53 protein-coding genes (1 of these 53 running past the window's edge) are annotated in these 55,565 nt (G+C 62.4%); 24 read left to right on the plus strand and 29 right to left on the minus strand.

Annotation, left to right across the window (positions count from 1 at the left end):
• Together AC070A_RS29570 and AC070A_RS29575 are read right to left on the minus strand one after the other, a co-directional pair.
• Window positions 1-283 carry the start of a pyridoxamine 5'-phosphate oxidase family protein gene (locus AC070A_RS29570; protein ID WP_058328295.1) on the minus strand. 326 nt of this gene lie to the left of the window's left edge, so only the first 283 of its 609 coding nucleotides appear in the window; the start codon lies at window positions 281-283; the stop codon falls past the left edge of the window.
• Window positions 284-410: 127 nt separating this feature from the next.
• A complete protein-coding gene (locus tag AC070A_RS29575; protein ID WP_057248855.1) occupies window positions 411-1,319 on the minus strand; it encodes an alpha/beta fold hydrolase in 909 nt (302 codons plus the stop codon).
• A 17-nt stretch (window positions 1,320-1,336) separates the two neighbouring features.
• Here AC070A_RS29575 and AC070A_RS29580 point away from each other — a divergent pair, with 17 nt between their 5' ends.
• Window positions 1,337-1,849: a MarR family winged helix-turn-helix transcriptional regulator gene (locus tag AC070A_RS29580; RefSeq protein ID WP_093232993.1), complete on the plus strand. Its 513-nt coding sequence runs from the start codon at window positions 1,337-1,339 to the stop codon at window positions 1,847-1,849.
• Window positions 1,850-1,867: 18 nt separating this feature from the next.
• On the opposite strand, the gene AC070A_RS29585 is transcribed toward AC070A_RS29580, so the two are convergent.
• Complete coding sequence (locus AC070A_RS29585) at window positions 1,868-2,242, minus strand: gamma-butyrobetaine hydroxylase family protein (RefSeq protein ID WP_057248853.1); 375 nt, start codon at window positions 2,240-2,242, stop codon at window positions 1,868-1,870.
• Window positions 2,243-2,495: 253 nt separating this feature from the next.
• Here AC070A_RS29585 and moaA point away from each other — a divergent pair, with 253 nt between their 5' ends.
• Entirely contained in the window at window positions 2,496-3,545 is a 1,050-nt protein-coding gene (gene moaA / locus AC070A_RS29590) for a GTP 3',8-cyclase MoaA (RefSeq protein WP_082615752.1), read from the plus strand.
• Between the two features lie 283 nt (window positions 3,546-3,828).
• Here moaA and AC070A_RS29595 read toward each other — a convergent pair whose 3' ends face one another.
• Window positions 3,829-6,372 (minus strand): methyl-accepting chemotaxis protein, encoded by a 2,544-nt coding sequence (locus tag AC070A_RS29595; RefSeq protein ID WP_113737264.1) that lies wholly within the window; start codon window positions 6,370-6,372, stop codon window positions 3,829-3,831.
• A gap of 452 nt (window positions 6,373-6,824) precedes the next feature.
• Here AC070A_RS29595 and AC070A_RS29600 point away from each other — a divergent pair, with 452 nt between their 5' ends.
• From AC070A_RS29600 to mobB, 3 genes are read left to right on the plus strand one after another with little or no spacing between them, the layout of a single operon-like run.
• Entirely contained in the window at window positions 6,825-7,733 is a 909-nt protein-coding gene (locus AC070A_RS29600) for a DMT family transporter (RefSeq protein ID WP_113737265.1), read from the plus strand.
• A 10-nt stretch (window positions 7,734-7,743) separates the two neighbouring features.
• A complete protein-coding gene (gene mobA / locus AC070A_RS29605) occupies window positions 7,744-8,406 on the plus strand; it encodes a molybdenum cofactor guanylyltransferase MobA (RefSeq protein ID WP_113737266.1) in 663 nt (220 codons plus the stop codon).
• Window positions 8,403-8,924, plus strand: a complete 522-nt coding sequence (mobB, locus tag AC070A_RS29610) for a molybdopterin-guanine dinucleotide biosynthesis protein B (RefSeq protein WP_058328846.1) — start codon at window positions 8,403-8,405, stop codon at window positions 8,922-8,924. Before mobA ends, mobB begins: the two co-directional genes overlap by 4 nt.
• 22 nt (window positions 8,925-8,946) lie before the next feature.
• Here the strand turns inward: mobB and AC070A_RS29615 are convergent, their stop codons facing one another.
• From AC070A_RS29615 to AC070A_RS29625, 3 genes are all read right to left on the minus strand, one after another.
• Entirely contained in the window at window positions 8,947-10,572 is a 1,626-nt protein-coding gene (locus AC070A_RS29615; protein WP_113737267.1) for a tetratricopeptide repeat protein, read from the minus strand.
• A gap of 245 nt (window positions 10,573-10,817) precedes the next feature.
• Window positions 10,818-11,561: a polysaccharide deacetylase family protein gene (locus tag AC070A_RS29620; RefSeq protein ID WP_113737268.1), complete on the minus strand. Its 744-nt coding sequence runs from the start codon at window positions 11,559-11,561 to the stop codon at window positions 10,818-10,820.
• 145 nt (window positions 11,562-11,706) lie between these two features.
• Window positions 11,707-14,028 carry an OmpA family protein gene (locus tag AC070A_RS29625; protein WP_218374229.1) on the minus strand — a complete coding sequence of 774 codons (2,322 nt, stop codon included), beginning with the start codon at window positions 14,026-14,028 and terminating at the stop codon, window positions 11,707-11,709.
• A gap of 417 nt (window positions 14,029-14,445) precedes the next feature.
• Between AC070A_RS29625 and AC070A_RS29630 the strand changes: the two genes are divergently transcribed.
• The 4 genes from AC070A_RS29630 (at window position 14,446) to AC070A_RS29645 (ending at window position 17,459) form a co-directional block, all read left to right on the plus strand.
• Window positions 14,446-15,228, plus strand: coding sequence for an ABC transporter substrate-binding protein (locus AC070A_RS29630; protein ID WP_057248843.1), 783 nt, complete (start codon window positions 14,446-14,448; stop codon window positions 15,226-15,228).
• Between the two features lie 168 nt (window positions 15,229-15,396).
• Window positions 15,397-16,200 (plus strand): ABC transporter permease, encoded by an 804-nt coding sequence (locus tag AC070A_RS29635; RefSeq protein WP_057248842.1) that lies wholly within the window; start codon window positions 15,397-15,399, stop codon window positions 16,198-16,200.
• Window positions 16,197-17,027, plus strand: a complete 831-nt coding sequence (locus AC070A_RS29640) for an ABC transporter permease (protein WP_057248841.1) — start codon at window positions 16,197-16,199, stop codon at window positions 17,025-17,027. Before AC070A_RS29635 ends, AC070A_RS29640 begins: the two co-directional genes overlap by 4 nt.
• Window positions 17,028-17,192: 165 nt before the next feature.
• Entirely contained in the window at window positions 17,193-17,459 is a 267-nt protein-coding gene (locus tag AC070A_RS29645; protein WP_057248840.1) for an usg protein, read from the plus strand.
• 118 nt (window positions 17,460-17,577) lie between these two features.
• Here the strand turns inward: AC070A_RS29645 and AC070A_RS29650 are convergent, their stop codons facing one another.
• Window positions 17,578-18,303, minus strand: coding sequence for a DUF2270 domain-containing protein (locus AC070A_RS29650; protein WP_057248839.1), 726 nt, complete (start codon window positions 18,301-18,303; stop codon window positions 17,578-17,580).
• Between the two features lie 203 nt (window positions 18,304-18,506).
• On the opposite strand from AC070A_RS29650, the gene AC070A_RS29655 reads away from it, so the two are divergent.
• Window positions 18,507-19,334 (plus strand): class I SAM-dependent methyltransferase, encoded by an 828-nt coding sequence (locus AC070A_RS29655; protein ID WP_057248838.1) that lies wholly within the window; start codon window positions 18,507-18,509, stop codon window positions 19,332-19,334.
• Window positions 19,335-19,538: 204 nt separating this feature from the next.
• On the opposite strand, the gene AC070A_RS29660 is transcribed toward AC070A_RS29655, so the two are convergent.
• Window positions 19,539-20,507 carry a DMT family transporter gene (locus AC070A_RS29660; RefSeq protein ID WP_057248837.1) on the minus strand — a complete coding sequence of 323 codons (969 nt, stop codon included), beginning with the start codon at window positions 20,505-20,507 and terminating at the stop codon, window positions 19,539-19,541.
• 401 nt (window positions 20,508-20,908) lie between these two features.
• Here AC070A_RS29660 and AC070A_RS29665 point away from each other — a divergent pair, with 401 nt between their 5' ends.
• On the plus strand, window positions 20,909-21,778 hold the full coding sequence (locus tag AC070A_RS29665) for an NAD(P)-dependent oxidoreductase (protein ID WP_057248836.1): 870 nt from the start codon (window positions 20,909-20,911) through the stop codon (window positions 21,776-21,778).
• Window positions 21,775-22,476, plus strand: coding sequence for a DNA alkylation repair protein (locus AC070A_RS29670; RefSeq protein ID WP_113737270.1), 702 nt, complete (start codon window positions 21,775-21,777; stop codon window positions 22,474-22,476). Before AC070A_RS29665 ends, AC070A_RS29670 begins: the two co-directional genes overlap by 4 nt.
• 19 nt (window positions 22,477-22,495) lie before the next feature.
• On the opposite strand, the gene AC070A_RS29675 is transcribed toward AC070A_RS29670, so the two are convergent.
• The 3 genes from AC070A_RS29675 to AC070A_RS29685 form a co-directional block, all read right to left on the minus strand.
• Complete coding sequence (locus tag AC070A_RS29675; protein WP_113737271.1) at window positions 22,496-22,984, minus strand: Lrp/AsnC family transcriptional regulator; 489 nt, start codon at window positions 22,982-22,984, stop codon at window positions 22,496-22,498.
• Window positions 22,985-23,049: 65 nt separating this feature from the next.
• On the minus strand, window positions 23,050-23,688 hold the full coding sequence (locus AC070A_RS29680; protein WP_057248833.1) for a uracil-DNA glycosylase family protein: 639 nt from the start codon (window positions 23,686-23,688) through the stop codon (window positions 23,050-23,052).
• Window positions 23,681-24,355, minus strand: a complete 675-nt coding sequence (locus tag AC070A_RS29685; RefSeq protein WP_244495557.1) for a thermonuclease family protein — start codon at window positions 24,353-24,355, stop codon at window positions 23,681-23,683. Before AC070A_RS29685 ends, AC070A_RS29680 begins: the two co-directional genes overlap by 8 nt.
• A gap of 226 nt (window positions 24,356-24,581) precedes the next feature.
• Between AC070A_RS29685 and AC070A_RS29690 the strand changes: the two genes are divergently transcribed.
• Entirely contained in the window at window positions 24,582-26,117 is a 1,536-nt protein-coding gene (locus tag AC070A_RS29690; protein WP_058328857.1) for a sensor histidine kinase, read from the plus strand.
• Between the two features lie 3 nt (window positions 26,118-26,120).
• Window positions 26,121-26,666 (plus strand): GNAT family N-acetyltransferase, encoded by a 546-nt coding sequence (locus tag AC070A_RS29695; RefSeq protein WP_057248830.1) that lies wholly within the window; start codon window positions 26,121-26,123, stop codon window positions 26,664-26,666.
• Window positions 26,667-26,670: 4 nt separating this feature from the next.
• On the opposite strand, the gene AC070A_RS29700 is transcribed toward AC070A_RS29695, so the two are convergent.
• Window positions 26,671-27,084, minus strand: coding sequence for a diacylglycerol kinase (locus AC070A_RS29700; RefSeq protein WP_057248829.1), 414 nt, complete (start codon window positions 27,082-27,084; stop codon window positions 26,671-26,673).
• Between the two features lie 228 nt (window positions 27,085-27,312).
• Window positions 27,313-28,329: a nicotinate-nucleotide--dimethylbenzimidazole phosphoribosyltransferase gene (gene cobT, locus AC070A_RS29705; protein WP_113737272.1), complete on the minus strand. Its 1,017-nt coding sequence runs from the start codon at window positions 28,327-28,329 to the stop codon at window positions 27,313-27,315.
• Between the two features lie 213 nt (window positions 28,330-28,542).
• Here cobT and AC070A_RS29710 point away from each other — a divergent pair, with 213 nt between their 5' ends.
• The 3 genes from AC070A_RS29710 to AC070A_RS29720 are packed head-to-tail and all read left to right on the plus strand — an operon-like array spanning window position 28,543 to window position 30,287.
• A complete protein-coding gene (locus AC070A_RS29710; RefSeq protein WP_113737273.1) occupies window positions 28,543-29,331 on the plus strand; it encodes an adenosylcobinamide-GDP ribazoletransferase in 789 nt (262 codons plus the stop codon).
• Between the two features lie 36 nt (window positions 29,332-29,367).
• On the plus strand, window positions 29,368-29,589 hold the full coding sequence (locus AC070A_RS29715) for a DUF1289 domain-containing protein (protein WP_057248826.1): 222 nt from the start codon (window positions 29,368-29,370) through the stop codon (window positions 29,587-29,589).
• Window positions 29,586-30,287 (plus strand): retropepsin-like aspartic protease family protein, encoded by a 702-nt coding sequence (locus AC070A_RS29720; RefSeq protein ID WP_057248825.1) that lies wholly within the window; start codon window positions 29,586-29,588, stop codon window positions 30,285-30,287. The genes AC070A_RS29715 and AC070A_RS29720 overlap by 4 nt, the downstream gene beginning before the upstream one ends.
• Before the next feature lie 38 nt (window positions 30,288-30,325).
• Here the strand turns inward: AC070A_RS29720 and AC070A_RS29725 are convergent, their stop codons facing one another.
• From AC070A_RS29725 to AC070A_RS29760, 8 genes are all read right to left on the minus strand, one after another.
• A complete protein-coding gene (locus AC070A_RS29725; RefSeq protein ID WP_057248824.1) occupies window positions 30,326-31,087 on the minus strand; it encodes an ABC transporter permease in 762 nt (253 codons plus the stop codon).
• Window positions 31,084-32,010, minus strand: coding sequence for an ABC transporter ATP-binding protein (locus tag AC070A_RS29730; protein WP_057248823.1), 927 nt, complete (start codon window positions 32,008-32,010; stop codon window positions 31,084-31,086). Before AC070A_RS29730 ends, AC070A_RS29725 begins: the two co-directional genes overlap by 4 nt.
• Window positions 32,011-32,115: 105 nt before the next feature.
• Window positions 32,116-32,598 (minus strand): YeeE/YedE family protein, encoded by a 483-nt coding sequence (locus AC070A_RS29735; RefSeq protein ID WP_057248822.1) that lies wholly within the window; start codon window positions 32,596-32,598, stop codon window positions 32,116-32,118.
• Window positions 32,595-33,002, minus strand: coding sequence for a YeeE/YedE family protein (locus AC070A_RS29740; RefSeq protein WP_057248821.1), 408 nt, complete (start codon window positions 33,000-33,002; stop codon window positions 32,595-32,597). The genes AC070A_RS29735 and AC070A_RS29740 overlap by 4 nt, the downstream gene beginning before the upstream one ends.
• Window positions 32,999-33,331, minus strand: coding sequence for an ArsR/SmtB family transcription factor (locus AC070A_RS29745; RefSeq protein WP_057248820.1), 333 nt, complete (start codon window positions 33,329-33,331; stop codon window positions 32,999-33,001). The genes AC070A_RS29740 and AC070A_RS29745 overlap by 4 nt, the downstream gene beginning before the upstream one ends.
• A 635-nt stretch (window positions 33,332-33,966) precedes the next feature.
• Complete coding sequence (locus AC070A_RS29750; RefSeq protein WP_057248819.1) at window positions 33,967-35,223, minus strand: extensin-like domain-containing protein; 1,257 nt, start codon at window positions 35,221-35,223, stop codon at window positions 33,967-33,969.
• Between the two features lie 320 nt (window positions 35,224-35,543).
• The gene (locus tag AC070A_RS29755) at window positions 35,544-36,095 is read right to left on the minus strand and encodes a Kazal-type serine protease inhibitor family protein (protein ID WP_057248818.1); all 552 of its coding nucleotides are present in this window, start codon (window positions 36,093-36,095) and stop codon (window positions 35,544-35,546) included.
• 268 nt (window positions 36,096-36,363) lie between these two features.
• On the minus strand, window positions 36,364-38,178 hold the full coding sequence (locus AC070A_RS29760; protein ID WP_057248817.1) for a methyl-accepting chemotaxis protein: 1,815 nt from the start codon (window positions 38,176-38,178) through the stop codon (window positions 36,364-36,366).
• Window positions 38,179-38,453: 275 nt separating this feature from the next.
• On the opposite strand from AC070A_RS29760, the gene AC070A_RS29765 reads away from it, so the two are divergent.
• The 3 genes from AC070A_RS29765 to AC070A_RS29775 all read left to right on the plus strand — a co-directional run bounded on the left by AC070A_RS29765 (window position 38,454) and on the right by AC070A_RS29775 (window position 40,220).
• Entirely contained in the window at window positions 38,454-38,846 is a 393-nt protein-coding gene (locus AC070A_RS29765) for an acyl-CoA thioesterase (RefSeq protein ID WP_057248816.1), read from the plus strand.
• A 68-nt stretch (window positions 38,847-38,914) separates the two neighbouring features.
• The gene (locus AC070A_RS29770; RefSeq protein ID WP_210334465.1) at window positions 38,915-39,448 is read left to right on the plus strand and encodes a hypothetical protein; all 534 of its coding nucleotides are present in this window, start codon (window positions 38,915-38,917) and stop codon (window positions 39,446-39,448) included.
• A gap of 136 nt (window positions 39,449-39,584) precedes the next feature.
• Window positions 39,585-40,220, plus strand: coding sequence for a TerC family protein (locus AC070A_RS29775; protein WP_057248814.1), 636 nt, complete (start codon window positions 39,585-39,587; stop codon window positions 40,218-40,220).
• Window positions 40,221-40,324: 104 nt separating this feature from the next.
• On the opposite strand, the gene AC070A_RS29780 is transcribed toward AC070A_RS29775, so the two are convergent.
• Complete coding sequence (locus AC070A_RS29780) at window positions 40,325-40,678, minus strand: DMT family protein (RefSeq protein ID WP_057248813.1); 354 nt, start codon at window positions 40,676-40,678, stop codon at window positions 40,325-40,327.
• Window positions 40,679-41,163: 485 nt separating this feature from the next.
• On the opposite strand from AC070A_RS29780, the gene AC070A_RS29785 reads away from it, so the two are divergent.
• On the plus strand, window positions 41,164-41,607 hold the full coding sequence (locus AC070A_RS29785; protein ID WP_057248812.1) for a TIGR02594 family protein: 444 nt from the start codon (window positions 41,164-41,166) through the stop codon (window positions 41,605-41,607).
• 218 nt (window positions 41,608-41,825) lie between these two features.
• On the opposite strand, the gene AC070A_RS29790 is transcribed toward AC070A_RS29785, so the two are convergent.
• Together AC070A_RS29790 and AC070A_RS29795 are read right to left on the minus strand one after the other, a co-directional pair.
• Window positions 41,826-42,341, minus strand: a complete 516-nt coding sequence (locus AC070A_RS29790; protein WP_057248811.1) for a GNAT family N-acetyltransferase — start codon at window positions 42,339-42,341, stop codon at window positions 41,826-41,828.
• Between the two features lie 100 nt (window positions 42,342-42,441).
• The gene (locus AC070A_RS29795) at window positions 42,442-43,086 is read right to left on the minus strand and encodes an aspartate/glutamate racemase family protein (protein WP_057248965.1); all 645 of its coding nucleotides are present in this window, start codon (window positions 43,084-43,086) and stop codon (window positions 42,442-42,444) included.
• Between the two features lie 241 nt (window positions 43,087-43,327).
• On the opposite strand from AC070A_RS29795, the gene AC070A_RS29800 reads away from it, so the two are divergent.
• Window positions 43,328-45,082 carry an adenylate/guanylate cyclase domain-containing protein gene (locus tag AC070A_RS29800; protein WP_057248810.1) on the plus strand — a complete coding sequence of 585 codons (1,755 nt, stop codon included), beginning with the start codon at window positions 43,328-43,330 and terminating at the stop codon, window positions 45,080-45,082.
• A gap of 6 nt (window positions 45,083-45,088) precedes the next feature.
• Entirely contained in the window at window positions 45,089-47,260 is a 2,172-nt protein-coding gene (locus AC070A_RS29805) for a CHASE2 domain-containing protein (RefSeq protein WP_057248809.1), read from the plus strand.
• A 202-nt stretch (window positions 47,261-47,462) separates the two neighbouring features.
• Here the strand turns inward: AC070A_RS29805 and AC070A_RS29810 are convergent, their stop codons facing one another.
• Together AC070A_RS29810 and AC070A_RS29815 are read right to left on the minus strand one after the other, a co-directional pair.
• On the minus strand, window positions 47,463-48,479 hold the full coding sequence (locus AC070A_RS29810) for a FecR family protein (protein WP_058324038.1): 1,017 nt from the start codon (window positions 48,477-48,479) through the stop codon (window positions 47,463-47,465).
• A 183-nt stretch (window positions 48,480-48,662) separates the two neighbouring features.
• Window positions 48,663-49,637, minus strand: coding sequence for a FecR family protein (locus AC070A_RS29815; protein WP_058324037.1), 975 nt, complete (start codon window positions 49,635-49,637; stop codon window positions 48,663-48,665).
• 320 nt (window positions 49,638-49,957) lie between these two features.
• Between AC070A_RS29815 and uvrB the strand changes: the two genes are divergently transcribed.
• Complete coding sequence (uvrB, locus tag AC070A_RS29820) at window positions 49,958-52,900, plus strand: excinuclease ABC subunit UvrB (protein ID WP_113737670.1); 2,943 nt, start codon at window positions 49,958-49,960, stop codon at window positions 52,898-52,900.
• 177 nt (window positions 52,901-53,077) lie between these two features.
• Here uvrB and AC070A_RS29825 read toward each other — a convergent pair whose 3' ends face one another.
• Both AC070A_RS29825 and AC070A_RS29830 read right to left on the minus strand, forming a co-directional pair.
• The gene (locus AC070A_RS29825; RefSeq protein WP_162771011.1) at window positions 53,078-54,649 is read right to left on the minus strand and encodes an ATP-binding protein; all 1,572 of its coding nucleotides are present in this window, start codon (window positions 54,647-54,649) and stop codon (window positions 53,078-53,080) included.
• Complete coding sequence (locus AC070A_RS29830) at window positions 54,570-55,280, minus strand: SIR2 family protein (RefSeq protein WP_162771010.1); 711 nt, start codon at window positions 55,278-55,280, stop codon at window positions 54,570-54,572. The genes AC070A_RS29825 and AC070A_RS29830 overlap by 80 nt, the downstream gene beginning before the upstream one ends.
• Between the last annotated feature and the right edge of the window lie 285 nt (window positions 55,281-55,565).

The raw sequence follows: 55,565 nt of genomic DNA on the forward strand, positions 1-55,565 counted from the left end.
GCGGGTCACGCACGATATTGGCGAGCGAATCGACCCGGTTGTTGCCGCGCCAGTCGGGAAGCAGCACCGTCTTGTCGTCGGCGATCCGAACGACGCAATCGTCGTCACCGCGCGGCGAACAATCGAGCCCCTCCGGCCCGACGGTTGCGAGCGCGCAGAAGGGCGAAGCCTCGATCATCAGCCGATACTCCGCCGTCAGCGTTTTGGTGACCTTGGCCACCGATGCTTCGCTAACACCGCCATAGAGCGCGTTGAGTTCCTCGACCGTGGTGATGACCGACATGCCGTCCTCCAATACCGAAAGATCTCCGGATCGATGGCAGGGCGCGGATTGCGAAGCGATTCCGGAGGCTAAAGCGACCCTTTGACCGATAGCATGACAGTCTGATGACGGCAGCAACGAAAAATAGTCAGGCGGCGGCTTTTTGATCTTCCGCGTGTATGAAGGCATTGATCCGCGCGATCACGGGTGCGGCCGAGACGATGCGGCGATGGCCGAAGCCGTTTGCCCAAAACATCTCCACGTTCGGCCCAGCGGCTGCATAGCGGCGGGCATGATCGGCCGCGACCTCCTTGTCGTCCTCCGCATGGATGACCAGCGTCGGCACGGCGAGGACGCCGATGATCCGCGCGGCGTCGAAATCCTCGAGGCGTCTGCCGGCGAGACGCTCGACAACATCTTCGAAGGCCGCCTGCGTCTTCGGCGCCAGGCGAAGAATTTTGCCGAAACCTTTGAAAAGCCAAGTCATCTCGCTCGGCGCGCCGATCAGCACCAGCTTCTTCGCCACATGGCTGCGCACGTCGCAGACGATGCCGCCCGCCGCACAAGCAAGGCTTCCCCCGCCAAAGGAATGACCGACGCAGACATCGAAATTGCCGAAATGCCGCCAGGCGGCGTCGATCGCCCTGACCGCTGCAGGCATCGTGAGTGTGCGTCCCGGCGAACCGCCATGCCCCGGCCAGTCGAGCGTCACCACTTCAGCGCCGCCTTTGACCAGGCCATCGATCATCGCAGCCAAGTAGTCGCTGCGCGATCCCCAGCCATGCACGAGCAGGATGCGCTTGGCGTTGGCGGCATTGCGCGGAGCGGCGAACTGGCGTGCCAGCACCCAGCCGCCGGCATAGGAAAGCGTCACCGGCTGCCCCGTGGCGATCACGGGCGCCGCGGCCGCGAGCGCCGCCCTCTCCTTGGCGTTCTTAGGCTTCCGGCCGGGCGTCACGCTGAAAAGCTTGAAGGCAAGCCTGCCGGCGGCCTCGGGCGAGAACGCTGCCACGCCTTTCAGCGTGTGGCGGATGACCTTGATCGCAAAGGGTGCCATAGTGGGAATCTCTTGTTATGTTCAATGCTGAACATAATTGTACAACGTTGAACAAAAATCAAGTGACGACAGAACACCATTTCCCTTGGGATCACCCCCGTTTCCGCAGCTGGATCGCGGTTGCGCGCGCCTGCCAGCTCATGCAGCAGACGGTGACGCGCGAGATCGCCCATCTCGACATCAAGCCGCCACACCTCGATATCCTGATCAACCTCTACCGCTTCGACGGCATTTCGCAGCAGGAACTGGCACGCAAACTGCTGGTGGGCCGCTCCAACATGAGCATGCTGTTGCCGCAGCTGGAAAAGCGCGGCCTGATCCTGCGCCGCGGTGACGAGAAGGACAAACGGGTGCTGCGGTTGTCGCTGACACAGGAGGGCCGCAACCTTACGGAGGCAGCCATGGAGATCCACACGGCGCTGATCGAGAAATTGCTGGACGACGAGCCGTTGGAGGACTGCATGGTGGTCACCCGATCCATGGAGCGGCTGATCGGGATACTGCTGAAAGAAGAGGACGAACTGGCCTGACGACAGGCATAGTCGAGATCAGCGCGGCTTTTCCGTCTTGTCGCGCGACATGCCCTTCTCAGCGAGTTCCTGTTCATAAGCACCGAAGAGCTCTCCACCCTTCTCGCCGAGTTCGCGCAGATAGCTCCAGGTGAAGATGCCGGTATCGTGAAAATCGTCGAAACCGATGCGCACCGCGTAGTTGCCGGTTGGCTGCACTGAAATGATCTGCACGTTGCGCTTGCCGGGCACCGTCACCCGTTGGCCCGGCCCATGGCCCTGCACTTCGGCAGACGGCGATAGTACCCGCAGCATCTCCGCCGAGAGATCGAAGGATGCGCCATCGTTGAAGGCGACGACGAGCCGGTGGCGATCCTTGGAGACACGCAGTTCCGTCGGCCAGATTTCACTCATATTGCCTGCTCCTGTTCGCGAACGGCAAACGCGATGCCGTCCATTCGCCGTGATCCGCCTGAAAGCTTCATCGCACCTTGCTTGCTGAAACCTCCTATCCCTGATGCGGCTTTGACTTAGGGATGAGTATGCACTAGCGCAGAAATCGGCTGGCGAGAATTACCCTGCTCTTCCGATCAACACTTTGCGACAGTATGCGCCTTGACGCGAGCAGGTTCGACAACGACATTGAAAGGGCTGGGAGAAAGACGTTTTGAACACAGCCACGATAGACAGGTTCGGCGCCAGGCCGCTAGAGCAGAAGACCGTTCCAATGATCGACCCCTTCGGTCGGGCGATTACCTATCTGCGCGTGTCGGTCACCGATCGCTGCGATTTCCGCTGCACCTATTGCATGGCGGAACACATGACCTTCCTGCCGAAGAAGGATCTGCTGACGCTCGAAGAATTGCACCGGCTCTGTTCCGCCTTCATCGCCAAGGGCGTGCGCAAGCTGCGGCTCACCGGCGGCGAGCCGCTGGTGCGCAAGAACATCATGTTCCTGGTGCGTGAACTCGGCAAGGAGATCGAGGCCGGCCGGCTCGACGAGTTGACGCTGACGACCAATGGCTCGCAGCTCGCGAAATATGCCTCCGAGCTTGTCGAGTGCGGCGTCAAGCGCATCAACGTCTCGCTCGACACGCTCGACGCGGCGAAGTTCCACCAGATCACCCGCTGGGGCGACCTCTCCAAGGTCATGGAAGGCATCGACGCGGCCCAGGCTGCCGGCCTCAAGATCAAGATCAACGCCGTGGCGCTGAAAGGTTTCAACGACGCGGAGATCCCCGATCTCATGCGCTGGGCCCATGGCCGCGGCATGGACCTGACGCTGATCGAAACCATGCCGATGGGCGAGATCGAAGAAGACCGCACCGACCACTACATGCCGCTCTCCGAAATGCGCCGGCAATTGGAACAGAGCTTCACGTTCTCGGACATTCCCTATCGCACCGGCGGCCCTGCCCGTTATCTCGAGGTTGCGGAAACCGGCGGACGGCTCGGCCTTATCACGCCGATGACGCATAACTTCTGCGAAAGCTGCAACCGCGTCCGCCTCACCTGCACCGGCACGCTCTACATGTGCCTCGGCCAGAACGACGCGGCCGACCTGCGCACTGCGCTCCGGGCCTCCGAAGACGATGCCTATTTGAGCCAGGTGATAGACGAGGCGATCGGCCGCAAGCCGAAAGGCCACGACTTCATCATCGACCGGGAGCACAACCGTCCCGCCGTCGCCCGCCACATGAGCGTCACCGGCGGCTGACCGTCCCGCACGATACCAACTTTGGATGAACAACCGGCAGGCGGCCCCTCAACCGCCTGCCGGCACCTTCTCCCTCGCCAAGCGGGGAGAAGGGAATGTGGGGCACACGCTCGTGTCCCCACGTACTCCGCACAGATGCGTCGACGGCCTGCGCTTTCCGGCGACCTACATTGGGACGTCTTGCCGCAGTGCACATCCCCCGCCCCGCCTGCGGGGTGAGGGTTACGGTGAGGGGCTGACAAGCCGGGCGGCAAGCCTTGAAAGCCGCCGTCGGAGGAACAGATCAGGCCGCGTAGCTCCCGCGCCCCTGCGCCTGCGCACCCATCCCCTCCGTACCGGTGCGGAAGCGCTCGATCTTCTCGTTAAGCGCTTCCACCTGCCGGCGAAGCCCGTGGATCTCGGCGGTGTTCTCCTCGACCATCGCGGCGTTCTGCTGGGTGATCAGCTCGACCTCATGCACTGCAGAATTGACCTCGTTGAGGCCGGTGTACTGGTCGGCTGCCGAAGCCTCGATATTGCTGACGAGGTCGTGGATCGTGGTGATGTGGCTGTTGATGACGGTGAGCGCATCGCCCGTTTCCTGCACCAGAGCAACGCCGCTCCGCACCTGCGCCGAGCTTTCGGAAATCAGCCCCTTGATCTCGCGAGCAGCTCCTGCGCAACGCTGGGCAAGCTCGCGCACTTCCTGCGCCACGACGGCAAAGCCACGGCCCGCCTCGCCTGCCCGCGCCGCCTCGACGCCGGCATTGAGCGCCAGGAGGTTGGTCTGGAAAGCGATCTCGTCGATGACGCCGATGATCGTGCTGATCTTCTCCGACGAGCGATTGATCTCCGCCATGGCGTCGATCGCCTTGGCCACCACCTGGCCGGAATGCTTGGCATAAGAATTGGTTTCGCCCACCGACACCGTCGTCTTGCGCGCACTTTCCGCCGTCGTGCGAACGATCTCCGTCAACTGCCGAAGGGCACGCGAGCTTTCCTCGAGTGCGGCCGCCTGCTGCTCGGTGCGGCGTGCCAGGTCGTCAGCCGACGACGCGAGATTGCCGGTGCCACCGGTGATCTCGCCTGTAACGACACGCACGTCGGCCAGCGTCGCGCGCAGTGCCTCGACCGCATTGTTGTAGGTGCGGGCCATGATGACGTAGTCGGCCGGCAGGTCCTCGGCCATGCCTTCCTCGAGATTGCCGTCGGCGAGAGCTGCGAGAACATCCGAAAGCGCATTCAGCGCCTGCATCTGCTCGGCCTCAACCCGGGCACGCTCCGCGGCGCGGCGCGCTTCTTCTTCTGCCGAAAGCGCACGCGCCGCCTCCGCCTCGCGCCCCAGCCGCACGTTCTCGAGGGCATTGTCGCGGAACACGGCAACGGAGCGCACCATGTCGCCGATCTCGTCGCCGCGGTTGCGACCCTCGATGGCAACGTCGAGATCGCCGCCGGCAAGCCGCGTCATCGTTTCGGTCACGCGCTTCAGCGGGCCACGCAGCGTTTCGACCAGCATCAGGCCACCGATGATGGCGAGCAGCGTGCCGGCAATCATGGCGACGATCGAGACATCGGCCGAGCGCTGGCTGTCGACCTTGCCGGCTTCCTGCGCGCTGCTGACGAAACTCTCAAGCGTGGTGCTGGCAGTGGCCACGAGTGCCGAAGCTTCCGCCTTGGCCGCCAGCCAGCGGCCGCCGACGTCGATCAGTGCCGCGGTGTCCTTGTCGATGTTGCCGAGCGAGGGCCCAAGCTTCGCCGGAAGATCGCGAAGCGCCGCGTTCTTGCCGCCGAGTTCGCCGAGCTTGCCCGCCGTTTCGCGAACCGTCTGGATGTCAGCCATGACCGGCTCGCGGCCCGCGGCATCGAGCTTGCGGTGCAACTCGCTGATATGCAGCCGCGTGCTGTCGAGCCCCTTGAAGGTATCGCCCATCAGCGCGATGAGGGTCTTCAGTTGTGAAATCTCGGCATCCATGCCGACGAAGCGCTTGGCCGCCGTATCCGAGTTCTTGGCTGCCTCCTTGGCGAAGTCCGCTTCATATTTGGAGAACTTGCTGAGGATCGGCACCAGCGCGTTTTTCTTCGCCTCGCTGTCTTCGGCACCGGCAAGGATCGCCTGAACCTTGAGCGCCTGTTCCTTCACGTCGGCAATCGGCGCTTGCACCTTTTCCGAGGCAATCTTTTCGGCCTCATCGATCTGCTTCACGAGATGCGGCAGCAGCTTGCCCGCCTGATCGATCTTGGCATCCGGATTGACGGCCATCGTGACCGGCAGTCGGAATTTCTTGATGCGCTCGGCCAGGCCCTGATAGGCGGCGGCATCGAAGAGCAGCGCCTTGGCGAAGGCTTCCTTCTCGCCGGATTCCTTGCGGATGATGTCGATCTGCTTGTAGGCACTGTTGCCCTGCTCGGTCATGTCGGCGAGCGCCGTTTCCAGCGATGCCGTCACCTGGTCCCGCTCGAGCTTGGTCACCCAGAGCTTTTCCGTCTGGCTGCGCATCGCCTCGCCCAGCGCCAGCACCGAGGCGATCTCCGCCTTGTCCTCACCGCGCGTCAGCAGGCTGTCCAGCGTCTTCACGCCGCTTTCCTGCTCGTCGATCTGGCTCGCCAAAGCAGCCCGCGTTGCCTCGCTCGGCGCATCGGCAAAAGCCTGCAGCGCGCTGCGCAGCGCCTGGAAATCCGAGAGATTGTTGATGGTTTCCCGCGTCACGGTCATATGGCCGTTGAGCGTGCGGGCGGTAAAGAAGCCAATGAGACCAATACCGGCAATCAGCGCCACAAGCGGAACCACGAAAAGCAGAACCTTGGTGACGATCCGCAAGCGCTGCAGCAGGCGATCGATGAAAGACATTGCGCACCCCTGAATTATTCTTATGGGAAGCAGGCCCGCGCGGCGGCTTTTCTTGGTGGAAACACCGATGGGACGAGTGCCGAAGGCTCTCCTAAGCCTGGGCAGACGTCCCTGGAATGGCCACCCTGCAAGGTTACTGCGGTGCCACCCCGCCGATCGCGTCATGCGAATGGATGCGGAATTGCAGCGACGATAGGCAGCGAAACTTAAGATTCCGCGAATAAGCTCATGTTCGCCGGCGGAGTTTTAGCGGCCTGCCACAGTCTTCCGGGCAATTGAACTCAGCCGGCGCGGACCGTTCTACTTGCGCTGAAAGAAAAACGGCCGCCGCGTGCGAACCCGTTTGCACAAGCCGGCAGCCAATGCTTAAACATTAGGCGATCCATCCCGTGGATTCGCCTCCCCATTCGTCGACAGCGTAGCCCGCTCGCCGGCGCCGCAGGACAGCCAGCATGCAAGCCTCCACCAATTTCCGCGGCATTCTTTTCATGTGCCTGGCGATGGTCACGTTCTCCTGCAACGACGCGCTCGTCAAATCTGTCACCGGCGCGATGAATGTCGGCCAGATCATCTTCGTGCGCGGGCTGCTGACGACGCTGATGGTGGTGCTGGCCGCCTGGCAGTTTCGCGCCTTTCGGCCGCTCCGCACCCTGATGAAGCCGGTGATCCTGCTGCGCATCGCCATGGAGGCGCTCGCCTCGGTCACCTATATCTCCGCCCTCGGCCAGATCCCGCTCGCCAATGCCTCGGCGATCATGCAGGCGCTGCCCTTGGCCGTCACGCTCGGCGCCGCCCTGTTCCTCGGCGAGCCAGTCGGCTGGCGGCGCTGGACGGCGATCATCGCCGGCTTCATCGGCGTGCTGATCGTGCTTCGGCCCGGTCCCGAGGGCTTCACGCCGGCGGCACTGACCGTCGTCGCCTGCGTGTTCGTCACGGCAACCCGCGATCTCTGCACCCGCCGCATCGGCCATGACGTGCCCTCGCTTTACATCACCGTGTCGACCTCCCTTGTCACAACCATCGTCGGTGCCGTCCTCATCCAGCCGATGGGCGGCTGGCAGCCAATGTCGGCGACGACCTTCAGCCACATCGCCGCCGCGAGCATCCTGCTGATGCTCGGTTACCAGACGATCGTGCTGGCAATGCGCGCGGGCGATATCTCGGTCATTGCGCCCTTCCGCTACACCAGCCTGATCTGGTCGATCGCGATCGGCATCTTCTTCTTTACGGAAGTGCCCGATAGCTGGATGCTGGTCGGCGTTGCGGTCATTATCGGTTCGGGCCTCTACACCTTCTACCGCGAGACCCTGCGCGGCCGAAAAGCGGTCGCCCAGCGCTCGCTGACCGGCCCTTTGGAATAGGAGCCGCGCGATGCCGGACACCTCACGCCGTCTGATCAGCGAACCGCTAACCGCCGTCATCCTCGCAGGCGGACTGTCGCGCCGCATGGGAAGCCCCAAGCCCGACCTTCACCTGGGTGGCCGCACGATGCTTTCGCACATCATCGAGCGGCTTCGTCCCCAGGTCACCAGCATAGCCGTCAACCTCAACGCCGAACCGGCAGACGCCGTCGACGGAAATACGCCCGTCATTGCCGATACGGTTCCGGGTTTTCTCGGACCGCTCGCCGGCGTGCTGACGGCCATGCGCCATGTGGCAGGGGCTACGCCGGAAGCATCCCATGTCTTGGTCGTTCCCACCGACACGCCCTTCTTTCCCGATGACCTCGTCGCGCGACTGATCGCCGCCTTGACCCAACGTCAACAGATTGCCGTAGCGGCATCCGTCGGCCAGATGCATCCACTGTTTGCGCTCTGGCCAGTTGCGCTCGCCGACGATCTGGAGAACTGGCTGATGAGCGACCCGAAGCGCCGCGTCCGTGCCTTCATCGAACGCCATGCCTCGGTAACGGTCGACTTTCCTGTCACCATGACGCCGAAGGGCGCATTCGATCCCTTCTTCAACGTCAACACGCCTGCGGATCTCACCGAGGCGAAGGGATGGTTGAGCTTTTTCGAGGACAGCAGAGCATGAACGCCATGAAGATCTTCGGCATCGCCGGCTGGAAGAATTCCGGCAAGACCGGACTGATGGTGCGACTCGTCACCGAATTGACGCAGCGCGGCTACGTGGTTTCCACCGTCAAGCACGCGCACCACGACTTCGACATCGACAAGGTCGGCGCCGACAGCTACCGCCATCGCGAGGCTGGCGCCCACGAGGTGACGATCGTCTCCGGCACGCGGTTTGCGATCATGCACGAATTGCGCGGCGCACCGGAACCGTCCTTCGAGAACATCCTTGCGCGGCTTGCCCCTTGCGATCTTGTGCTCGTCGAAGGCTACAAGCGCGAACCGATCCCGAAAATCGAGGCCCGGCGCCTGGAATCGGCGAACCGAGAGCCGCTGGCCCCCACCGATCCGCACATCTGCGCGATCGCTGCCGATCACCCGGTTGCCAATGCCGATCTTCCGCTTTTCGACCTCGACGACACCATCGCGATCGCCGATTTCGTGGAGAAGGTCACAGGGTTGCAGCGCAAAGGCGTCTGAAAGGCGCGAAGGCGCTGCAGGCTCAACGCTGCGAGGCGCGGCGATGCTCTTCCGGCAGCTTCGCCAGCAACTCCTGCGCCTTCCGCATCCCCTGCGCGGTGGCCTTGGCATACCATTCGGCCGCGGCTGAAAGGTCCTGCTCCACCCCATCGCCTCTCGCATAGGCGATACCGAGAAAGAATTGCGCGTCGGCATTTCCTTGCTCCGCCGCCTTGCGGAACCACCGGACGGCAGCCGGAGCGTCAATCTCCACGCCGATGCCGTTCAGATAGGCCATGGCGAGATTGAACTGCGCCAGGGCATAACCCTGGTCAGCCGAAAGCTTGTAGAGCCGCGCCGCTTCCTTCACGTTCTTCTCTATACCTTGGCCGTTCGCATACATGACCGCCAGGTTGAATTGCCCCTTCGGATCTCCGCGATCAGCAAGCATCAGGAACCAGCGGTGCGCCTCCGCGTAGTTTTCATTAACGCCGGCACCCGTCAGGTACATGGCGCCGACATTCATCTGGGCTTGCGGGTTCCCCTGCTTTGCCGCCTTCAGGAACAGCTCGAATGCCTGAGCCTCGTCCTTCTCGACGCCGCGACCCAGCATGTAGAAGATTGCCAGATCCACCTGCGCCGAGGCCATGCCCCGGTCGGCCGCCAAGCGGCACCACTTTACCGCTTCCCGATCGTCGCGCCCGACGCCGAATGCGCGCACGTAGATGGTGCAGAGGAGATTTTGTGCCTGCCCATTTCCGCCACGCGCAGCAAGCCGCAGCCAGCGATCCCCCTCCTTGGTATCGACCCGCCCGGCCTCGCTGTTGAAATAGAGCCTGCCGGCATTCGTTTGTCCTTCGATGTTCCCCTGCTCGGCTGCTCGCACATACCAGTTGAGCGCCTCGGGAACGCTACGTTCGACACCGGTGCCTCTCTCGTACATGACTCCGAGATTGAACTGAGAGCGGGGTTCCCCGCCGATCGCGGCGCGCGACTCCCATCGGTAGGCCGCTGCGTCATTTCTCAGCGTGCCGTTGCCCTGCAAGTAGGCGACGGCGAGATTGTGCATGGCCGCAACCAGCCCCTGCTCTGCCGCCTTGCGATACCATTCGAAGGCCTCAGCAAGGTCGCGCTTCGTTCCACGCCCCTCCTGGAGCAGGTAGCCCAGGTTGTATTGGGCGGTGGCGTAACCTTGTTCCGCAGCCAACCGATAGTAGACGATAGCCTGCGCCTCGTCCTTCGCGACACCCAAGCCGCGTTCGTAGTGAACCCCGAGACTGAATTGGGCGGCCGGCATCTTCTGCTCGGCTGAAGGCCGATACCAGCGTAGCGCCTCGGCATAGTTCTGCCTCACGCCCTCGGCACCGTTGAAATAGATAGTGCCAAGCAGGAATTGCGCTTTCGCGTTACCCTTCTCGGCCGGCCCCCGATACCAGCCGATGGCTTTCAAAACGTCGCGCGCAACACCCTCACCTGTCTGGTAGCGTATGCCGATATCGATCTCAGCCTCGACATCGCCTTTCTCGGCGCGCTCCAGCACTTGCTCGAACGGCTGCAATGGCGCACTCGCACCATCTGCGCGCGCAGGCGACGCGAATGCCTGCGATAGCAGCGCGACAACGAACCCGATAACGATACGCTTCATCCACTCCTCCAGAGCCAGACGCATAGCTCGACAAGCCTAAGGGGGAGCTGCCGGCAACGGAAAATGGAATTCGACAAGCCGCTACTTTGCGTCGAGCAGCGGCCTTGCAACTGTCATGAGAGAAACGGCTTGGTCGAGCACGCACAATCCACCACGAGATATGGGATATGGAACGTCGCCGCGCTCGGGGAGATATCACTCGACGCAGACATTTTCCGGCGCTGACCATTTCCTGACGGACATTTTCCGCAGCCAGCCGCCAAAATCCGTCAATTCGTCGCGCCGACTGTCATTTCATCCGGGATGTCGTTCAGCCGGACGAAGCTGTAGCCCTTCGCCTTGAGATCGAGAATGCCGCGCGCGACGCCGGCGCCGGCGGAATGGGTCGGCTGGTTGATATGGGCGATGATGACGTCGCCGTCCTTCGCTGCGCGAATGCGCTTTTCGGCGACGGCTGCGCCGAGCAGCGAGCCGCCGTCGCCGTTCACCGAGTAGCCGGCGATGCGATAACCCATGGCGCGGATCTGGCTCATCGACGAATGGGTATATTTGGCGGTTGCCCCACGGAACCAGTGCGGCGCCGGCAGGCCATGCGCCTTGATCGCCGTCGCACCGCCATCGACTTCGGCCGCAACCGCAGCCTCCGACCCGGCCGCCGCCAGACCATAGACCGAGACCTTCACGTCGATCGACGGCACATGCATCGCGCCGTGATCCTCGATCTCGAACAGATCCGGATGCGCCTTCATCACCTCGACGACGAGGCCGTTGCGCTTCAGCCAGCGCGCGGTCACGAAGATCGTCGCCGGAATGTGGTTCTCGATTAGGGTGCCGAGGATGCGCATGTCGGTCGCGCCGCTGCAGGCATCGAGCGTCAGGGCGACGCGCGGCGCCCCGCTCTTTCCATCTGGATTGGCCGGCAGCCGCAGATCCGGCTCCACGAGCCCCGGTGCTGCGACAGCCGATTGGGTGAGGATGGCGAAGGCGAGGAACGGCAGGGCAACGGCTTTCATGGCAATCCGGAAATTAAAGAGGCTGGAGATCTGTGAAACGACGGAAACCCGCCTTTTGCGAGGCGGGTTTCCTAGAGCTATTCGGACATTCCTGCCCGAAGCTTGATCAGCGCTGTGCGACTTTGATCAGCGCTGGGCGACTTTGTTAGCGCTGCGCGACCGGACGGACCAGCGGCGTGACGCGGCGAATGGTGACGCGGCGGTTCTGCTGTTCGGCCTCCTCAGTCCGCACCTTGAGGAAGCGCTCGCCGTAGCCCTGGGTCACAAGGTTTTCCGGCGGAATACCGTAGACCTCGGTCAGCAGCGATGCGACCGATTCGGCGCGCTTATCCGAAAGCACGAGGTTCGAGCGGTCCGAGCCGACGGCATCAGTGTGGCCTTCGATGAAGAAGGTTTCACCCGGATCCTTCGCCAGAACCTTCTCCATTGCGGCCGCGACCTTGCGCATGGTTTTCGCCTGCGACATCGACACTTCGGCGCTGCCCGTCGGGAAGGTGATCGTATCGAGATCGATACGGCGAACCTTGTCGCGCAGGCGGGCCGAATGACGCACCTCGTCCATCGTGTAGACGCGCTCGACACGCTCGACCGGCGGCTCGGCCAGGAACTCGTAGTAGTCACGGTCCGGGTCGTCGGAAACGTCGGCAATATAATCACTCACCGGGATGCGCAGGCGCATCGGCGGCAGTTCGTAGCCGACGTCGATGATCGCCGGACGCGGACCTTCGTCACGCTCGGGCGCGTAGATCATCAGGTATTCGTTGCCGTCGCGGTCAACGCGCGAGCGCTGCAGGATGTCGCCGTAGCGGTTGTAGACGGTGACGATCCGGTAGCCGCCCGGACGCAGGATGGTTTCGCGGGTGCGGCCGCGCGGAAGTTCGTCGTAATAGGTCTCTTCCGCATCGTGACGCAGACGCGGACGGTCGTCGCCGCGCACGAAGATCTGATCGCCGACGCCGAGGATCACGCGGTTGTCGACCTGCTCGACGACCTTCACCTCGGTGATGTTGTTGGTGACGTTGTTGACGGTCGTGTTGTTGTTGATCACCGTGTTGTTGATGACGGTGTTGTTGACGATGTTGGTCGTCTCCGGAACCACGAAGACCGGCGCCTCATCGACGCGCGTGCCCTTTTCGTTGAGGTTCGCCTCGATCTTCTGCGTCAGGTCGGCCGGGGTCTCGGCGGTGATGGCAGCCTGGGATGCGGCATCGTCTGCCGGCGCCGGCGCGTCTTCTTCCTTGGCGCGCAGCTCCTCGCGCAGCTTCTGGCGCTCTTCGCGCGCCTGGTTGCCGCCGGCATTGTCGGCGTCCTTGTCGCTGTCGAGCACGGCCGCACCGTTTTCAACCGGCAGAACGACGGTCTCGTCGGTCGCCGCCGGGTCTTCGGCGATCTTCACCTTTTCTTCTTCGGTGCGGGTGTCGACCACTTCCGGAACCGGCTGCTGCACCTGCGGCTGCTGCTCGGCGGTCGCCGGCTGCTCGGTCCCCGGGACGGGTTGACCTTCGCCGGTCTGCGGCTGCTCGGTGCGAGGCACAGGCTGGCCCTCGCCGGTCTGCGGTTGCTCCGTGCCGGGCACAGGCTGGCCCTCGCCGGTCTGCGGTTGCTCCGTGCCCGGTACAAGCTGGCCTTCGCCAGTCTGGGGTTGCGGCTCCGTGCCCGGCGCCGTTTCGGTCGGCGCGGGCTGTTCGCCTGCCTTCTGCTCTTCGGTCACGGGCGGCTGCTCGCCGGCCTTCTGCTCTTCGGTGGTCGCAGGCTGTTCGGCTGCCTTGCCGCCTTCCGGCGGGCATGCGGTCGATGCATCCTGACCTTCCGGTACGACGCAGGTACCGGGCTGAGCCTGCTCCGCAGCTTTCTGCTGTTCTTCAGCTGCCTTCTGCTGTTCGGCAGCCTGGCGGGCAGCTTCGTCTTCTGCAGCCTTCTGCTGTTCAGCGGCTTTCTGTTGCTCTTCGGCGGCCTTCTGCTCTTCCGCAGCCTTCTGCTCGTCAGCGGCCTTCTGCTGCTCAGCCGCCTGGCGCGCAGCTTCTTCTTCAGCAGCTTTCTGTTGTTCGGCAGCCTGGCGGGCAGCCTCTTCCTCAGCAGCCTTCTGCTGTTCAGCGGCTGCACGGGCAGCCTCTTCCTCGGCAGCCTTCTGCTGTTCAGCGGCCTGGCGAGCGGCTTCTTCTTCAGCGGCCTTCTGTTGTTCTGCAGCCTGGCGGGCGGCCTCTTCTTCCGCAGCCTTCTGCTGTTCCGCCGCCTGGCGAGCAGCCTCTTCTTCGGCCGCCTTCTGCTGTTCGGCCGCCTGGCGTGCTGCCTCTTCTTCAGCCTGGCGCTGCTTCTGCAGCAGCAGCTCTTCCTCAGACTGACCGCCACCCTCCTGTGCAACCTCGAATGGCTTCATCAGGTTGTCGGCGACAGCGGGCGGAACCGCGACGGACACCGACAGCACCGGCAGCGCGACGGTTGCAAACAGTTTGGATCGAATCGACATTTGTCTTCCTTCCTCTTCTTGGGAGGTCCTGGTCCCGCATCCTCTTCCCAGCGTATGACACGGCTAAGAATGGGTGCGAACGCGAATACTCACGGGGCCTTGACCCAAGGTTCCGGCTTTTTTGTGTTGCCAACGACACGCGCCGTCAAGTGCAATGCCCGAGCCACGCGCCGGTTCCTTGATAAGGGCTAGCGGAGGCAAGATTAACCGGCGCTGAACGCACCGTTCATGTTCATTGCGCGACCCGCCACCACAATCTGCGGTCGAAATCCTTTTCCCGGTGAGCACCTTCGCTTTCCTGTTGATTTTTACAGGAAAAGAGTACGAATATCGCCGCAACCGGAGGCAAACGCTCCGGCAGAAATTGGCATCCGTGAAAAACAAAAAACCGGATGTCGGCCAACAGAGAGGACTATCATGCGTATTTCCAAGCGGCTGGCAGCCGCCGCATCGGCTGCCGTTTTCGTGCTCATGGCAGGCTCGGCCATGGCCGACGGCGAAAAGGTCGTTATCGGCACGGAAGGCGCCTACCCGCCCTTCAACAACCTTGCAGCGGATGGCACGCTGACGGGCTTCGACATCGACATCGCCAAGGCACTGTGCACGGAAATGAAGGCCGAATGCACCTTCGTCACGCAGGACTGGGACGGCATCATTCCGGCGCTGATCGCCAAGAAGTTCGACGCCATCATCGCATCCATGTCGATCACTGCCGAGCGCAAGGAAAAGGTCGACTTTACCAACAAGTACTACAACACGCCGCCGGCAATCGTCGTGCCGAAGGATTCGCCGATCACCGAGGCGACCGAGGCAGCGCTTGCGGGCAAGACGCTCGGCGCGCAGGGCTCCACCACCCATTCCAACTATGCCGAAGCGCATATGAAGGGTGCGGACATCAAGCTCTATCCGACGGCTGACGAATACAAGCTCGACATCGCCAACGGCCGTATCGACGCCGTCATCGACGACGTGGTCGTTCTCTCCGAATGGCTGAAGTCGACAGACGGTGCCTGCTGCAAGCTGCTCGGCACGCTGCCGATCGACCCCGTCATCAACGGCGAAGGCGCCGGCATTGCCGTGCGCAAGGGCGACGACGCGCTGCGCGAAAAGTTCAACAAGGCGATCGAAGCGATCCGCGCCAACGGCAAGTACAAGGAAATCAACGAAAAGTACTTCCCGTTCGACGTTTATGGCAGCTGATTGACGGGATCCGGCGCGATTTCCTAGTGAATCATGCCGGAGAAACGTCAGTTCATGCGAAAAATGCAACGGCGGACGGCTTGCCCTTCCGCCGTTTTTGTTTGACAAGAGCCTAAAACAAAGCGCGATCGATACACACAAAAACGGCGCAAAGGGGAAACTTCTGACATGAGCGGGTTGTTTGCCGGCTTCTATTCCATCCTTTCCTGGATCGGATCGATCGTCGATCCATTCTGCGGCCCCGTCGGGGTCTTTCGTTGGCTGGCGCCCGGCACCTTGCTGGCCTGCGGCGACACAGGCTGGGGCGACGATATCGCCTACGGCTTCGTGGTTACCGCGAGCCTTGCCATCGCGACGCTGCCCGTCGGCCTGCTGATCGGCTTTTTCATCGCTCTCGGAAAGCAGTCCGAAGAGCGCACCATACGGTTGGCCGCCAACATCTACACGACGATCTTCCGCGGCCTGCCCGAACTGCTGACGCTCTTCATCGTCTATTACGGCCTGCAGATCCTCGTTCAGCAGCTGCTGGCGACGCTCGGCTACGAGGGGCCGGTGGAGATCAACGCCTTCTTCGCCGGCATGATCGCGCTCGGCGTCGTGTTCTCCGCCTATTGTTCCGAAGTGCTGCTCTCAGCCTTCAAGGCCATTCCACATGGACAATACGAGGCCGGCGATGCCCTTGGTTTGCATCGCGGCAGGACCATGCGCCTCATCATCCTGCCGCAGCTCGTGCGCATCGCGCTGCCCGGTCTCGGCAATCTCTGGATGGCGCTGCTCAAGGACACCGCCCTCGTCTCGGTGGTGGGCCTGACCGACATCCTGCGCCAGACCGGCGTCGCCGCCCGCGTTACCAAGCAAGCCTTTGAATTCTATGGTGTCGCCTGCGTGCTCTTCCTGATCCTCGCGATGATTTCCTCGATCGTCTTTGCGAACCTGGAACGCTGGACCAAACGTGCGGAGATGGGCCGATGAGCACTGTTGCAACGATGATCCCGCCGCAGGCCCCGCCTCCGGTTCCGCCAAGGCCCTATACGCTGACCCGCTTCGTCGGCAGCGTCGCGCTCGGCGTCTGGCTGGCGCTTGGCGTCGGCATCTTCCTGACCGTCGTCAATGGCTGGGACCCGGAGAAATTCGCGAAATACGGTCCGCGCTTCCTCTCCGGCCTCGGCGTCACGCTGATGCTGGTCTCGATCTCGATCGTCCTCGGCGCCCTTCTGTCGCTGCCGATCGCGTTTGCCCGCATGTCGAAGAACAAGCTCTGGTCGTGGCTCGCCTACGGCTATGTTTATTTTTTCCGCGGCACGCCGCTGCTCGCGCAGCTCTTCCTGATCTATTACGGCCTCGGCAGTTTCCGCCCGCAGCTGGAAACGGTCGGCCTGTGGTGGTTTTTCCGCGATGCGTGGAACTGCGCGCTCTTCGCCTTCACGCTCAACACCGCAGCCTACCAGGCGGAAATCCTGCGTGGCGCAATCGGGAGCGTGCCGCGCGGACAGCGTGAAGGTGCCGCCGCCCTTGGCCTGCCCGAGCGCGTCGCTTTCTGGAAGATCATCCTGCCGCAGGCGATGATCGTGGCGCTGCGCCCCTACGGCAATGAAATCATCCTGATGATCAAGGGCTCGGCGATCGTCGCGATCGTCACCGTCTTCGACCTGATGGGCGAAACCCGTTACGCCTTTTCCCGCACCTTCGACTTCCAGATGTATATCTGGGCGGCCATTCTCTACCTGATCATGGTCGAGATCCTGCGCAACATCTGGAGCATGCTGGAAGCGCGGCTAACCCGTCACCTCAAGCGCTGATTCCGGAAATCACCGACGAGCAAAGCTTGGCAGCACTCTCCGTGAGATGCTGCCAAGCTTTTGTTATTTCTTACGAAAGTTTCATTTCAGGGCAAATATTAGCCCTTGATTAAGAAATCGGGCGTTTCATCATAGAGACCAACCTTTGCGAGAAGTGAGGTCCTAATGACGAACGAAATGGAACTGCAACTGAAGGGCTACGGCCTGACGACCGCTCAGATCCTCTACCACATGCCGGATCATCCAACCTTCCTCCAGACCTATGTGTGGCAGCACTACGACCTGGCACCGGACTTTCCGGAAATGCGCAGCTTCCTGAAATTCTGGGAAGAGAAGCTGGATGGACCGCTGCATTCGGTGCGCTATGTGCATCGCAAGCTGATCTCGGCGACGGAATGGCGCGCGCTCAAAGGCGAGTTCATTCTGCACTGAACCGCCGATCGAAACCGAGGAGCCTAAGGTGGCCTTCGGTCAGGCTACCGGCGTTGCGATCGGCAAGCCCTGATAACCGCGATCGCTCAGCGTTGCGGACGCTGCAGCCGATGCGCTCTCAGACATGCACCTCGCCATGCGCCAGTTCGCCTTCACGCGGCTCCCTGTGCAGCGAGCCGTAAAGGACAAGCGCATAGAACAGCAGAACGCCCAGGACCACCGGCCAGCCAGGCAAAGGGCCGAGTGCGGCATTCTCGGCGACATCGGTCCAGGACCGCACATGCCCGAAGGGTTCGCCATTGGCCGACATCTTCGGCGAGGAGATCTTCAGCGCCCAGGCCAGCAGCAGGATCAGATACATCCAGCAATAGTTGCGCTGCAGCCGCCGACAGAGCGCCTCGCGATAGGTCATCAGAAATGCCGGCTTGCGCAGGCTCTTGGCGATCGCCGCCGCCCAATTGAAGTTCGGCGCGCCGTCCGGCGCCAGGATTTGCGCGAAGTATCCGCGTTCCAACTGCCGCACGCGGGCGCGATAGACATCGAAGAAGCGGTAACGCCGCGCCTCGATCAAGAGCAGCAGCGTAATCAGCAGCATCGCGAAGAGCAGCACGCCGTGATGTGACGTCGGCGTCGACAGCGATACCGAAAGCAGCGCCGCAACCACGGTGATCGCCCAGTTCGAGGTTCGGTCGATGCGGTCGCGCCAGCCGGCCATACGGCCCATTTCACCGCGATAATAGTGCACGACCGCGTTGATCTGCTCCTGGGATGTTTGCGGCAGCGGCGGGCCCTTCGGCTCCTTGACCTCCGCACTGATGATCAGCGGACCGAGCTCGGCGGACATCGGCGTTCCTCCCGTCTTTTCTTATGCTTGCGATGATGACTCCTTTCCTCTCGCCGATAAATCCCGACGGCGTCGCAGGGCGCCGTTTTTCGTTCAAAAGGCCAATGAAAACCTATTTGTCGTCCGGATACCGATTAATCCGCTCCGGTAAACGATCGCCGACGGCGATTGCCAAAGCGCCTCTGCGGACGTAAGAAGCGCCCATGACCCAGAAGAGCACGAAAATCGACGAGGAAGCGCTGGCGGAAGCCTATAACCGCGCCCTCTCCCTGGAAAAATCCGGCAAGTTCGATGCCGCCGCCGATGCCTATGCCGAAGTGCTGGCGCTCGACCCGGAAGACCACGGCGGCGCTGCCGTGCGCCTGGCCTCGATGGGACGCGGCGAGACGCCGGTGAAGGCGCCTGACGCCTATGTCGCCACCCTCTTCGACCAGCATGCCGAAGTGTTCGACAACGTGCTCGTCGACCAGCTCGGCTACTGCGTGCCGCTCCTCGTGCGCCAGCGGCTGCAGGCGCTTGAGCTTGGCCCGTTCGATCGTGTGCTCGATCTTGGCTGCGGCACGGGCCTCACCGGCGGCGCGCTCCGCGACATGGCCGACGACATCACCGGCATCGACCTCTCCGAAAACATGGTCGAGATCGCCCATGAGAAGGATCTCTACGAGACGCTCTACGTCGCCGAAGCGGTCGATTATCTCGACGACAACGACGACGAGCCCTTCGACCTGATCGTTGCGACCGACGTGCTTCCCTACATGGGCGCGCTCGAAGCGCTGTTTTTCGGCGCGGTCGACAACATGGTGCCCGGCGGCCTGCTGATCTTCTCCAGCGAGACCCTGCCAACCGAGACCTTCGCCGGCCGCGATTTCATGGTCGGCCCGCACCAGCGCTTCGCCCACGCCGAGAGCTACCTGCGCAACCGCCTGGCCGCCACCGGTTTCGAGATCGTCGAAGTCGGCGACATCACCGTGCGTCTGGAAGAAGGCGAGCCGATCGCCGGCCATCTGGTGATCGCGCGCTTCAAGCCCTGATCACCTGCAGCTTCCTTAAGTCGTCTGCTATGTAAGGATAAAAATAGGGTGCCGCGGCGCTGAAGGCGGCGCGGCATGACGCATGAAAAGGGCGCATCCCACTTTGCGCCCTTCCCTCTTTTCGAGAGCTATCTAACAGGTGCCACCAGTCGCACCTTTTGGCCCATAGCGACTGGGCGCCGACAAAGATCGGGCGCGGAGCCCTTACTGGTGCGCCAGCGCCGTCTTGCCCAATGAAAACTGCCTTTCGTAGAAAATCCGGACGGACAGAACGACCCCGCCAATGAGGATTGCGATCCCTGCAGCTTCCATCGCGGTCGGCCATCGAGCATGAACGACGAGACCGCCGATGACCCCAAATGCCGTTTCCGAAACGATCAATTGCGCGGCCAGTGCAACGGGCAAGGTTCGAGACGCGACATTCCACGCCCACACTCCGCATACGGTTGCCAGAAGCGCGAAGGATGTACCCCAAAGATAGAGTGAGCCGGCGGCGTGCCACCCAAAACCGAGTTTTGGAAGCTGAAAGAGACCCATCGCTGCTCCAGCCGGGTAGAAGGCCAGCATCAAGATACCTCCGCCAACGAGGATAAGCGCGGACCACACACCGGAGGGCATTTCAGGTCGGACGGCCAAGGCGGCCTGATTGGCAATCGCAAACCAGACCCACAATGCCACCGCCGCAAGCGCCAGCGGAACACCGATCCAGAAGGAACGGACGGATTCCAGTCCCTCTGCCGTGAACGCTGTGCCATTGACGAAAACAAGACCGAGCAGCACCAGCATGAGAGGCACCGTCAGGGATTGCCATGAAACCGATCCCTGCCGCTGGTTGCCGACCACCATCAGAACGAGCGGAACCAAACCGAGAAAGGCGGGAGCAATCACCGGCCCAGCAAAGATGGCAGCTCCTGTCACCGTCAGGAAGTAGCCGACGTAGCCGATGAAGGCGAGCCAGATTGCTGAAAGCCAGTTTCGGAGCGTCAGGTGTTGTATCACCCCCCGATCCGAAAACAGAATACAGAGGCCGACCAGAGCCGAGACCACATGACGGACAAGAGCAAAATCAAAGGTGGAGTAGTCGCCGATGATGAAAGGCACAACGAAGTTGAGCGAAAAGGCGAAGGCCGCGAAGAGTGCGGCAAGAACGCCTACGTAGAAACTCTTGTCCATAGTCCGGCCTCATTGGTTTTTCGGACGCTAATGCTTCCCTTCACGGTCCGCCATGCATGTGTTTGACAAACACCTTTTCCAGATTGGAAGTCGGCGCTTGAACGACCTAGCAATTGAGCGAACTGTGCCTGGAAGGGCGCGTTGGACTTCAACTTCGGGGCCAACGTCGCTGGATTAGAGCGGCTCCATGTATACGGCGTGTGTTTGGCGAGCGCAGATGTGTACCAGAATGTACGGCGGGCGGGTTTTCTCGGCAGTTGAGGCACCTGGTGACTGCTCGCGGTACGCAACTGCCAACGCCACCCTCGTCACCATTGCTGGCCTGTGCCACATAACAGCACTCTTTTCCGCTCCCGTTCCATCGGCTACACCAAAGCGAAAGCAATGGGAGTATTCGGAAAATGGCAAAGGTCGCATTCATCGGTCTCGGCGTCATGGGCTATCCCATGGCCGGCCACCTCAAGGTCCGCGGCGGACACGAGCTGACGGTCTACAACCGTACCTTCGCCAAGGCCGAGAAATGGGCGGCCGAGTTCGGCGGCCGCGCAGCGCGGACACCGGCCGAAGCCGCCGATGGCGCCGAGTTCGTCTTCTCTTGCGTCGGCAATGACGACGACCTGCGCTCGGTAACGACCGGCAAGGACGGCGCCTTCGAAACGCTGAAGGCCGACGCCGTCTTCATCGACAACACCACCGCTTCGGCCGAAGTCGCCCGCGAACTCTATGCGGCAGCGAAGGCGCGCACCGCTCACTTCATCGATGCGCCGGTCTCCGGCGGCCAGGCCGGCGCCGAAAACGGCGTACTGACCGTCATGTGCGGCGGCGATGAACCGGCTTTCGATCGCGCCAAGCCGGTCATCGAAGCCTTTGCCCGCATGGTTGGCCTGATGGGCCCGGCCGGCGCCGGCCAGATCACCAAGATGATCAACCAGATCTGCATCGCCGGCCTCGTCCAGGGACTGGCCGAAGGCATCCACTTCGGCAAGAAGGCCGGGCTCGACATCGAGAAGGTTGTGGACGTCATCTCCAAGGGTGCTGCCGGCTCCTGGCAGATGGAAAACCGCCACAAGACGATGAACGCCGGCAAGTACGACTTCGGCTTTGCGGTCGACTGGATGCGCAAGGATCTCGACATCGTGCTGGCGGAGGCCCGCCGCAACGGTGCCAAGCTGCCGGTGACCGCTCTCGTCGACCAGTTCTACGGCGATGTCCAGGAAATGGGCGGCAACCGCTGGGATACGTCCTCGTTGCTCGCCCGCCTCGAAAAATGAGCCTCGGCCCGTCCTCGACCGCAGACGAGATCATCGCTCACCTGCGGTCGCTCGGCTCTGAAGACAATCTCGCCGGCATGGCGCGCTTCGGCATCGTCACCGAAGCCGCCCTCGGGCTCTCCAATGTCGAGCTGCACAAGGTGACGCGGCAGGTGAAGGTGGATCACCGCCGCGCGCTGAAGCTTTGGCAGTCCGGCATCCGCGAGGCGCGCATCCTGGCCGCGTTTACCGCCGACCCGAAAGAACTGACGCTGGAAGAGGCGCTCCGCTGGGGCGACGATTGCAATTCGTGGGAAGTGGTCGACACCGTTGCCGACCTTTTCATCGCCGCCCGCTTCGAGCGCGAACTGATCCCGGAATTCGCGGCCGACGAACGTGAATTCGTCCGGCGCATCGCCTTCGCGATGATTGCGACCGCTGCGGTCCACCTGAAGAAGGAACCGGACGCGACGCTCCTGAACTGGTTGCCGCTGATCGAGCGGCACGCAACCGACGAGCGGAACTTCGTGAAGAAGGCGGTCAACTGGGCGCTCCGACAGATCGGCAAGCGCAATTCCGCCTGCCATGGTCCTGCACTGGCGCTCGCAGAGCGCCTGGCCGAAAGCGCAAACCGCGCCGCCCGCTGGACGGGCAAGGACGCGGTTCGCGAACTTAAGAGCGACAAGGTGCTCGCGCGGCTTGGTCTCGATCAAAGCTGAGCCCGCTAGCGCAGGCGCCTCAATCCTCGGCGGATTTCGCCTGGTCGATCATCATGTAATCGAGCGGAAGCTCGGTCGTGTACTTGATCTGCTCCATGGCGAAGGCAGAAGAGATGTCACGGATCTCGATCTTGGCAATCATGCGCTTGTAGAATGCGTCGTAGGCGGCAATGTCAGGCACGACCACGCGCAGAAGATAGTCGACGTCGCCGCTCATGCGGTAGAATTCGACCACCTCGGGAAACTCGGACACCACTTCGGAGAAGCGGCGAAGCCATTCCATCGAGTGCGAGTTTGTGCGGATCGACACGAACACCGTGACCTTGGTGTTGATCTTCACCGGATCGAGAAGGGCGACACGGCGGCGGATGACGCCGTCCTCTTCCATCTTCTGGATGCGCCGCCAGCACGGCGTGGTCGAAAGTCCCACCTTCTTGGCAAGGTCGGCAACGGCCAGCGTGGAATCCTCCTGCAACAGGCGCAGGATTTTGCGGTCTAGGCGGTCCATGAAAGTCCCTCTCGAATTATTTTTCCCTCTATAGCGCGAAATTGGTGAAGATAAAGAAAATTGTTTCAGGTTGTGAGCATAAGAACCCGCTCCCGCAGGAACGGCAGAACATCGGCCTCGAACCAGGGATTGCGCTTCAGCCAGCCGGTGTTGCGCCAGCTCGGATGCGGCAGCGGCAGAATGGCGGGATCCGCATTGCGCATCGCGTAGCGCCGCCAGTCCTTTACCGTCTCCGTCATCGATTTCGGGCATTCCGGACCGATGTGCCAGCGCTGCGCATAATGCCCGATCGCCAGCACCAGCTCGACCTGCGGCATCTGATCCATCACCCGCTGCCGCCAGAGCGGCGCGCATTCCCGACGCGGCGGCAGGTCGCTGCCATGGGCGTCATAACCGGGAAAGCAGAAGCCCATCGGCACGATCGCGAATTTCGCCGGATCGTAGAAGCTCTCGCGGTCCACCCCCAGCCATTGGCGGAGCCGATCGCCGGATGCATCGTTGAACGGCAACCCGCTGTCATGCACCCGAAGCCCGGGCGCCTGTCCGGCGATCAGGATGCGTGCCGTGGTCGAGATCACCGCGACCGGTCGCGGCTCATGCGGCAGACGGTCGTCGTCGCCACGCAGCGGACTGTCGCGGCAGATGCGGCAGGCGGCAATTTCCGCTCTCAGCCGCTCCAGGTCCGGGACATCGTTCTCAGGCATTGCCGATACCCGCAAACAAGGCGGTCAGCCGCTCCAGCAGCCAGCGCCTGATGGTCTCGAGCCAACCATCGACCAAATGCGGCCCCTCGTCCGGATGGTCATTCGTGCGGCGCCATTCCTGCGGGGTCGTGAACGTGCCGACCCAGATGCCGCGCCGCTCTTTCTCTGCCCGTGCCTCTTCCGCTTGATAGTGCCCATAGCTGACCGCATACCCGGAGAGCACCATCTCACGGCCAATGTCCCGCCCGCCCGCTTCGCATGTGCCGAGGTCGCGGCCGTACCGATCGCGTCCGTGAAAACGACAGCGGACATCGCCGGCGGAAATCAGCGCCCTCAGGCGTTCGCGCGCCTGGCGGCCGCAATCCCAGGTCTCGCCGTCGCGCTCGCAGCTCTGGTCGAGTTCCGGCGCATCGATCCCCTCGATGCGAATGCGCTTGCCGTCAAGGCGAAGACTGTCGCCGTCGCTCGCGGACGCCGCTCCACGCGCCTCCCCGGTTGTGGCACGCTCCCCCACGGGCAGCTTGTCGGCGTAATAGGCGACGATCGAAAGCAGCAGAAGAATGATCCATCCGCCGAGCATGCCGCCACGGCCGGCCGATCGCGACCGGCCCGAAGACCCTCCGCCTCGCCCGCCGGTGAAGCGGTATCTCGCCCGGCCTGATTTCACGTTTCCTGCACCTTTATCGCTACGCGCGCTCCCTGATCGAACCGGGACCGCATCACAAACATCGACGATTCCAAAAACTTAGAGGCGGAATCTCATGTGCCGGCTCTCAACTTTTGGCCAAGGACACCACCGCGCCATAATGGTTGTCGAATCCTTCACACACGGCAGCAACTTCTTAAGGATTGCTCACTAGACTGCAACGAAACCATAACCTTTGCATAAGAGCATGAGTATCGCTGCCAGCACCTCGACAGATAAGATCATTGTCGACAAGTCGCGAAACCATCGAAACAAGGCCGTTTCGAGGACGGTTCGCGCGACGCGAGAGCGGCTGCAAACGGGCTCGTCCGTGCCTTCGGGCTTCGAGCGCGAAATGCTCAATCTTTACATCGATTCGGCCCTGCACGGCGCCATCGCCATACCGGTGCTCGTCGCCCTGATTGCCGCCGTCGGGGTCTATCTCTCCGGCAATCTCAGCATCATCGTCTGGGCCGTCATGACCCTTTCGGCGCATGCGGTGACGCTGGTGCTAGCGAGGAAGGCGTGCAAGAAGGACATCGTTGCCGAAAAGGTCCCGGTCTGGCGCCGGCGCTTCCTGCTCGGCCAGCTGTTGATTGGCCTCTGCTGGGCAGCCTTCGTTGCGCAGGATTGCGCGTCGTGCGGTGATGTCCGCTTCGGTTTCTTCGAGGGCACTGCCCTGCTTTTCGCGCTTGCGGCCACTGCCATGGGCACGTTCCTGCTGCGCAATGCCCTGCTCTGCACCTTCACGCCCGTGGTCGCCGCACTGGCCTTTGTCTCGCTGACGACTGGCAATCCGATCTATATCGGCCTCACGGGCATCATCTCGCTGGCGCTGCTCTTCCTCGTGTTCATGACCGATCGCATGAACCGTGCCAATGTCCACATCCTCTCGGTTCAATCGGAGAAGGATGACCTGATCGCCGAGCTCGAAGTGGCAAAATCGATGTCGGACGAGGCACGGCGTCGGGCGGAGGAAGCGAACCTCGCCAAGTCGCGCTTCCTGGCCTCCATGTCGCATGAATTGCGCACGCCGCTGAATGCCATTCTCGGCTTCTCCGAGGTCATGTCGACGGAGGTTCTGGGTCCGCTCAGCAACCCGACCTACAAGGAATACACCAACGATATCCATCGTTCCGGCGAGCATCTGCTGAACCTGATCAACGAGATCCTCGACCTGTCGCGCATCGAAGCAGGCCGCTACGACCTGAACGAGGATGCGGTCAGCCTCGTCGAGATCGCCGAGGACTGCGTCGGCATGGTGCAACTGAGGGCGCGCGCCAAGAACATTACCATCCACTCGCAGTTCGAACTTGGCATGCCCTCGGTCTGGGTCGACGAGAAGGCAATGCGGCAGGTCATCCTCAATCTGCTGTCCAACGCCGTGAAATTCACCAATTCGGGCGGCGAAGTCACCTTCAAGGTCGGCTGGACGGCCGGCGGCGGACAATATCTCTCGATCAAGGACAACGGTCCGGGCATCCCGGAAGAGGAAATCCCGATCGTTCTGTCGGCCTTCGGTCAGGGCTCGATCGCCATCAAGAGCGCCGAGCAGGGCACCGGCCTCGGCCTGCCCATCGTCCAGGCCATTCTCGCCAAGCACAATGGCGAATTCATCCTGCGCTCCAAGCTTCGGGAAGGCACCGAGGCGATCGCCATCCTGCCGGCCCGCCGCGTGCTCGAGAGCCTGCCGGCAGTCGAGGACGTGGCAGCCCCGATCCGTCGTCGCAAGAGTTTCGCCTGATCCATGTTCATCGAAACGCAACGCTTGAGGCTTCGGCCCTGGGAGCAGCGCGACGTCGCGCCCTTTGCCGTCGCCAATGCCGATCCGGACGTGCGCCGCTACTATTTTCCTGACATTCTGACGCGGGAGGATACCGCGGCGATGATCGCCGACTGCGACCGGCACCTGCGCAGACACGGCTTCGGCTTTGTGGCCGTCGAGCGCAAGGCGGACGGAGCGCTCATCGGCGGTCTTGGCCTTTCGCATGCCGGAGCCGAAATTCTCGGTGGCCCGCATGTCGAAATCGGCTGGATCCTCGCCCGACCCTACTGGCGGCAAGGATATGCGCTCGAAGCAGCAAGCGCCTGCCTGCACCATGCATGGTCGGCACTCGGGCTTGCCGAGGTCATCGGCTATACCTCGCGCATCAACGAACCATCGCGCGCGCTCATGGAAAGGCTCGGCATGCGCTCGGATCCGGCGGAGGATTTCGATGACGTGACGGTGCCGGAGGGCAACCCGCTGCGCCCGCACGTGCTCTATCGGATCGCGCCGAACGACCGGCGGTAGCAGATCAGTTCATGAAGCCGTCGAAGATCACGACGTAGCCGGCATAGACGCCGTTGGCGATGATCAGGCAGAGGCAGGCGAAGGAGCCGAGATCCTTGGCGTTCTTGCCCATTTCCGAGATTTCCGGCGAGACGCGATCGACGATTTCCTCGATCGCCGTGTTGATCGCCTCGAAGGCCATCATCAGCAGGAACAGGATCGCCATCGCCACGAACTGGAAGAAGGTCGCGCCGACGATGGTGAAGGCAACCATGGCGATGCCGAAAGCGATCAGCTCATGGCGGAAAGCAGCCTCGCTGATCAGCCGTTTCGCGCCGCCCAGCGAATAGCTGGCGGCGGCGAAGAGATGCCGAATGCCGGTCTGCTTCTCGACGGGACCCGTCGGTCCAATGCGGTGCGTGGTGTTCTTGACGTCCATTTCTTCTCGACAAGGCTTGAAACTGCGCTTGCTTCGACATCGTGAATGAGGCGAATGCAAGGCGTTTGCCGGTTGCAGGAGCCCAAGCCTATAGTTAGGGCTGCATGTGCGCTTTGGATAGGCGAGAAGCACGCGGCCATCAAGGCCCGCCACACGCGGGAATAGCGCCCGCGACAGGCTTTGGACAGCAATCGGCCGGCTTTGCCGTGAAAGCCGGCCGGATCTTGATTATTCCTTGTTGCTGACGCCAGCCTGCGCGAAGGTCGCCATGCCGCTGTGGCAGGCCGCTGCCGCCTTGACGATGCCGGCGGCAAGGGCCGCCCCCGTGCCCTCGCCGAGCCGCATGCCGAGTGCCAGCAGCGGCGTCTTGCCGAGCTTCTCGATCGCGCGGATATGACCCGGTTCACCCGAGACATGGCCGATCAGGCAGTGGTCGAGCGCTGACGGATTGGCCGCCTTCAGGATTGCCGCTGCCGCAGTCGCCACGTAGCCATCGATGATGACGGGCACTTTCTGCACGCGGGCCGCGAGGATCGCGCCCGCCATCGCCGCGATCTCGCGACCACCGAGGCGGCGCATCAGCTCGAGCGGATCGGAAAGGTGATCGCGATGCAGCGCCACCGCCTTATCGACAGCGGCGATCTTGCGCTTCAGTACCTCGCCTTCGGAACCGGTACCCGGACCGACCCATTCCTCGGCCGTACCACCATAGAGGCCGAGATTGATCGCCGCCGCAATGGTGGTGTTGCCGATGCCCATCTCGCCGATGCACAGCAGATCCGTGCCGCCGGCGATCGCCTCCATGCCGAAGGCCATGGTGGCCGCACAATCCCGCTCCGAGAGCGCCGCTTCCTCGGTGATGTCGCCGGTCGGATATTCAAGCGCCAGGTCGAAAACCTTGAGGCCGAGGTCGTGGCTGACGCAGATCTGGTTGATCGCAGCACCACCGGCAGCGAAATTCTCGACCATCTGGGCGGTAACGGACGACGGGAACGGCGTGACGCCCTGACGGGTGACGCCGTGGTTGCCGGCGAAGATCGCCACCAGCGGCCGGTTGACGGCCGGCGCCTTGCCGGTCCAGGCGGCGAGCCAGAAGGCGATCTCTTCGAGACGTCCGAGCGCGCCCGGCGGCTTTGTCAGCTGTGCGTCCCGCTCGCGCGCCGCGACCAGGGCCGCCGCATCCGGCCCCGGCAGGTTGCGCAACAATTCGCGGAAATCATCAAACGGCAGGCCGCTGGCACTCATGCTGGGAATCCTTGCATATCGTGAATCTACGCTCCTCATAGAGGGCGTCGAATATTCGGGCAACGGCATTTGCGCCAATCGGCGTCGCCGGAGCATGATCCGTCACCGGACGGACGATTCGACGCACGACGTTTTGCATGCTCACACTACTCTCACTTGCGGGCGGCGGTGACATCTGCGATTGCGGCTGAGGGCCGGATCTTTGGAGGAGCCATGGGCTTTCTGGGCGATTTCTGTGACGACGTGGCGCGCTCGATCGGCTTCCTGAGCCGTATCCCCATGCCGGGACGCCACTTCGTCGAATATGACGGACGGCTGGACCGGGCCGTGCGCGCCTTCCCGCTTGCCGGCATCGTGATAGTCCTGCCCTCCGCAGCCGCTGCCAGCGCGATGATCGCACTGCATGTCAGTTCGCTTTTTGCCGCCTTCGTCGTCGTCGCCATCCAGGCGCTGCTGACCGGCGCACTGCACGAGGACGGACTTGGTGATACCGCCGACGGCTTCGGCGGTGGACGCGACCGCGACGCGGCGCTCGCGATCATGAAGGACAGCCGCATCGGCACCTATGCCGCTGTCGCTCTCATTCTTTCTTTCGGCCTGCGCGTCTCGGCGCTCGCCTCGATCCTGCCGCTGTTCACGCCCCTTGGCGCCGGCATGGCGATCCTTGGCGCCGCAGCGCTCAGCCGCGCCGCCATAGTGTGGCACTGGTCCAGCCTGCCGCCGGCACGCAGCGGCGGTGTTGCGGCTTCCGCCGGCGCGCCGGAGCCGGGCGCTGGCCGTTTTGCCCTCGGCTTTGGTCTTCTCGCCGCGATGCTGCTCTTCTATTTCGCCAAGGTCCCGGCCCTCGGCCTGATCGCAACGCTCCTCGCCTTCCTTGCCGCTGTCAAAGGCTTCGGCCGGCTCGCAGCCGCCAAAATCGGGGGACATACCGGTGACACGATCGGTGCCACGCAGCAGCTCACGGAAATCGCGGTGCTCGGCGCCCTTGCGCTGACGGTTTGAAAGATCGATATAATCCGGGAAAAACTGGGCAACGCCATGGAATCTCCCTGCATTCTCGTCTGTTCCATCGATGACAAGACCGGCTACTGTTTCGGCTGCGGCCGCACGCGTGACGAGATCGGCCGCTGGACGCTCTACACCGACGCCGAACGCCGGGCGATCATGACCACGCTGCCCGACCGGCTCGAGACGGTCGAACGCAAGCCTCGGCGCGAAACGCGCCGCGGCCGCATGGCGAGGGAACGCGGAGAAGCATGACCCGTCTCGCCATCCTGCTCTCGATCCTGGCCATTGGCCTCATCCTGCTGATCGTCAACCACGATGCCGGCCGCACCATGGGCCTTGCCAACGACGATTTCGGCCGACTGGTGTCACTCGGCGCCATCGCCACGTTGATCGGCGCCGGGGTCGTACAAAGCCGCCGCCGTTTCGGCGAAGGGCTGCGCCAGGTCGCCGTCTGGCTCCTCATCACGCTCGCCCTCGTCTCGGCCTATGTCTACCGCTTCGAACTTCAGGGCTTCGGCAATCGCCTGCTCGCCGGCCTCGTTCCCGGCCGCGCGACCGTGATCACCGACAGCGAAGGCCGGCAGGAAGTGGTGCTGCACAAGATGCTGAACGGTCATTTCGAAACCGGCGCAACGGTCAACGGCAAGGACATCAACATGCTGGTCGATACCGGCGCCAGCAGCATTGCGCTGACCTACGAGGATGCCGAGCGGATCGGCCTTGATCCGGAAAACCTCAGCTACATCGTCACCGTCATGACGGCGAACGGCCGGGCCCAGGCCGCACCCGTCATGCTCCAGGAAATCTCCGTCGGCCCGATCACCCGGCGCAACATCGGCGCGACCGTGGCCGCCAAGGGGCGGCTCGACCAGAGCCTGCTCGGCATGAGTTTCCTGTCGACGCTGGAGATGCTGCAGATGCGCACCGACGAGCTGCGCCTGCGCGACTGAGCCACAGGCGTCAGAACAAACCGCAGCGGCGCCTGCCGTCAGTTTCTGAGCCGGTAGCCGGTGCGGAAGATCCAGGCGAGGATCGACATGCAGGCCGTCAGGAAGGCGAGGATGATCACGGCGCTGAAGATCGGGTTGACGTCGGAAACCTCGAAGAAGCTCCAGCGGAAACCGCTGATCAGATAGAGCACCGGATTGAAGTGACTGACCGCCTGCCAGAAGGGTGGCAGCATCTTCACCGAATAGAAGCTGCCGCCGAGGAAGACGAGCGGCGGGATCACCAGCATCGGGATCAGGTTCAGCTGCTCGAAGTCCTTGGCCCAGATGCCGATAATGAAGCCGAACAGGCTGAAGGAAATGGCCGTCAACACGAAGAAGAACACCATCACGAACGGATGCGCGATCGTCAGGTCGACGAACAGCGAGGCCGTCAAGAGGATGATCGTCCCGATCATCAGCCCCTTGGTCGCCGCCGCGCCGACATAGCCGAGCACGATCTCGACCATCGACACCGGCGAGGACAGAACCTCGTAGATCGTGCCGGTGAATTTCGGGAAATAGATGCCGAAGGAGCCGTTGCCGATGCATTGCGTCAAGAGCGTCAGCATCATCAGGCCGGGCGTGATGAAGGCGCCGTAGGAAACGCCGTCGATCTCCTGGATGCGCCCGCCGATCGCAGCGCCGAAGACGATGAAATAGAGCGAGGTCGAGATAACGGGCGACACCACGCTCTGCAGCAGGGTGCGCCGGGTACGGGCCATCTCGAAGAAATAGATCGACTTGATCGCTTCGATATTCATCGCCCTGCCCCCACAATTTCGACGAAGATGTCTTCCAGCGAGCTCTGCCGCGTGGAAATGTCCTTGAGCCGGATACCGGCTTCGGCGAGGGCCGCCAGCAGAGTGGTAATGCCGGTGCGTTCAGCGCTCGTGTCGTAATCGTAGATCAGACAGTGCCCATCGCCCTCGAGCGTCAGATTGTAGCTCGACAGCGTTTCGGGAACGCCATCCAGTGGATTGGCGAGATCGACGCGCAACTGCTTGCGCCCGAGCTTCGACATCAGTGCCGCCTTGTCTTCGACCAGCAGGATCTTGCCGCCGTTGATGACGCCGATGCGGTCGGCGATTTCTTCCGCTTCTTCAATGTAATGCGTCGTCAGGATGATGGTGACGCCGGAAGCGCGCAGCCGCTCGACGACCTCCCACATGCTCTTGCGCAGATTGACGTCGACGCCGGCTGTCGGTTCGTCGAGGAAGAGGACCCTCGGTTCGTGCGACAGCGCTTTGGCGATCAGCACGCGCCGTTTCATGCCGCCGGAGAGTTCGCGCAGCATGTTGTCCTTCTTGTCCCAGAGCGACAGGTCCTTCAGCACCTTCTCGATATGGGCGGGGTTCGGCTTCTTGCCGTGCAGGCCGCGGGAGAAGGAGACCGTGTTCCACACGGTTTCGAAGGCGTCGGTGGTCAGTTCCTGGGGTACGAGCCCGATCATCGCGCGCGTCTCGCGAAACTCGCGCACCACGTCATTGCCGCCAACCGTCACCGTTCCGCCGCTCGGATTGACGATGCCGCAGATGATCGAGATCAGCGTCGTCTTGCCGGCGCCGTTCGGCCCGAGCAGCGCCAGGATCTCGCCTTCCTCGATATCCAGGCTGACGCCCTTCAGCGCCTGAAAGCCGGAGGCATAGGTCTTCGACAGATTGGAAACGGAAACGATAGGCGCCATGAAGCAGATCCGGATGCGGGGGGCAAAGTCGGCAGGTTTCGCCTATATGGGACAATTGATTGCGATTTGCAGCCTACCGGATGGAAAAAACAAGGTGACGCTTTGTCAATGCGGCTGCGACAGGCGAGCTGCCGTCCCCGCGCCGCCGCCCATTTGCGAAGGTTTGCGCGCCACCAGCCGGTCATGGATGAGCATGCCCGCAACCATCGCCGCGACGAAAAGGAACGTCGGCGGCAAACCGAGCGACAGCGAAGCGAGCGCCGGGCCCGGGCAAAGCCCCACCAGCCCCCAGCCGATGCCGAAGATTGCCGCGCCGACAATCAGTCGCCTGTCGATGACCTGATTGTCCGGCAAATGGAAGGTTTCGTCGAACAAAGGATGCTTGAGCCGGCGCGTCAGCAGGACACCGAGCGCGGAAACAAAGACGGCGCCGCCGAGCACGAAGGCAAGGCTCGGGTTCCAGTTGCCGGTGATATCCAGAAACGCCCGCACGCGTGCCGGATCGAGCATGCCGGACAGCGAAAGACCAAAACCGAACACGAGGCCGGAGACGAGCGTCGCCGCGAGGCGAAAGAAGGCTCCGTTCATGCAAGCAAGCCCATGACAAAGACCGTGACGATCGCCGCGGTCATGAAGGTCGCAACCGCCGCAATCGAACGTCGCGACAGCCTTGCAAGACCGACGACGCCGTGGCCGCTGGTGCAGCCGGAGCCCATGCGGGACCCGAAGCCGACCAGCAGCCCGCCAGCCATCAGAAGCGGCCAAGAGGTTGTGACCGTCACCACCGGCCAGGCGCCGACGACGAGGCGAAAAAGCAGCGGCCCCGCCATCAGTCCCAAAACAAACAACATGCCGGTAGGAACCTGCGCGCCCTGCAGCAGACGTCCGACGATACCGCTGATCCCGGCCACCCGGCCATTGGCCACCATCAGGATCGCTGCCGAAAGGCCAATCAACAGCCCACCCGCCAGCGCATTCTCGTATTCATTCATGTTTTGGAACCATCCCGACAGAAGATCTGATAGAGCGCGCCAACCAGACGCGCCACCTTGTCGTGACTAAGCCGATAGAACACTTGCTTGGCCTGCCGACGGGTCGAGACAATGCCGGCATCACGCAACACCGTCAATTGCTGCGAGAGGGTCGGCTGGCGAATGCTCAGGCTCTCTTCGAGTGCCGCCACCGAGTGCTCACCCTCCAGCAAAGCACTCACGATCAACAGACGATTTCGATTGGCGAGAGTTCTCAGTATTTTCGAAACTTCGGCAGCGTGCACGGCCATATCCGTGCGCACCCCCGGAAATTGCATAACAGTTCCCATAACTTCCTCCTGTCGTTGCCCTAGGAGTGAGTGGAGCCCCAATGCTTGCTGCGGTTTACCGACTACTATCCGTGATTGTTATACGAAGTAATATATTATCGTATTACTTATTAATAAACCAGACGAAACAAGACAGCGCGATCAGCCCTAGCCCCCCTGGCCTGTCCGTTGACTGTCAAATCATATAGAAAATTCAGATCGTTACAACGAGACCGCAACAGGGATGAAAACGCCATATTTGGGGCAACCGCCCGGACTATCTCAGGCAGCGGTAAAACTTCTGGTATAGTGATCTCAAATACGAGCCTGCGACGACACTTCGGGCCCCCGGCCCGAACGCCCGAAACTGCATTTCGGCGGAGGGTAAACGCCGGCGCAAATGCAGGCATCATCCGTTATCCGGCGAAAGATCTGCGAATGAATCGTCGCCAATCCCGTACCCTCGTCACGAAACGGTGATGGTCTTCGAGCAATTTGCTCGCGCGGCGCGATATCGCCCTTTTGATTCGCGCTCGTGATTTGCACGCCGGAGCCTCCCCCTTTTGCTCCGGTTGTTGGGCCGGCCTCCCCGCCGGCCTCTTTTTTTGCCGCATGCCATTTTCGCAGCCGCCAGCAGGAAGGTCCCGCACACCACGTCAGTCGCAGTGACGGTAGCCGGTCTTGCGGGTTCTCAGATCGAAGTGGAAATGGTCCTTGTGGAACGGGTCGCTGCCCGGCCCGAGCACGGTGTTGAAATATTTGCAGCTATCGGAGCGCACAGCCTTCAGGAGGCCGCGTTCGCGGAACGCGAAGAAGCCCTTCTTGCGGACATCGATTTCCTTGCCGTTCTTCAAGACGAACTTGCCGACATCGATGGCGTTCCCGTGCGCATGTTCGGACATCGGATTGCCGCGGCGGGAATTCATCGTGCGGCAGGAATAGCCGCCGAGCGGCTTGATCGTCTTGACGCCCGACCAGTAGCGGTAGCGGGACGACGGCGCGAGTTCGTACTTCACCCACTTGGCGAAGGCTTCCGTCACCTCGCAATTGAGCTTGACCGCCGGCTTCACGCCAATACCGCCGGAGAGACCGCTGAGCTCGATCGGGTAGTCGATGCCGCAGGACGGCCCGTTGCTGATGCGCGGAATATCACGGAACACCACGCCGAGTTTCTTCAGGCGCTGGCGGCAGGCAATCTCGGAAGCCGGCATTTCGCCGGTGTAGTGGGGCGTCGACATCGGATTGCGCACGCGCGGCAGGAAGGCGACCTGCTCCGGCTCCTGGCTCCGCTGAATGGCGCGCTGCTCTTCCATGGCGCGTGCACGCTGCGCCTCTTCGGCCGCGGCCTTCTCGGGAGAAAGCGGCGGCAGGTCCGGATCGTAGCCAAGGTTCGCCTCGTCCGCTGGCGCAGCTCCGGACGCCCCGCCGAGCTGGCGCACATTGTCTTCGCCGATGCCGTCGACGACCGGCTGGCTGGCATTGCCCTCGGCGATCTCGTTGCTCTGCTCTTGCGCCAGGCCGACGACCGGCTGCTCGACGCCGAGCATGGCATCCATGTTGACGCCTTCATCGGGAATGGCCGTGGAACCTGCATTCGCCGGCTGCGCGCCGGAGGAAACCGCCTCGTCGCTATCGATCATCGGCAGCGAGCGCCGCGTTTGTTGAGGCGCCGCCTGCGCCGGTGCAACATAGTCCGGATTGCCGTTGCCCGTCGAAGCCGATGTTGCGGCGGGATAGGCCGCCACCTCGTCTTGCGGCACCGCGTCGACCGGCACGGGCCCGATCGAACCGACCCGGGAGCCGCCATCGATGCGGCCCGGCGGCGAAAGCGCGTCGTCGGTCGAACAGGCGACAAGCGATAGTGTCAGAACGAGTGCCGTCAGCGGGCGATGGAGACGAGTAACATACGCCATACCGGACTGCGCCTTCCTTCGGGCGGTCAGAAGACCACCACTCATCACCCCACCGCCCCCGCAACGGCGTACCCAGAGGCACGCAAGGATCGCTGCAGCACTTCGAATTGCTGCCTTTCGCCTGTGTCGCAAACCGGGCACAGCTGTCGAAAGACCTGATTTCGGGGGCATTTTATTCAAATACGGTAAACGAAGCCTTGCGTCCGATACCCGCGATCAAGGGTGCGGATGCTTGCCGTTCCGACTGACCGCCGATAGCAAGAAGCCCGCGTCTTCGTCAGACGCGGGCTTCAAGTTTTCAGCTACGGATCCGCTGGATATCAGCGGCACTCGCCGCGATGCACGACTCGGAAGCCAGCACCGCCAGCCTCGCAGGCGTTCGAGAAGGTTTGCACGCGGCCGCCGCGCTGGCCGCAGACCGGCGCGAATTCGCGGGTGCAGAACTGGCCTTCGGAGGGACGGTCATCGTCGCGACGGCATTCGCCGCGGCCGATCACCTGGAAGCCCTCCGAGCGCGCCTGGCAGGCGTTCGAGAAGGTCTGCGTGCGCCGTCCGCGCTGGCCGCACACCGGATTGTACTCCATGGTGCAGGCCTGCGGTTCGCGATCCGGCGGGCGATAGTCCGGACGGCATTCGCCACGGTGGATCACATTGAAACCGTCGGCCCTTGCCTGGCAGGAATTAGGGAAGGTGCGCATGCGATTGCCACGCTCGCCGCACACGGGCGCATATTCCATCGTGCAGACCGGCGGGCGGGTCGGCCTCGGCCCCGGACGAGGCTCGTCGACGACCACCGTACAGGCCGAGAGGAAGCCGAGCGCCAGCATCAGCACGGCGATCGGGCGCGTCAGAAGAAGTTTGAGAAGTGCCATGGATGTCCCCTCTAAAGCGGCGGTCAGCAACCGGAGCGACGCCCCGTCGAACACCTCCCGCATCTCGCGTATCTATCCGCAGCTATCGTAAGGTCAAGACTGTGCGGCCTGCTTTGCACGGCAATCACGGACGCAGGTTGCGGGGGCACTGCCCGGATCACGGAACGATGTGGAGCTCGATTGCAGCCGCGCGACATTTCTTCTTGTCAGCGCACAAGGCCCGCGTGGTATCGCCACGCGGGCCTTGTGCGATTCCAGACTATAGCGATCAGGCGGCGCGGCCGTAAGCCGAATGCGATGCCGAGGACTGCAGCCGGAACTTCGTCAGCAACGACTTCAGTTCCCGGCTCTCGGCAGCCAGCGTCTGGCTTGCGGCAGTCGTTTCCTCGACCATCGCGGCGTTCTGCTGGGTCATCTGGTCCATGCTGTTGACGGCGACATTGACCTCCTGCAAGCCGGTCGCCTGCTCGCGTGCGGCGGTCGCGATCGAGGCCACCTGCTCGTTGACCCGATTGACCAGCGTCTCGATCTCCGTCAGCGCTTCGCCGGTCGACCGGACCAGCTGAACACCGGCACCGACCTCGCGCACCGAGGCGCCGATCAGTTCCTTGATCTCCTTGGCGGCACCCGCCGAGCGCTGCGCCAACTCACGCACCTCCTGCGCGACGACGGCAAAGCCACGGCCGGCCTCACCGGCGCGCGCTGCCTCGACGCCGGCATTGAGCGCCAGCAGGTTCGTCTGGAAGGCGATCTCGTCGATCACCCCGATGATCTGGCCGATCCGGCCGGACGAGCCTTCGATCCGCCCCATGGCGTCGATGGCATTGCGCACGATGCCGCCGGACTTGGCAGCGCTCGCCTTGGTCTCGTTGACCATGTCGCGCGCCTCGTTCGCCCGCTCGGAAGCGTGGCGGACCGTCGAGGTGATCTCGTCAAGTGCTGCCGCCGTCTCTTCGAGGGCCGCTGCCTGCTGCTCCGTCCGGCGCGAGAGATTGTTCGCCGCTTCCGAAATGTCGCCGGCACTGGCAGTGACGATCTCGGTCGAGTGCGAGATGGAGCCGATGACATCGCGAAGCGCCGCGACGGCCGTGTTGAAGTCCTCTCTCAGCTTGCCGTATTCCGGCGCGATATGGCCGATCTCGGCGGTCAGGTCGCCGCTTGCCAAGAGCTCGAGCGCGGCACCGACGGTCTCCATCGCATCCGCTTGCGCTTCCGCCGTTGCCCGCTGGCGCTGCTCGTTGCCGCGCCGCTCGGAACTCAGCCGCTCCTGCTGCTCGGCCTCGCGTGAACGCAGTTCCAGCCGTTCGCGAACGGAATCGCGCAGCACCACCAGCACCTTGGCCATCTGGCCGATCTCGTCGCCGCGGTCCGTCTCCGGCACCTCGGACGAAAGATCCTCATCGGCGATCGCCCGCATCGACGCCTTCAGCTTCTCGACCGGCTTGACGACGCTGCGCACGATCGCAAGCGCCGCCATCAGAATGGCGAGTGCGGCGGCGGCGAGGATGCCGGCGACCTGCCAGGCGCGCTCACGGAACATCGCCGCTAGGTCGTCGGCATAGACGCCGGTACCGACCACCCAGCCCCAGGGCTTGAAGCCGGCAACGTGCGAATATTTCAGCACCGGCGCGTCAGCGCCCGGCTTCGGCCAATAATAGTCGACGAAGCCCTGGCCGCTCTTTTCGACAGTCTTTACGAACTCGACGAAGAGGTGCTTGCCGTTGGGATCCTTGTTTTCAGTGAGGTCTTTGCCGTCCAACTCGGGCTTGATCGGATGCATCACCATGGTCGGATGCATGTCGTTGACCCAGAAATAGCCGTTGCCCTGGTAGCGCATCGCCTTGATTGCCTCGAGCGCGCGCTTCTGCGCCTCCTCACGCGAAAGCGTGCCGGCCACCTCCTGCTTGTGATAGGCGTCGAACACCGCGATCGCGTTCTCGTCCATTGCCGCGAGCATCGCCTTGCGCTCGCCGACGAGCTTGTCCTGCGCCTGAAACAGACCGAATGTCAGCGCTGCTGCCATGGTCAAAAGCGCAAATGCCACCAGCGCGTAGAGACGCGCCGAGATCCTGAATTTCTTCATTGCCAATCCCCTGCCCCTTCGGCGCCCCCGGCGCCGCCCCGTCGCAACCTGGCCGCCGCCGGCATGGCCGGCCGCACTCCAAGAGCCTGCAGGTTAGGTAGAGGTCTTTGCAAAGCCCCTAACAACCGATCCCTAAATTTGACATTTCTGAAGAACCCCTTCGAAAGTCTAAGGTGGCGGCACGGCGGGATGCTGCCCGCATTTGTGCGGCGGCGGGCCTTCCCTCGGCAAGCGCGGTCGGGTTACATCTTTCATCCAACAGGGAGACAGGCCGCATGACCGAACAGACCAAACCGACCGGCGAGCTGACCTTGCGCACGCTCGCCATGCCCGGCGACGCCAATGCGGCCGGCGATATCTTCGGCGGCTGGGTGATGGCACAGATGGACCTTTCCTGCGGTATCCGTGCGGCCGAGCGCGCTCGCGGCCGTGTGGTTACCGCGGCAGTCAAGGAGATGGCCTTCGCGCTTCCGGTCAAGATCGGCGACACGCTCTGCATCTATACCGATGTCGTCAAGGTCGGCCGCACCTCGATGACGCTCAAGGTCGAGGCCTGGGCCCAGCGCTATCTCTCTTCGCATCGCATGGAAAAAGTGACGGATGCGATCTTCGTCATGGTCGCGCTCGACGAAAACGGCAAGCCCAAGCCGGTGCCGGCGGAGGAATAGGAGCGGCGGCCGTGGATCAGGTTCCGACCAACCCGGAAATCTTCCCGCATATCCGCACCGTCATGGGCATGGTCGTCAGCCTGAGCCTGGCGAGACTGCTCAGCGGACTGGCGCTTTTCGTGCAGCACCCCGGCAAGACGCGCGTCTACTGGATCCACCTCGGCTGGGTCCTGTTCATGTTCGTCTTCCTCGTGCATTTCTGGTGGTGGGAGTTCCACCTGCATTCGCTGGCCGTGATCGACGTCAGTGTCTACCTGTTCGTCATCCTCTATTGCTGCGTCTTCTTCTTCCTCTGCGTGATGCTGTTCCCGACGACGCTCGAGGACTATAGCGACTACGAACACTATTTCATGTCGCGCCGTGCCTGGTTCTTCGGTTTCCTCGCGCTTGCCTTTGCCGTCGACCTCGTCGACACCGCGCTGAAGGGCAAGCAGTATTTTGCCTCCTACGGTCTCGAATACCCCGCTCGCAACACCGCCTATATCCTCTTCTGTATCGCCGCCGCCTGGACGGCGAATCGGCGCTTCCATGCCGCCTTCGTTGTCGCTGCGGTCGCCTATCAGCTTCTCTGGATGTATCGGGCCTTCGACCTGCTGGATTGAGACCGTCGATCGGATCGTCTGCGGAGGTTTTCCGCCTGGGGGTGCACCTCGCCCCTTGATCCCGAGGCGAGGCGATGCTTTATCCGTTAGACATATTTGAATCTCGCATCATGGCACGTCGGGGGACTGTCGCATCATGGAAATCTTTACCGCCGCCGGTCTGGCAGCGCTTCTGCAAGTCATCGTCATCGACCTCGTTCTCGCCGGCGACAACGCCGTCGTCATCGGCCTTGCCGCGGCCGGGCTGCCGACGGAGCAGCGCAAGAAGGTCATCCTCGTCGGCATCATCGCGGCAACCGTGCTGCGCATCGCGCTCGCCAGCGTCACGGTCCAGCTCCTGGAAATCATCGGCCTTTTGCTCGCCGGTGGCATTTTGCTGCTGTGGGTCTGCTGGAAGATGTGGCGCGAAATCCGCGAGCAGCAGGCAGCGCACGCGGCAGGCGAAAGCGGCGCTGGCAGCAACGCGCCCCAGAAAACCTTCATGCAGGCGGCCATCCAGATCGTCATCGCCGACATCTCGATGTCGCTCGACAACGTGCTGGCCGTCGCAGGCGCCGCCCGCGAACATCCGACGATCCTGGTTATCGGCCTTGCGCTTTCGATTGCGATGATGGGCGTGGCAGCCGGTTTCATCGCCCGGCTGCTCAACCGTTATCACTGGATCGCCTATATCGGCCTCGCAATCATCCTCTATGTCGCGCTCGACATGATCTATCGCGGCTGGGTCGAGGTCTGGCCGCACGTCGCGCCGGCCGTGGCAGCCATGGTCTGACGCCAGCGCGACGCGCTGCAGACCGTTAACAATGCAAAAGGCAGGGCTTGGGCCCTGCCTTTTTGTTTGCAGCGGTCTTAACCGCTACAGCGGCCGGACGCCTGTTAGCCCTTGAAGATGAACGAGGCGCCTAAGGCGATCAGGGCGAAACCGACCAGATGGTTCCAGCCGATCGACTCCTTCAGCCAGAAAACTGAGAAGGCGGCAAAGACCAGAAGCGTGATCACCTCCTGCATCGTCTTCAGCTGTGCGGCGGAATAGACCTGATGGCCGATGCGGTTGGCCGGCACCGCCAGGCAATATTCGAAGAAGGCAATGCCCCAGCTTGCCACGATCGCCATGTAGAGCGGTGACGACGTGTATTTCAGATGCCCATACCAGGCGAAGGTCATGAAGACGTTGGAAAACAGGAGCAGAAGAATCGGCCAGAGATAGGCCGGAGAGAGAGTGAAGGACATAGAGAACCTCGGGGCGCGAATCATGCTCCGACGATGCCCCGCAGCCCCGTCCGGGCGCAAGTCCTGCCGGCCTTCCATTGGCTCAAGTGACGCCTCGGAGCGAGCCGATACGGGATTTTCTGCAGGTCAGGGTGTCGAATCGACGACGAACCGGCATTTTTTCCGTCATTTAGCAAGTCATGCCCCAATATTTTACGGGTTTTGCCACAATTTTGTACTGGCGCATGAGCAATGTCGCTCGACTGTCCGACGGGACAGGCAGGGGAATACCACACTTCGAAACGGCGGTTGCCGTGAAGTTGGCTCCGCGCCTTGCGCGCGGTTCGCCGACACGCCGATGCTGCGTATCAGACGCTGGGCACGCGCATGTCCGCTGAAATTTCCCATGGGAACATTGGAAACAGTTGAGCAACCGGGTGCCATGCCGGCGATCGCCAGGCCGCCCCGACCGTTCGCACCCAGCAACTTGTCAAGGAGACCTGACCATGAAGGTCCTGGCGTTTCTTGCGGCTGCCTATGTCGCGCTCCTATCGCCATCTCTTGCCAGCGCGGGCATGCTTGCCCAGGCGCAGCAATACAAAGGCCTGCACGAGGTGAAGAACAACAAGACCCTTCGCGCAGCGCTCGGCATCAACCCGGCACGTACCCCCTGGTGCGGCCATTTCATGGGCATGGTTGCCCGCAAGTCCGGCCGCAGTCCACCGCAGAGCTTCGGCTTCGCCCGCTCGTGGCTTCGGTTCGGTGCACCGGTGAAGCTCGCCTATGCGCGCGCCGGCGATATTGTCGTCGTGCGCACCGGTCGTGGCTACCACGTCGGCATCCTGTCCGCGATGTCGAAGTCGACGGCCCAGTTGATCGGCGGCAATCAGTCCGGCGGCGTCAGGGTCTCGCAGTTCGCCCGGGGCCAGGTCGTCGGCGTCCGGCGCTAGAGCATCCCGCTTCAAGTGGAATCACTTGAAGCGGAAAGATGCTCTAGAAACAATGTGCTAGAGCGACCCTAGTGCGTTCATCTGAACGCACGGCGCTCTGGAGCGGCAAGCCAAGGGCGAGGAACCACTTCGCACCAGGCCTTGCGCCGGAGGGCCTAAAGCCCAACCCGGACCAGAGATCAGCATCGCCGCATCGGGCGGATCGCTGACGCGCGTCCTCACACAAGCGTCAGGCGCATTGCACAGCGCCGCTCTGGCGGAATGCCGTGAGCGCCCTCGTTTGCAAGGATCTGCGCGAGACGCGCGTCGAGTTCGTCCCCGGCAAGCGTAGCGAAGCCGAGTGTGCGGTAGAAGTGCTCGTTCCATTTGAGATCGCGGAACGTCGTCAGCGTTACCGCGGCAAGCGAACGGGCGCGCGCATGCGCGATCGCAGCCAGCATCATGGCGCGCCCAAGCCCCCGGCCCTGGCTTTCCTCCAACACGGCAAGCTGCCAGATGTGCAGCGCGCCCTCTGCGCTCGCGGCACAAAGGAAGCCGAGCGGTCGATCCTGCTCGTCGACGGCCACCAGGGACAGGCCGGTGCGCAGGAAGTCGACATGAGCTTCCGCGGACTGGACATCGTCGTCGGCAATCCAGGCCAGGTCGGGGATGGTGCGAAAAAGCGCGCCGGAGGAGCGCTCTATGTCGGGCAGCAAAGCTGTATCGTCTTCACGTGTGGGTCGAATCAGGGTCATAGTGACCGCATCCTACAGCGCAGGCCGTCATAGGGGATGCGCGAAGTTCGCTGCCGCCCTTCAAAATCCCGAGAATCATTAGCCGGATAACGGAATATCGCTAGTCGGCGATCATATTCATGGCCTGCTCAAGCCCGGCCGCCGGACTCGACAGCGGCCGCGGTCCGTTGCGGACATGATCGGCGGCGCCAGCCATGGACGCCTGGGCCAGCGCAACGATGGAGGCTCCATCCCCATAGGCCGCTTCTGCCGCCCGGGCGATCGCAGCAAGGTAGCCGTCACGGCTTCCCGCCTTGAACAGCGCCCACGCACCCTCGACCAGACGAACCTCGAGGACAGCGCCGGAACGGCGCGCCGCGTCGGCAAAAAGCGCCGTAGTGGGTGCGACCGTCGTTTCCACCGCGCAAAGCACTACCAGCTTGCCGCCGGTCGCGGCCGCCTTCTCCGCCAGCGCCGCATCGACGCGCAGGATCGGGACGGCAGTGCCCAACCCGGCCCTCACAACGCTCGGCCCGAGCGTCGAGCAGGTGAGCAGCACGGCGTCGGCCTTCGCCGCCAGCGCCGAGAGAACCGCCGCTGTCTGCTGCGTGATGTCCTCGGTCAGGCCGCCCGCTTCCTCCGCCGCGCGCAGCAGATCGGCGCGGACCGTATGGCGCAAGTTCGCGGAGGAAAGTCCGAGTTCGCGCGCAGCATTCTCGAAAACGGCGACGTTGCTGTCGGCCGTATGCAGGCAGGAGATGATCAATTGGCGGCCCTTGGATGGCGAACGCCTGACGGCGCGGTTCTGACTTTGCGAAACTTGCACAATCGTCGCACGCCGGGAAGCGTCGCCGGACACAATCTGTCGTAGAGGCCACGCGAACCGTCTATTTGCGCCTCCGGCCCAGCAATGGACACAAATCGGGGCAATTTATGCTTCTCGACTTTTCTAATTTAAGTTACGCTTATTTTCCTTCTGACCAGATGCCGCGGGAGGGGCTGCCCTCTTGGAACGGAAGCTCGCCGTGATCCTTGCTGCCGATGTCGCTGGCTACAGTCGCCTTGTCGCGATTGACGAGGAAGGTGCGCTCGCAACACTTGCCACCTATTGTGCAACGATTTCAAGCCTTGTGACCGAGCATGGCGGGCGCATCTTCGGCGCCGCTGGCGATAGCCTTGTCGCGGAATTCCAGAGTGCAGTGCAGGCGGTTCGGGCAGCGGTCGCCATCCAGCGGACCCTGCAGCGGAGAAACGCCGACCTCGCGCCGGAGCGGCGCATGGAGTTCCGCATCGGCCTCAATCTCGGCGACGTCGTGGTCGACGGCGGCAACCTGCTCGGCGACGGCGTGAATGTGGCGGCGCGGCTGCAGCAGGTGGCGAAACCGGCCGACATCTGCATCTCCGGTGCGTTGCACGACCAGATCGTCGGCAAGCTGGAGTTTCCCATGCACCGGCTTGGCGATCGCGCGCTCAAGAACATGCCGCGCCCGGTGCCGGTGCACCGCGTCGACTGGCATGAGGACCCGGTGAGGCCGGATCTGCCCGGCATGCCGCTTGCCCTGCCCGACAAGCCGTCGATCGCCGTTCTGCCCTTCGTCAACATGTCCGGCGACCCCGAACAGGACTTCTTCGCCGACGGTCTGACCGAGGACATCATCACGGCGTTGTCGCTCTACCGCTGGTTCTTCGTCATCGCCCGCAACTCCTCTTTCGCCTACAAGGGCCGCGCCGTCGACGTCAAACAGATCGGCCGCGATCTCGGCGTGCGCTACATCGTCGAGGGCAGCGTGCGCCGCTCAGGCTCGCGCGTGCGCGTCACCGGACAGTTGATCGAGGCGGAAACCGGCATCCATCTCTGGGCGCAGCGCTACGAGCGCGAATTCGCCGACATTTTCGCCATCCAGGATGAGATCACCCAACATGTGGTCGCGGCGATCGAGCCGGAGATCCTGATTGGCGAAAACCGCCGGGCGCTGCTACGCGGCAGCGACAATCTCGACGCCTACGAATGCCACATGCGCGGCACGCTGCTGCATAATGCGCAGGACTCCGCCGCGCACTTCGACGACGCGATCGAGTGGCAACGCCGCGCGATCGCCCTCGACCCCGAATTCGGCCGCGCGCACATGATGCTGGCCCGCTCGCTGTTTGCCCGCTGCTATTTCGGCTTCAGCGACGACATTGACCGGGATAGCGCGGAGTTGGCGGCGGAGGCTGCGCGCGCCGTCGTGATCGAGGATCACGATCCCTATTGCCACTATGTCATGTGCCTCGCCAATTTCGCTGCCCGGCGGCCGCATGCCGCGGTCCAGGAAGCGCAACAGGCGATCGATCTCAACCCCAATTTTGCGCTCGCTCACATGGCGCTCGGTTGGGCGCGCATCTATATCGGCCGTTTCGCCGAGGCATTGGACCCGCTGCACAAGGCGCTGAGGCTGAGCCCGCACGATCCGCTGACCTACCTCTTCTTCAACCGCATCGCTCTCGCCCACTACCACCTCGGCAATTACGAGGAAGCGCTGCGTCACGCCGAACGGGCGCTGCTCCTGCGCCGCACCTATTTCAACCTGGTCATTCTGCTCGCCTGCCTTGGCCAGCTCGACCGCAACGAGGAAGCCCGCAGGATCGTTCCCGAGGCCGTCGCCAACGCGCCTGTCGATTTACCGCGCTACTGGCGCTTCTTCACCGGCTATGTCGACCCTGCCGACCACGCACATTTCAAAGACGGGCTCGTCAAGGCGGGCCTGCCCATCGTCCCGTAGGCCGCCATGACACGAGCCCAGCTGTTCGGCGTTCTCATCGGCCTCACAGTGGTGGCGTTCTTCACGGTCCTGCGCGCAAACGATCCGCAGCTTCTGAGGCAGGCGCGCGACGTCACCTTCGACGAATACCAGCGGATCGCGCCGCGCGGCTTCGAGACCATGCCGGTCAAGGTGATCGATATCGACGAGGCGTCGCTGCGTGAATTCGGCCAATGGCCCTGGCCGCGCGACCGCCTGGCGAATTTGACCAACCGGCTGACCGAGATGGGCGCGGCAGCGATTGCCTTCGACGTGCTCTTTGCCGAGCCCGACCGCCTGTCGCCGCGCACGGTCGTGCGCGACGTCGGCGGCGTCGATCCATCCTTCGTCGCAACCCTGCCCGATAATGACGAGATCTTTGCCCAGGCGATCCAAGACAAGCCGGTCGTGCTCGGTTTCGGCCTCACCAACGACGGCAGTTACCTGCCGTCGGTCAAGGCGGGCTTTGCCTTCACCGGCGAAACCGCTGCCGAGGCGCCGCCGCGCCTGCACGCCGCAACGCCGCTACGGCCCCAGCTCGAAGCCAACGCCGCCGGGCTCGGCCATATCAGCCTCAATCCCGGCTCCTCCTCCGCGGTGGTGCGGGCCGCACCGCTGTTCCTCAGCGACGGGCAGCAGTTCTACCCGAGCCTCGCCCTGGAGGCGCTGCGCGTGGCGCAGGGCGCCTCGACCTATGTGCTCGCCGCAGCACCCAACGTCGCCAACACGCTCACCGCCGTCAAGATCGGCGACTTCGTCGTGCCGCTCACCTCGACCGGCGAACTCTGGCTCTACGTCACGCCGGACACGACGGAGCGCTACATTTCCGCCCGGCGGGTTCTCACGGACGAAGCCTCCTCTCCGGACGTTCGCGCCGCGATCGAAGGCAGCATCGTCTTCATCGGCACGTCGGCTGCCGGACTGCAGGACGTGCGCACCACCGCGCTCGGGCAGAACGTGCCCGGCGTCTCCATCCATGCCCAGATCGTCGAGCAGATCCTCTCCGGCCGCTATCTGTCGCGTCCAGACTGGGCCGACGGGCTCGAAATCCTCTCGATCGCACTGGCCGGCACGCTGCTCGTGCTGTTGACCACTTTCGTCAGCCCCGTGGTGGCGCTGGTCTGCGGCCTCGCGGTCACGGTGTTGGGGCTCGCAGCCTCCTGGCTCGCCTTCTACTATGGCGGGCTGCTCGTCGATCCGCTGGCGCCGATCCTCGCCGCCTCGATCACCCATTTCTCCGCCACCGCCTATCGCTTCCTGGTGACGGATCGCGAACGACGCGAGGTCCGCCAGGCTTTTGGGCGCTATCTCTCGCCATCGCTGCTCTATCGCATCGAGCACACGCGCAATGCGCTGAGCCTTGGCGGCGACGACCGCGAGCTGACGGTGATGTTCGTCGACGTGCGCAGCTTCACCGAGATGAGCGAGCGCATGACGCCGACCGAGGTCGTCGCCTTCCTCAACACGCTGCTCGACGCGCTGAGCCGCCATGTGCTCGCCAATGAGGGCACGCTCGACAAGTTCATCGGCGATTCCATCATGGCCTTCTGGAACGCCCCGGTCGATGTGGTCAACCATCCGCAAAAGGCACTTCGCGCCGCGCTCGGCATGCGCGAGACCCTGGCCCGGCTGAATGCCGAAGACGCCTTCGGTTTCGGCTCCGGCCATGAGGTGCGCATCGGCATCGGCATCCATACCGGGCTCGCCTGCGTCGGCAACATGGGTGCCGAAACCCGCTTCAACTATTCGGCGGTCGGCGACACCGTCAACATCGCGGCCCGCATCGAAGCGGCCTGCAAGGACGTCAACTTCGACGTGCTCGTGTCGGAAGCAACGGCTGAGGCATTGCCGAATTGCGCGCTGCTGGATGCGGGAAGCCTGGGCCTCAAGGGAAAGACGACGCGAACCCGGCTTTTCGCGGTCGCCGGAGACGAGAACCTCGCCGCCTCGCCCGCCTTCGCGGAATTGCGGCTGCTGCATGACCGGCTCGTCTCGGTGCTACGCACGCGCGCGACCTCGAGCCGCAGCATCATCAACGCAGCGAAGCTGAAGTCTGCCGCCCTGGCACCGGGCCTGGTCGGCTTCTACGCCCGGATGTCGCGCCGATCGGAGCATTTCGCCGAAACGCCGGTCGAAGACGCCAAGCGCCCGGCGGAGTGAAACGTGCCGGACCTCAGCCGCAGACGACCGCCCGGCACATCGCCTCGACCTGGGCTCTCGGATCGTTCGCAAAGCTTTGATTTGTCGTTGGTTTAGCGCCGGCCCGCTTGTGCCTAGCGACAGGTCGTTGCCGACGCATCGTGAACGCTGCGCCGAAAGCGTTGGCAAACGACAGGCCGTCAGCGGCGCACACGGTCGGCGCTCAATTCTGGCTTTGGGTCTGGCTCTGGCTTTGGCTCTGTTCCTGGCGCTGCGTTCCACCGCCCTGTTGCGACTGTTCCTGCCGCTGTTCCTGTTCCTGGCGTTGGCTGCCCTGGCCCTGCCCTTGTTCCTGCTCCTGCCGCTGGGACTGTTCCTGCCGTTGGCTACCCTGTCCTTGTCCCTGTTCCTGGCGCTGCTCCTGCCGCTGCCGCTGGCTCTGTCCGCTCTGCTGCTGCCGCTGCCTTTGTTCCTGGCGCTGCGTCCTGGGTATCAGCGGTATTGGTTGACGCTGCTCGACGGCGGGGGGTTGCACAGTTTGCGGTTGGCGTTCGAGATCCTCCTGGAACACCGCCGCAAGGCTGCAGCCCCCCCCCGCCCAGCCCAGCGCTCCGGACAGTCGTTGCCCACCGGAGAGGAAAGGAAGGGCTTGCGCATTGCCTAGTGATTTCAATGTATTGCGACTGACTCTTCTCGGATCGCTGATGCCGCCGCCAGGCTTGGCGACGACGCAGTCGCAACGCTGCGTCAATTGCCGGCAGCCGCCGGCGCCACAGAAGCTTGCGGCGCCGCTGAGCAGCACGACGGCGGTGGTGCCGTCGCGGCCGACATAAAAATCGAAGGCGGTGCCGCGAACGCCGATCGTGCCGGCCGGCGTGACGATTTGATAGGCGGAGTGCCCGGACTTGCCGCTGATCCAGCGGAACGTGCCCTTCGCGGCCATGATCGTCAGTTTCTTCACCGACTTGGCATCGTCATAGACGAACTTGTCGATGACCACCGACGAGCCCCAGCCGACCGCAAGCTTGGTGCCATCCTGGAAGACGAACTGGCCGAGACCGGACTTCGATGTCGAAATCCGTTCGTCCTTGTAGACCGGGTCCTTGACCGCGATCGGACCGCGTGCGCCGCTGACTGACGTGCGAATCTGCACCGCCTGGCCGACAGGTTCGGCGGCGATGGTCGGACTGAATGTCACGGCACAAAACGCGATGAGTGCGGCACCACGCAAGCAGAACATGGCACCCTCCAAAGTGCTATTGTTATCACGTCACAGGGATTTATGTCTTGTCGCCCAATCGGGGTAACGCCATGCCGCAACCGTAAGAGTTAGGCGGTCATGGCCGCTCGCCCAGTCGTGGCCATTGGAGGCAATCGGCGGCGTGCGCGGAAGGTACCGAGCGTCAGGCGGCCTGCCGGTTCGTCAGTCATTGTGATGACTGCGCCCCTTCTGATGCCCCTTGTTCTGATGGTCGTTGGCATGTTCGAGCACATCCTTGTGGTTGGCATCCTCGCCGCGGATATCCGGATGTTTCATCTCCCAGTGGCGATTGCGGTAGCCTTCTTCCTGCACAGGCTTCTGAGGTTTTTCCTCCGGCTTCTGAGGTTTCTCCTCCGGCTTGTGCGGCCTCTCCTCGGGCTTCGGTTTTTCCTCGGGAGGCCTTTCTTCGACGGCGGGGGGTTGCACAGTTCGCGGTTGGCGTTCGAGATCCTCCTGGAACACCGCCGCAAGGCTGCAGCCGCCCCCCGCCCAGCCCAGCGCTCCGGACAGTCGTTGCCCACCGGAGAGGAAAGGAAGGGCTTGCGCATTGCCTAGTGATTTCAATGTATTGCGACTGACTCTTCTCGGATCGCTGATGCCGCCGCCAGGCTTGGCGACGACGCAGTCGCAACGCTGCGTCAATTGCCGGCAGCCGCCGGCGCCACAGAAGCTTGCGGCGCCGCTGAGCAGCACGACGGCGGTGGTGCCGTCGCGGCCGACATAAAAATCGAAGGCGGTGCCGCGAACGCCGATCGTGCCGGCCGGCGTGACGATTTCATAGGCGGAGTGCCCGGACTTGCCGCTGATCCAGCGGAACGTGCCCTTCGCGGCCATGATCGTCAGTTTCTTCACCGACTTGGCATCATCGTAGACGAATTTGTCGATGACCACGGACGAACCCCAGCCGACCGCAAGCTTGGTGCCATCCTGGAAGACGAACTGGCCGAGACCGGACTTCGATGTCGAAATCCGTTCGTCCTTGTAGACCGGGTCCTTGACCGCGATCGGACCGCGTGCGCCGCTGACTGACGTGCGAATCTGCACCGCCTGACCGACAGGTTCGGCAGCGCTGACAGGAAGCGGTTGGCAAAACGCAGCACAAATCGAGATGAGTGCGGCGCCACGCAAGTAGAACATGGCACCCTCCAAAGTGTTATTGTTACCACGCTGCAGGGATTTATGTCTTGTCGCCCAATTGGAGTAACGTAACGGCACATCGCAACCGTAAGAGTTATATCAACGAGCCAGTCCGGCTCGTCGCGGTTGAGGCAAGCGTGACCCGGCCGTCGGCCCGAGTGGTGGCGCTGCCACTCGTTCGGCGCCCAGTCGTCCGCAAATTCAACGCCACGCCCCTGCCGTTTCGCGTGCAAAGTTGTCGCCGAAGCACTGCGAAATGTTGCCTTTTTGTACTCACTCGCCCCTTTTCTTTCGACCGGACTCTCGCCATATTCCCCGCCATGACCAAAGCTCCGAAGAATGCCCCGCCGAAGCCCTCCACGCCGTCCGGTTTCGAAGAAGCGCCGCAGGCGCCCTTGTCCGGCACCCCGCTCAGCGGCAACGTCTCGGATTGGGTGAAGCAGCTCGAGGCGGATGCGGAAGCCTCCGCTTTCGAAACCCAGCGTCAGATCGCCTCCAAGGCCGGCAAGCACCGCAAGACGGTAGAGATCGCCGCCTCCAAGGCGGCGCGCAAGGCCGCGGGCGCGGATGACGAAGCACAGCCGAAGAAGGCCGGGAAGAAGAGCAAGGTCGAGATCGTCGGCAGCAAGTCCGCGCGCGGCACGTCGATGGGCGGCTCGACCGATCCGAAGACCCGCGCCGCCGCCGGCCTCAACCCGGTCGCGGGCCTCGACGTGTCGCTCGAGGATGCCGACAGGCTGACGGCCAAATCCGGCGTCACCGCCACGGTGGAAGCGCTGTCGGCGCTGATCGAAAGCGGCAACCCGCTGTTCAAGGACGGCAAGCTCTGGACGCCGCACCGGCCTGCCCGGCCGCCGAAATCCGAAGGCGGCGTCGAGATCCAGATGGTCTCCGATTACGAGCCGGCCGGCGACCAGCCGACGGCGATCGCCGATCTGGTCGAGGGCCTGACCTCCGGCGAGCGCAGCCAGGTGCTGCTCGGCGTCACCGGTTCCGGCAAGACCTTCACCATGGCCAAGGTAATCGAGGCGACGCAACGTCCCGCCGTCATCCTCGCGCCCAACAAGACGCTGGCCGCGCAGCTCTATTCCGAGTTCAAGAACTTCTTTCCCAACAACGCGGTCGAGTACTTCGTCTCCTACTACGACTACTACCAGCCGGAAGCCTACGTGCCGCGCTCGGATACCTTCATCGAGAAGGAATCCTCGATCAACGAGCAGATCGACCGCATGCGCCACTCGGCCACCCGCTCGCTGCTGGAGCGCGACGACTGCATCATCGTCGCGTCTGTCTCGTGCATCTACGGTATCGGCTCGGTCGAGACCTATACCGCCATGACCTTCCAGATGAGCGTCGGCGACCGGCTCGACCAGCGGCAACTGCTCGCCGACCTGGTGGCGCAGCAGTACAAGCGCCGCGACATGGATTTCCAGCGCGGCTCTTTTCGCGTGCGCGGGGATACCATCGAGATTTTTCCGGCCCACTTGGAGGATGCCGCCTGGCGCATCTCCATGTTCGGCGACGAGATCGACGCGATCACCGAGTTCGACCCGCTGACCGGCCAGAAGACCGGCGACCTGAAGTCGGTGAAAATCTACGCCAACTCGCACTATGTCACCCCGCGCCCGACGCTGAACGGCGCCATCAAGGCGATCAAGGAAGAGCTGGTGCACCGGCTCGCCGAGCTGGAAAAGGGCGGCCGCCTGCTCGAAGCCCAGCGGCTGGAGCAGCGCACCCGCTACGACATCGAGATGCTGGAAGCGACCGGCTCCTGCGCCGGCATCGAGAACTATTCGCGCTACCTCACCGGCCGCAACCCCGGCGAGCCGCCGCCGACGCTGTTCGAATATATCCCCGACAACGCGCTGCTGTTCATCGACGAGAGCCACGTCTCCGTCAGCCAGATCGGCGGCATGTATCGCGGCGACTTCCGCCGCAAGGCGACACTGGCCGAATACGGCTTCCGCCTGCCCTCGTGCATGGACAACCGTCCGTTGCGCTTCGAGGAATGGGACGCGATGCGCCCGGACACGATCGCCGTTTCGGCGACGCCCGGTAGCTGGGAACTGGAACAATCCGGCGGCGTCTTTGCCGAACAGGTCATCCGCCCGACCGGCCTGATCGACCCGCCGGTGGAAGTGCGCTCGGCGAAAACCCAGGTCGACGACGTCTTGGGCGAAATCCGCGAGACCGCCGCCGCCGGCTACCGCACGCTCGTCACCGTGCTCACCAAGCGCATGGCCGAAGACCTCACCGAATACCTGCACGAACAGGGCATTCGCGTGCGCTACATGCACTCCGACATCGACACGCTGGAACGCATCGAGATCATCCGCGACCTGCGCCTCGGCGCTTTCGACGTGCTCGTCGGCATCAACCTGTTGCGCGAGGGCCTCGACATTCCCGAATGCGGCTTCGTCGCCATTCTCGATGCCGACAAGGAAGGCTTCCTGCGCTCCGAGACCTCGCTGGTGCAGACCATCGGCCGCGCTGCCCGTAACGTCGACGGCAAGGTCATCCTCTATGCCGACCAGATCACCGGCTCGATGCAGCGCGCCATGGACGAGACCAGCCGCCGCCGCGAAAAGCAGATGGCCTACAACGAGGCCAACGGCATCACGCCGGAATCGGTAAAGGCGAAGATCTCCGACATCCTCGACTCGGTCTACGAGAAGGACCACGTCCGCGCCGACATCTCCGGCGTCGCCGGCAAGGGCTTCGCCGACGGCGGCCACCTCGTCGGCAACAACCTGCAGGCCCACCTTAACGCGCTGGAAAAACAGATGCGCGACGCCGCCGCCGACCTCGACTTCGAAAAGGCCGCCCGCCTCCGCGACGAGATCAAACGCCTCAAGGCCGCCGAACTGGCCGCCTTGGACGACCCGATGGCGCGGGAAGAGGCAAGGTCGCAGGAAGGGGGCAAGCGGTCCGGCTCCTCGACGTCATCCTCGTCCTCGGGTTCAACCCGAGGATCGAGCCGAGGATCCAAGACCACGGACGAAAAGTCTCTCTTCCAGAAGCCCGACCTCGACGACATGGGCCGCGACGTCGCGACACCCGCCGGCTCGGACAAATCGCTATTCCGCCGGAACACCCTCGACGAAATGACTGTCGGCCGCACCGAAAAGCCGGTGATCGGCCATGTCCCGGATAAACCGATCCTCACCCGGGCGAAACCGGGCGTCGGGTCCTATGAGGATCCGGTGGACGAGAAGCGGCAGAAGGGCCGGACGAAGGGCAAGACGGGACGGCCGGGGCGGTAGGCAAATCAGGAAAGACAACGACTCGGTGCCCGCGCTCGGAAGACGGCAAACTGCCAAGCAAGGGCGAGCCCAGTGCGTTGTGGGGAGATGTCTCGCAGGATAGAGAGGGAGAAGCCCTCCTCCTCCGGCAAGACACCCCCTCTGCTCAGAAGATAGTCGGTCCGGGGCGGCTGCAAGCTAAATCAAAGCTCTAAGATTGCGCAAATTGTCCCCAACCTCATGATCCTTTGGGAAAAGTTTCTCTGCTTCGAGCAAAAGGTCGCGAACACGCTGCATCTGCGTGCTCGACATCACACCGCCGCGCTCTAGATACTCTCGCGCTCCGCGGAACATGGTAACATACGGGTGCACCGACTTCCGCGCCCAGCTTTTTTCAATCTTGATTGCGCGGTCTGAACAGTCAAAAGCTTCGTTGAATGCGCCTACTCTCGAGTACCCCGGGACAACCACCTGAATAAACAATATTTTACTTAGTGTGGTTAGTGGCAGCGGATGATTTTCGATGGACGCAGCATGTCTCGCGTTTTGGACTGCCGAGTCCAAGTATTCAGTCATTCCACGAACGCCTGAGCTATTGTGACGCGAAACATTCATGAGCGCCACCTGCTCCCAGTATCGCGAGTTCCACTGCCACGCTTTTTGGGTCGCCTCATAAAACGCAGGGGCCAAGTCTCCCAGTATGCCGTCGACCACAGAGTCAAAATCGAATAAGCGGCTCGCCAATCGTGCTTCAGAACTGCGCTGTTTAATCGCTTTTCGGTTTACGCGTGGTGCAAGTGTACTTGCGAGCCTAGTAAAAATATCCAGAAGTCGGCGCGGATCGCGCTTCGACATATTGTCGAGAATACGCATCGCGATCGTAGAATTCTGCGGTACGACATGCGTATTCGTACGACGGTCATAATATGACAAAGGCAGTGCATGCTCTTTGCTAAGCTGCTCTCTGTATCCCTGGGATCCGAGAATACTAGAGAGAATCTCGTGACGAACGCCACCGCCGAAACAATGCTGAGAAAGGGCCGCTATCAGATATCTGTTTTGATCAACTTCGTTGCATTCCTCCATCAAGTCGAAGGCAATTCTGTCGAGCGGCCTGAAGTCGTTGAGGACCCTGCAACATACAACCGCCATCGGATCATCAGCGGCTGATTTTATAAAGCCGTTTAGATCTCTGATTGCACGTGACGTTCCGACAATGCCTAACTCTGTATACCGCTCAACTATAGCCTCAACATCGACCGCACGCATCTTTAGCGCCGCAGCGCGATGATAAGGGACGCCGGACAAGCTCTGAAATAAGTATCTATTTCTGTACCCTCTCTCTGAAGCAAGAACGACTAGATCTTTTTTCCGAGTTTTTGATACAATTTCAGCAAACGGGGACACTTGGTCTGCAAAATTATCAACAACTATTAAGAGTGGACCTTCTATACCGTCAACAATGCTTAATGTCTTATCATACTCCAACCGACTCAATGCAGAGCACACCAGGGTGTGAATTCCTCTTCTAGATATCTCAAAAGCAACTCTTCTGACGACAGTTGTCTTTCCGGTGCCAGGCTCATCTGTCAGAATAATAATTCTGCTCTCTTCTACTGTATTATTTAGCAGATTTTCGACATCATTAATAATGGAGGATGTTATCGAGCGACTGACATCAAACCCAGATTCAAAATCCGACCATTCTGGAGCGTGCCCGTAGAAGAACCTCGACGCGGATTCCTGGGGCCTTTGGTTCGACGGAACCAACTCGAAATCGGAATAGAATGCCAGAGCTTCTGCACCAGTTATCTTTTCGGGAAGAATATTTCTGGATTCCGTTAGTGAGAAACTGCGAGAGAACAGTCATCCAAGGACTGTTCTCTTTCATTACTTGTATGTATTCGTCCCGTGCAAAGACGTAACCTTTCGAAGCGTGCGTCACAGAGCCATGTAGCTTGACCAGAAGCAAATCGGAAAGAACCCGCTCATCGTTGTAGTCGTCGCGAAAATGTGCTGTCACAAGTTTCTGCTTCGCACCTTTTAATCGATAAGCTGCCTCCAACGCGTCATCGATATTCCAAGTAAATGCTCGGCGCCAAACGAACGTTGAGAGAGTCGATAGCGTCGCGCCTGCGGTGCATCCAGAGAACCTTTTTGTAATGTATTGATCAACTTCGGATTCACTGAGAAGTGCGAAAACTTTTTGAAGAGATTTGTTCTTCGAAACACCCTTCAAATCACATAATTCGTCGCTAAGAGTGGTTCCAGACGGCAGCTTCCCGATACTATTTTCGGAATCAAGGCTAACACCGGCACCCAATAGCAAATTATACTGACCTGCCTTAAGGGACGACACAAATGCATCATGTTGCTCATTGCTAATTTTGACAAACGACACCGCAAAAACCTCCACCCAATTCCGACTGTAAATTGTCAAATCTATCAGGTACACTACCGATTACGGCGTGCATATAAAGATTGAATTGCCGAAAAATACAACTCTACACGGCCACGATCCCCACCCTTGCCGCCTCCCCCATTCCTCGCTACAACCACAGCATGATCAAAACCGCGCTCATCGCTGCCATCTATTATGCGACGTCCCCTGGAGTTGCCCCCAAAAGACCGGACGTGCTCAGGTTTGAGATTGCGAGCTGATGAACTCGCGGGGTGATTGATATCC

It is taken from the genome of Ensifer sp. GW101-20A05 (assembly GCF_059424735.1).

Bases quoted from the DNA above. Each gene is read 5' to 3' on its own strand.
- AC070A_RS29575 (WP_057248855.1), bottom strand. From the start codon at position 1,319: ATGGCACCCTTTGCGATCAAGGTCATCCGCCACACGCTGAAAGGCGTG.
- AC070A_RS29580 (WP_093232993.1), top strand. From the start codon at position 1,337: ATGTTCAATGCTGAACATAATTGTACAACGTTGAACAAAAATCAAGTG.
- AC070A_RS29585 (WP_057248853.1), bottom strand. From the start codon at position 2,242: ATGAGTGAAATCTGGCCGACGGAACTGCGTGTCTCCAAGGATCGCCAC.
- AC070A_RS29595 (WP_113737264.1), bottom strand. From the start codon at position 6,372: ATGTCTTTCATCGATCGCCTGCTGCAGCGCTTGCGGATCGTCACCAAG.
- AC070A_RS29600 (WP_113737265.1), top strand. From the start codon at position 6,825: ATGCAAGCCTCCACCAATTTCCGCGGCATTCTTTTCATGTGCCTGGCG.
- mobA (WP_113737266.1), top strand. From the start codon at position 7,744: ATGCCGGACACCTCACGCCGTCTGATCAGCGAACCGCTAACCGCCGTC.
- mobB (WP_058328846.1), top strand. From the start codon at position 8,403: ATGAACGCCATGAAGATCTTCGGCATCGCCGGCTGGAAGAATTCCGGC.
- AC070A_RS29615 (WP_113737267.1), bottom strand. From the start codon at position 10,572: ATGCGTCTGGCTCTGGAGGAGTGGATGAAGCGTATCGTTATCGGGTTC.
- AC070A_RS29620 (WP_113737268.1), bottom strand. From the start codon at position 11,561: ATGAAAGCCGTTGCCCTGCCGTTCCTCGCCTTCGCCATCCTCACCCAA.
- AC070A_RS29625 (WP_218374229.1), bottom strand. From the start codon at position 14,028: ATGTCGATTCGATCCAAACTGTTTGCAACCGTCGCGCTGCCGGTGCTG.
- AC070A_RS29630 (WP_057248843.1), top strand. From the start codon at position 14,446: ATGCGTATTTCCAAGCGGCTGGCAGCCGCCGCATCGGCTGCCGTTTTC.
- AC070A_RS29635 (WP_057248842.1), top strand. From the start codon at position 15,397: ATGAGCGGGTTGTTTGCCGGCTTCTATTCCATCCTTTCCTGGATCGGA.
- AC070A_RS29640 (WP_057248841.1), top strand. From the start codon at position 16,197: ATGAGCACTGTTGCAACGATGATCCCGCCGCAGGCCCCGCCTCCGGTT.
- AC070A_RS29645 (WP_057248840.1), top strand. From the start codon at position 17,193: ATGACGAACGAAATGGAACTGCAACTGAAGGGCTACGGCCTGACGACC.
- AC070A_RS29650 (WP_057248839.1), bottom strand. From the start codon at position 18,303: ATGTCCGCCGAGCTCGGTCCGCTGATCATCAGTGCGGAGGTCAAGGAG.
- AC070A_RS29655 (WP_057248838.1), top strand. From the start codon at position 18,507: ATGACCCAGAAGAGCACGAAAATCGACGAGGAAGCGCTGGCGGAAGCC.
- AC070A_RS29660 (WP_057248837.1), bottom strand. From the start codon at position 20,507: ATGGACAAGAGTTTCTACGTAGGCGTTCTTGCCGCACTCTTCGCGGCC.
- AC070A_RS29665 (WP_057248836.1), top strand. From the start codon at position 20,909: ATGGCAAAGGTCGCATTCATCGGTCTCGGCGTCATGGGCTATCCCATG.
- AC070A_RS29670 (WP_113737270.1), top strand. From the start codon at position 21,775: ATGAGCCTCGGCCCGTCCTCGACCGCAGACGAGATCATCGCTCACCTG.
- AC070A_RS29675 (WP_113737271.1), bottom strand. From the start codon at position 22,984: ATGGACCGCCTAGACCGCAAAATCCTGCGCCTGTTGCAGGAGGATTCC.
- AC070A_RS29680 (WP_057248833.1), bottom strand. From the start codon at position 23,688: ATGCCTGAGAACGATGTCCCGGACCTGGAGCGGCTGAGAGCGGAAATT.
- AC070A_RS29690 (WP_058328857.1), top strand. From the start codon at position 24,582: ATGAGTATCGCTGCCAGCACCTCGACAGATAAGATCATTGTCGACAAG.
- AC070A_RS29695 (WP_057248830.1), top strand. From the start codon at position 26,121: ATGTTCATCGAAACGCAACGCTTGAGGCTTCGGCCCTGGGAGCAGCGC.
- AC070A_RS29700 (WP_057248829.1), bottom strand. From the start codon at position 27,084: ATGGACGTCAAGAACACCACGCACCGCATTGGACCGACGGGTCCCGTC.
- cobT (WP_113737272.1), bottom strand. From the start codon at position 28,329: ATGAGTGCCAGCGGCCTGCCGTTTGATGATTTCCGCGAATTGTTGCGC.
- AC070A_RS29710 (WP_113737273.1), top strand. From the start codon at position 28,543: ATGGGCTTTCTGGGCGATTTCTGTGACGACGTGGCGCGCTCGATCGGC.
- AC070A_RS29715 (WP_057248826.1), top strand. From the start codon at position 29,368: ATGGAATCTCCCTGCATTCTCGTCTGTTCCATCGATGACAAGACCGGC.
- AC070A_RS29720 (WP_057248825.1), top strand. From the start codon at position 29,586: ATGACCCGTCTCGCCATCCTGCTCTCGATCCTGGCCATTGGCCTCATC.
- AC070A_RS29725 (WP_057248824.1), bottom strand. From the start codon at position 31,087: ATGAATATCGAAGCGATCAAGTCGATCTATTTCTTCGAGATGGCCCGT.
- AC070A_RS29730 (WP_057248823.1), bottom strand. From the start codon at position 32,010: ATGGCGCCTATCGTTTCCGTTTCCAATCTGTCGAAGACCTATGCCTCC.
- AC070A_RS29735 (WP_057248822.1), bottom strand. From the start codon at position 32,598: ATGAACGGAGCCTTCTTTCGCCTCGCGGCGACGCTCGTCTCCGGCCTC.
- AC070A_RS29740 (WP_057248821.1), bottom strand. From the start codon at position 33,002: ATGAATGAATACGAGAATGCGCTGGCGGGTGGGCTGTTGATTGGCCTT.
- AC070A_RS29745 (WP_057248820.1), bottom strand. From the start codon at position 33,331: ATGGGAACTGTTATGCAATTTCCGGGGGTGCGCACGGATATGGCCGTG.
- AC070A_RS29750 (WP_057248819.1), bottom strand. From the start codon at position 35,223: ATGGCGTATGTTACTCGTCTCCATCGCCCGCTGACGGCACTCGTTCTG.
- AC070A_RS29755 (WP_057248818.1), bottom strand. From the start codon at position 36,095: ATGGCACTTCTCAAACTTCTTCTGACGCGCCCGATCGCCGTGCTGATG.
- AC070A_RS29760 (WP_057248817.1), bottom strand. From the start codon at position 38,178: ATGAAGAAATTCAGGATCTCGGCGCGTCTCTACGCGCTGGTGGCATTT.
- AC070A_RS29765 (WP_057248816.1), top strand. From the start codon at position 38,454: ATGACCGAACAGACCAAACCGACCGGCGAGCTGACCTTGCGCACGCTC.
- AC070A_RS29770 (WP_210334465.1), top strand. From the start codon at position 38,915: ATGGTCGTCAGCCTGAGCCTGGCGAGACTGCTCAGCGGACTGGCGCTT.
- AC070A_RS29775 (WP_057248814.1), top strand. From the start codon at position 39,585: ATGGAAATCTTTACCGCCGCCGGTCTGGCAGCGCTTCTGCAAGTCATC.
- AC070A_RS29780 (WP_057248813.1), bottom strand. From the start codon at position 40,678: ATGTCCTTCACTCTCTCTCCGGCCTATCTCTGGCCGATTCTTCTGCTC.
- AC070A_RS29785 (WP_057248812.1), top strand. From the start codon at position 41,164: ATGAAGGTCCTGGCGTTTCTTGCGGCTGCCTATGTCGCGCTCCTATCG.
- AC070A_RS29790 (WP_057248811.1), bottom strand. From the start codon at position 42,341: ATGACCCTGATTCGACCCACACGTGAAGACGATACAGCTTTGCTGCCC.
- AC070A_RS29805 (WP_057248809.1), top strand. From the start codon at position 45,089: ATGACACGAGCCCAGCTGTTCGGCGTTCTCATCGGCCTCACAGTGGTG.
- AC070A_RS29810 (WP_058324038.1), bottom strand. From the start codon at position 48,479: ATGTTCTGCTTGCGTGGTGCCGCACTCATCGCGTTTTGTGCCGTGACA.
- AC070A_RS29815 (WP_058324037.1), bottom strand. From the start codon at position 49,637: ATGTTCTACTTGCGTGGCGCCGCACTCATCTCGATTTGTGCTGCGTTT.
- uvrB (WP_113737670.1), top strand. From the start codon at position 49,958: ATGACCAAAGCTCCGAAGAATGCCCCGCCGAAGCCCTCCACGCCGTCC.